The sequence below is a fragment of the Paenibacillus sp. 2TAB19 genome (assembly GCF_052115185.1).
Taxonomy (GTDB): Bacteria; Bacillota; Bacilli; order Paenibacillales; family Paenibacillaceae; genus Pristimantibacillus.
This window is the reverse complement of sequence record NZ_JBFRGE010000040.1, coordinates 1-54,705: the sequence shown is the minus strand read 5'-3', so window position 1 is coordinate 54,705 and position 54,705 is coordinate 1. Positions and strand designations below refer to the sequence as shown.

The 54,705-nt window shown below is 50.2% G+C and carries 50 protein-coding genes and 5 tRNA genes; 16 read left to right on the top strand and 39 right to left on the bottom strand.

Features of this window, described 5'->3' with window-relative positions; all coding sequences use genetic code 11:
• Positions 1 to 369 precede the first annotated feature (369 nt).
• From AB4Z33_RS18410 to AB4Z33_RS18385, 6 genes are all read right to left on the bottom strand, one after another.
• Positions 370 to 454, bottom strand: a tRNA-Leu gene (locus AB4Z33_RS18410).
• 62 nt (positions 455 to 516) lie between these two features.
• A tRNA-Lys gene (locus AB4Z33_RS18405) sits at positions 517 to 592 on the bottom strand.
• A gap of 53 nt (positions 593 to 645) precedes the next feature.
• Positions 646 to 720, bottom strand: a tRNA-Glu gene (locus AB4Z33_RS18400).
• 199 nt (positions 721 to 919) lie between these two features.
• Positions 920 to 1,010, bottom strand: a tRNA-Ser gene (locus AB4Z33_RS18395).
• A gap of 5 nt (positions 1,011 to 1,015) precedes the next feature.
• Positions 1,016 to 1,091: transfer RNA gene (locus AB4Z33_RS18390), tRNA-Asn, on the bottom strand.
• Positions 1,092 to 1,118: 27 nt separating this feature from the next.
• A complete protein-coding gene (locus AB4Z33_RS18385; RefSeq protein WP_442051304.1) occupies positions 1,119 to 1,598 on the bottom strand; it encodes a SprT family protein in 480 nt (159 codons plus the stop codon).
• Positions 1,599 to 1,691: 93 nt separating this feature from the next.
• Here AB4Z33_RS18385 and AB4Z33_RS18380 point away from each other — a divergent pair, with 93 nt between their 5' ends.
• Together AB4Z33_RS18380 and cmpA are read left to right on the top strand one after the other, a co-directional pair.
• Positions 1,692 to 2,054: a hydrolase/acyltransferase gene (locus AB4Z33_RS18380; RefSeq protein ID WP_442051303.1), complete on the top strand. Its 363-nt coding sequence runs from the start codon at positions 1,692 to 1,694 to the stop codon at positions 2,052 to 2,054.
• A 78-nt stretch (positions 2,055 to 2,132) separates the two neighbouring features.
• Positions 2,133 to 2,276: a cortex morphogenetic protein CmpA gene (gene cmpA, locus AB4Z33_RS18375; protein ID WP_442051302.1), complete on the top strand. Its 144-nt coding sequence runs from the start codon at positions 2,133 to 2,135 to the stop codon at positions 2,274 to 2,276.
• Between the two features lie 95 nt (positions 2,277 to 2,371).
• On the opposite strand, the gene AB4Z33_RS18370 is transcribed toward cmpA, so the two are convergent.
• The 6 genes from AB4Z33_RS18370 to AB4Z33_RS18345 all read right to left on the bottom strand — a co-directional run bounded on the left by AB4Z33_RS18370 (position 2,372) and on the right by AB4Z33_RS18345 (position 8,019).
• The gene (locus AB4Z33_RS18370) at positions 2,372 to 3,046 is read right to left on the bottom strand and encodes a nitroreductase family protein (RefSeq protein ID WP_442051301.1); all 675 of its coding nucleotides are present in this window, start codon (positions 3,044 to 3,046) and stop codon (positions 2,372 to 2,374) included.
• Positions 3,047 to 3,241: 195 nt separating this feature from the next.
• Positions 3,242 to 3,712, bottom strand: a complete 471-nt coding sequence (locus AB4Z33_RS18365) for an Rrf2 family transcriptional regulator (protein WP_442051300.1) — start codon at positions 3,710 to 3,712, stop codon at positions 3,242 to 3,244.
• Between the two features lie 94 nt (positions 3,713 to 3,806).
• The gene (locus AB4Z33_RS18360) at positions 3,807 to 6,062 is read right to left on the bottom strand and encodes a Tex family protein (protein ID WP_442051299.1); all 2,256 of its coding nucleotides are present in this window, start codon (positions 6,060 to 6,062) and stop codon (positions 3,807 to 3,809) included.
• 63 nt (positions 6,063 to 6,125) lie between these two features.
• The gene (locus AB4Z33_RS18355; protein WP_337098179.1) at positions 6,126 to 6,758 is read right to left on the bottom strand and encodes an MBL fold metallo-hydrolase; all 633 of its coding nucleotides are present in this window, start codon (positions 6,756 to 6,758) and stop codon (positions 6,126 to 6,128) included.
• Positions 6,759 to 6,782: 24 nt separating this feature from the next.
• The gene (locus AB4Z33_RS18350; protein WP_442051298.1) at positions 6,783 to 7,349 is read right to left on the bottom strand and encodes a thioredoxin family protein; all 567 of its coding nucleotides are present in this window, start codon (positions 7,347 to 7,349) and stop codon (positions 6,783 to 6,785) included.
• A 61-nt stretch (positions 7,350 to 7,410) separates the two neighbouring features.
• A complete protein-coding gene (locus AB4Z33_RS18345; protein ID WP_442051307.1) occupies positions 7,411 to 8,019 on the bottom strand; it encodes a DedA family protein in 609 nt (202 codons plus the stop codon).
• Between the two features lie 167 nt (positions 8,020 to 8,186).
• Here AB4Z33_RS18345 and AB4Z33_RS18340 point away from each other — a divergent pair, with 167 nt between their 5' ends.
• A complete protein-coding gene (locus AB4Z33_RS18340; protein WP_442051297.1) occupies positions 8,187 to 8,633 on the top strand; it encodes a cupredoxin domain-containing protein in 447 nt (148 codons plus the stop codon).
• Positions 8,634 to 8,707: 74 nt separating this feature from the next.
• The gene (locus tag AB4Z33_RS18335) at positions 8,708 to 9,019 is read left to right on the top strand and encodes a dehydrogenase (RefSeq protein ID WP_442051296.1); all 312 of its coding nucleotides are present in this window, start codon (positions 8,708 to 8,710) and stop codon (positions 9,017 to 9,019) included.
• Between the two features lie 99 nt (positions 9,020 to 9,118).
• On the opposite strand, the gene AB4Z33_RS18330 is transcribed toward AB4Z33_RS18335, so the two are convergent.
• The 3 genes from AB4Z33_RS18330 to cls form a co-directional block, all read right to left on the bottom strand.
• Positions 9,119 to 9,304: an H-type small acid-soluble spore protein gene (locus AB4Z33_RS18330; RefSeq protein WP_442051295.1), complete on the bottom strand. Its 186-nt coding sequence runs from the start codon at positions 9,302 to 9,304 to the stop codon at positions 9,119 to 9,121.
• A gap of 2 nt (positions 9,305 to 9,306) precedes the next feature.
• Positions 9,307 to 9,495 carry a hypothetical protein gene (locus AB4Z33_RS18325; protein WP_442051294.1) on the bottom strand — a complete coding sequence of 63 codons (189 nt, stop codon included), beginning with the start codon at positions 9,493 to 9,495 and terminating at the stop codon, positions 9,307 to 9,309.
• A 75-nt stretch (positions 9,496 to 9,570) separates the two neighbouring features.
• Positions 9,571 to 11,019 carry a cardiolipin synthase gene (gene cls, locus AB4Z33_RS18320; protein WP_442051293.1) on the bottom strand — a complete coding sequence of 483 codons (1,449 nt, stop codon included), beginning with the start codon at positions 11,017 to 11,019 and terminating at the stop codon, positions 9,571 to 9,573.
• Positions 11,020 to 11,447: 428 nt separating this feature from the next.
• Here cls and AB4Z33_RS18315 point away from each other — a divergent pair, with 428 nt between their 5' ends.
• A complete protein-coding gene (locus tag AB4Z33_RS18315; RefSeq protein WP_442051292.1) occupies positions 11,448 to 12,482 on the top strand; it encodes a peptidoglycan DD-metalloendopeptidase family protein in 1,035 nt (344 codons plus the stop codon).
• 5 nt (positions 12,483 to 12,487) lie between these two features.
• Complete coding sequence (locus AB4Z33_RS18310) at positions 12,488 to 12,937, top strand: bactofilin family protein (protein WP_442051291.1); 450 nt, start codon at positions 12,488 to 12,490, stop codon at positions 12,935 to 12,937.
• A 101-nt stretch (positions 12,938 to 13,038) separates the two neighbouring features.
• Here AB4Z33_RS18310 and AB4Z33_RS18305 read toward each other — a convergent pair whose 3' ends face one another.
• From AB4Z33_RS18305 to AB4Z33_RS18280, 6 genes are all read right to left on the bottom strand, one after another.
• Positions 13,039 to 13,839, bottom strand: coding sequence for an ABC transporter permease (locus AB4Z33_RS18305; RefSeq protein ID WP_442051290.1), 801 nt, complete (start codon positions 13,837 to 13,839; stop codon positions 13,039 to 13,041).
• Positions 13,832 to 14,752: an ABC transporter ATP-binding protein gene (locus AB4Z33_RS18300; RefSeq protein ID WP_442051289.1), complete on the bottom strand. Its 921-nt coding sequence runs from the start codon at positions 14,750 to 14,752 to the stop codon at positions 13,832 to 13,834. Before AB4Z33_RS18300 ends, AB4Z33_RS18305 begins: the two co-directional genes overlap by 8 nt.
• Before the next feature lie 144 nt (positions 14,753 to 14,896).
• Positions 14,897 to 15,142, bottom strand: a complete 246-nt coding sequence (locus tag AB4Z33_RS18295; RefSeq protein ID WP_337098211.1) for a hypothetical protein — start codon at positions 15,140 to 15,142, stop codon at positions 14,897 to 14,899.
• A gap of 91 nt (positions 15,143 to 15,233) precedes the next feature.
• A complete protein-coding gene (locus AB4Z33_RS18290) occupies positions 15,234 to 15,704 on the bottom strand; it encodes a hypothetical protein (protein ID WP_442051288.1) in 471 nt (156 codons plus the stop codon).
• 10 nt (positions 15,705 to 15,714) lie between these two features.
• Complete coding sequence (locus tag AB4Z33_RS18285) at positions 15,715 to 16,977, bottom strand: sugar phosphate nucleotidyltransferase (RefSeq protein ID WP_442051287.1); 1,263 nt, start codon at positions 16,975 to 16,977, stop codon at positions 15,715 to 15,717.
• A complete protein-coding gene (locus tag AB4Z33_RS18280; RefSeq protein ID WP_442051286.1) occupies positions 16,974 to 17,462 on the bottom strand; it encodes a PilZ domain-containing protein in 489 nt (162 codons plus the stop codon). The genes AB4Z33_RS18285 and AB4Z33_RS18280 overlap by 4 nt, the downstream gene beginning before the upstream one ends.
• Positions 17,463 to 17,594: 132 nt before the next feature.
• Between AB4Z33_RS18280 and AB4Z33_RS18275 the strand changes: the two genes are divergently transcribed.
• Positions 17,595 to 17,963, top strand: coding sequence for a helix-turn-helix domain-containing protein (locus AB4Z33_RS18275; protein WP_442051285.1), 369 nt, complete (start codon positions 17,595 to 17,597; stop codon positions 17,961 to 17,963).
• Here AB4Z33_RS18275 and AB4Z33_RS18270 read toward each other — a convergent pair.
• A complete protein-coding gene (locus AB4Z33_RS18270; RefSeq protein ID WP_442051284.1) occupies positions 17,952 to 18,074 on the bottom strand; it encodes a hypothetical protein in 123 nt (40 codons plus the stop codon). The two genes, AB4Z33_RS18275 and AB4Z33_RS18270, sit on opposite strands and share 12 nt — an antisense overlap.
• A 228-nt stretch (positions 18,075 to 18,302) precedes the next feature.
• Complete coding sequence (gltB, locus tag AB4Z33_RS18265; protein WP_442051283.1) at positions 18,303 to 22,913, bottom strand: glutamate synthase large subunit; 4,611 nt, start codon at positions 22,911 to 22,913, stop codon at positions 18,303 to 18,305.
• A 489-nt stretch (positions 22,914 to 23,402) separates the two neighbouring features.
• Between gltB and AB4Z33_RS18260 the strand changes: the two genes are divergently transcribed.
• A complete protein-coding gene (locus AB4Z33_RS18260; protein WP_442051282.1) occupies positions 23,403 to 24,719 on the top strand; it encodes a stalk domain-containing protein in 1,317 nt (438 codons plus the stop codon).
• 47 nt (positions 24,720 to 24,766) lie between these two features.
• Here AB4Z33_RS18260 and kapB read toward each other — a convergent pair whose 3' ends face one another.
• Positions 24,767 to 25,168: a sporulation phosphorelay system protein KapB gene (gene kapB, locus AB4Z33_RS18255; protein ID WP_442051281.1), complete on the bottom strand. Its 402-nt coding sequence runs from the start codon at positions 25,166 to 25,168 to the stop codon at positions 24,767 to 24,769.
• A gap of 198 nt (positions 25,169 to 25,366) precedes the next feature.
• Between kapB and AB4Z33_RS18250 the strand changes: the two genes are divergently transcribed.
• From AB4Z33_RS18250 to AB4Z33_RS18240, 3 genes are all read left to right on the top strand, one after another.
• Positions 25,367 to 26,482, top strand: coding sequence for an MGDG synthase family glycosyltransferase (locus AB4Z33_RS18250; protein WP_442051280.1), 1,116 nt, complete (start codon positions 25,367 to 25,369; stop codon positions 26,480 to 26,482).
• An 89-nt stretch (positions 26,483 to 26,571) separates the two neighbouring features.
• Entirely contained in the window at positions 26,572 to 27,987 is a 1,416-nt protein-coding gene (locus AB4Z33_RS18245; RefSeq protein ID WP_442051279.1) for an NAD-dependent malic enzyme, read from the top strand.
• A gap of 332 nt (positions 27,988 to 28,319) precedes the next feature.
• Complete coding sequence (locus tag AB4Z33_RS18240) at positions 28,320 to 28,934, top strand: YqaA family protein (protein ID WP_442051278.1); 615 nt, start codon at positions 28,320 to 28,322, stop codon at positions 28,932 to 28,934.
• A gap of 72 nt (positions 28,935 to 29,006) precedes the next feature.
• On the opposite strand, the gene AB4Z33_RS18235 is transcribed toward AB4Z33_RS18240, so the two are convergent.
• The 8 genes from AB4Z33_RS18235 to fabF all read right to left on the bottom strand — a co-directional run bounded on the left by AB4Z33_RS18235 (position 29,007) and on the right by fabF (position 40,117).
• Positions 29,007 to 29,897, bottom strand: a complete 891-nt coding sequence (locus AB4Z33_RS18235; protein WP_442051277.1) for a carbohydrate ABC transporter permease — start codon at positions 29,895 to 29,897, stop codon at positions 29,007 to 29,009.
• A gap of 84 nt (positions 29,898 to 29,981) precedes the next feature.
• A complete protein-coding gene (locus AB4Z33_RS18230; RefSeq protein ID WP_442051276.1) occupies positions 29,982 to 30,872 on the bottom strand; it encodes an ABC transporter permease in 891 nt (296 codons plus the stop codon).
• 76 nt (positions 30,873 to 30,948) lie between these two features.
• Complete coding sequence (locus AB4Z33_RS18225) at positions 30,949 to 32,598, bottom strand: extracellular solute-binding protein (RefSeq protein WP_442051275.1); 1,650 nt, start codon at positions 32,596 to 32,598, stop codon at positions 30,949 to 30,951.
• Positions 32,599 to 32,864: 266 nt separating this feature from the next.
• Complete coding sequence (locus AB4Z33_RS18220; protein ID WP_442051274.1) at positions 32,865 to 34,154, bottom strand: ABC transporter substrate-binding protein; 1,290 nt, start codon at positions 34,152 to 34,154, stop codon at positions 32,865 to 32,867.
• Positions 34,155 to 34,171: 17 nt separating this feature from the next.
• Complete coding sequence (locus AB4Z33_RS18215) at positions 34,172 to 35,941, bottom strand: cache domain-containing sensor histidine kinase (RefSeq protein WP_442051273.1); 1,770 nt, start codon at positions 35,939 to 35,941, stop codon at positions 34,172 to 34,174.
• A gap of 36 nt (positions 35,942 to 35,977) precedes the next feature.
• The gene (locus tag AB4Z33_RS18210) at positions 35,978 to 37,588 is read right to left on the bottom strand and encodes a response regulator (protein WP_442051272.1); all 1,611 of its coding nucleotides are present in this window, start codon (positions 37,586 to 37,588) and stop codon (positions 35,978 to 35,980) included.
• A gap of 196 nt (positions 37,589 to 37,784) precedes the next feature.
• Complete coding sequence (locus AB4Z33_RS18205) at positions 37,785 to 38,687, bottom strand: cation diffusion facilitator family transporter (RefSeq protein ID WP_442051306.1); 903 nt, start codon at positions 38,685 to 38,687, stop codon at positions 37,785 to 37,787.
• Positions 38,688 to 38,878: 191 nt separating this feature from the next.
• On the bottom strand, positions 38,879 to 40,117 hold the full coding sequence (gene fabF / locus AB4Z33_RS18200; protein WP_442051271.1) for a beta-ketoacyl-ACP synthase II: 1,239 nt from the start codon (positions 40,115 to 40,117) through the stop codon (positions 38,879 to 38,881).
• A gap of 124 nt (positions 40,118 to 40,241) precedes the next feature.
• Here fabF and AB4Z33_RS18195 point away from each other — a divergent pair, with 124 nt between their 5' ends.
• Positions 40,242 to 41,084 carry a helix-turn-helix transcriptional regulator gene (locus AB4Z33_RS18195; RefSeq protein WP_442051270.1) on the top strand — a complete coding sequence of 281 codons (843 nt, stop codon included), beginning with the start codon at positions 40,242 to 40,244 and terminating at the stop codon, positions 41,082 to 41,084.
• Between the two features lie 159 nt (positions 41,085 to 41,243).
• On the opposite strand, the gene AB4Z33_RS18190 is transcribed toward AB4Z33_RS18195, so the two are convergent.
• A complete protein-coding gene (locus tag AB4Z33_RS18190; RefSeq protein ID WP_442051269.1) occupies positions 41,244 to 42,242 on the bottom strand; it encodes an ABC transporter substrate-binding protein in 999 nt (332 codons plus the stop codon).
• 189 nt (positions 42,243 to 42,431) lie between these two features.
• Here AB4Z33_RS18190 and AB4Z33_RS18185 point away from each other — a divergent pair, with 189 nt between their 5' ends.
• Genes AB4Z33_RS18185 through AB4Z33_RS18175 form a run of 3 tightly spaced genes read left to right on the top strand, consistent with a single transcriptional unit; the run spans position 42,432 to position 45,325 of the window.
• A complete protein-coding gene (locus AB4Z33_RS18185) occupies positions 42,432 to 43,442 on the top strand; it encodes a FecCD family ABC transporter permease (protein WP_442051268.1) in 1,011 nt (336 codons plus the stop codon).
• A gap of 1 nt (position 43,443) precedes the next feature.
• A complete protein-coding gene (locus tag AB4Z33_RS18180) occupies positions 43,444 to 44,490 on the top strand; it encodes a FecCD family ABC transporter permease (RefSeq protein ID WP_442051267.1) in 1,047 nt (348 codons plus the stop codon).
• A gap of 34 nt (positions 44,491 to 44,524) precedes the next feature.
• Entirely contained in the window at positions 44,525 to 45,325 is an 801-nt protein-coding gene (locus tag AB4Z33_RS18175; protein WP_442051266.1) for an ABC transporter ATP-binding protein, read from the top strand.
• Positions 45,326 to 45,381: 56 nt separating this feature from the next.
• Here AB4Z33_RS18175 and AB4Z33_RS18170 read toward each other — a convergent pair whose 3' ends face one another.
• From AB4Z33_RS18170 to AB4Z33_RS18150, 5 genes are all read right to left on the bottom strand, one after another.
• Positions 45,382 to 47,004, bottom strand: coding sequence for an ABC-F family ATP-binding cassette domain-containing protein (locus AB4Z33_RS18170; RefSeq protein ID WP_442051265.1), 1,623 nt, complete (start codon positions 47,002 to 47,004; stop codon positions 45,382 to 45,384).
• A 124-nt stretch (positions 47,005 to 47,128) separates the two neighbouring features.
• Positions 47,129 to 47,722: an MFS transporter gene (locus tag AB4Z33_RS18165; protein WP_442051305.1), complete on the bottom strand. Its 594-nt coding sequence runs from the start codon at positions 47,720 to 47,722 to the stop codon at positions 47,129 to 47,131.
• Positions 47,723 to 47,724: 2 nt separating this feature from the next.
• Complete coding sequence (locus tag AB4Z33_RS18160) at positions 47,725 to 49,182, bottom strand: FAD-binding oxidoreductase (protein ID WP_442051264.1); 1,458 nt, start codon at positions 49,180 to 49,182, stop codon at positions 47,725 to 47,727.
• A gap of 124 nt (positions 49,183 to 49,306) precedes the next feature.
• A complete protein-coding gene (locus tag AB4Z33_RS18155) occupies positions 49,307 to 50,374 on the bottom strand; it encodes a Gfo/Idh/MocA family protein (protein WP_442051263.1) in 1,068 nt (355 codons plus the stop codon).
• 114 nt (positions 50,375 to 50,488) lie between these two features.
• Complete coding sequence (locus AB4Z33_RS18150) at positions 50,489 to 51,679, bottom strand: MBL fold metallo-hydrolase (RefSeq protein WP_442051262.1); 1,191 nt, start codon at positions 51,677 to 51,679, stop codon at positions 50,489 to 50,491.
• A gap of 160 nt (positions 51,680 to 51,839) precedes the next feature.
• Between AB4Z33_RS18150 and AB4Z33_RS18145 the strand changes: the two genes are divergently transcribed.
• Complete coding sequence (locus AB4Z33_RS18145; RefSeq protein ID WP_442051261.1) at positions 51,840 to 52,994, top strand: conserved virulence factor C family protein; 1,155 nt, start codon at positions 51,840 to 51,842, stop codon at positions 52,992 to 52,994.
• 87 nt (positions 52,995 to 53,081) lie between these two features.
• Here the strand turns inward: AB4Z33_RS18145 and AB4Z33_RS18140 are convergent, their stop codons facing one another.
• On the bottom strand, positions 53,082 to 54,245 hold the full coding sequence (locus tag AB4Z33_RS18140) for a transglutaminase domain-containing protein (protein WP_442051260.1): 1,164 nt from the start codon (positions 54,243 to 54,245) through the stop codon (positions 53,082 to 53,084).
• Between the last annotated feature and the right edge of the window lie 460 nt (positions 54,246 to 54,705).

The window sequence follows — 54,705 nt, the reverse complement described above, 5'->3', positions numbered from 1 at the left end:
CCCGTAGGGGATTCGAACCCCTGTTACCTCCGTGAAAGGGAGGTGTCTTAACCCCTTGACCAACGGGCCTTAAATTGCATTAGGAATTCACATTCCCTTGAGACAACAAAAATGATTATAGCAAACAAACTATCAACATACAAGCCTTTTTTTCAAAAAACTCTTCAGCTATATTCTTCCATCAACCCATTGCGGACTTTTTACAACGTCCTTGCGGTTTTCCCTTCATGGGCTTGCGCGTTTGCGGTCTAAGTCTTGTAGATTTGCGGTCTTAAAACAACTTAAATATTGCGTGGACAATCATGCGAGTTCATCAATTGGAATTAAAAAATCCTTGCTGCTTGAGCAAGGATCGGATTGGATAAGTTATGGTGCGGTAGACAGGATTTGAACCTGCACGTCCATGGGACACTACCCCCTCAAGATAGCGTGTCTGCCGTTCCACCACTACCGCACATATGAAATTGTTGCTTCTTCGCTTCCTTCATTTCCATTCACTTCGAGGGTTGAAGCAAATGGTGAGCCATGAAGGACTCGAACCTTCGACACYCTGATTAAAAGTCAGGTGCTCTACCAACTGAGCTAATGGCTCTCATGAATGTTGATCAACTCTAGAGAGCTGCTTCATAAGCGATAAATCTGAAGTGGTGACCCGTAGGGGATTCGAACCCCTGTTACCTCCGTGAAAGGGAGGTGTCTTAACCCCTTGACCAACGGGCCTTGTTAAGCATGAATGTGGCAAATGAGAAAAACTTCTATCGAAGTAACTCATAGATGAGCGACCGCGTCTAAGCGGAAGTTTTTATCGCCAATCTGAATGATTTACTTTACGCTTTATCGCTGTAAAGTACTTAAACATTCTGACGTGGTAAAAAAGACCGGCTGAACGGTCTTCCCGTTGCATCACTTGAAAAAATCGTGGCGGAGAGAGAGGGATTCGAACCCTCGCACCACTTACGCAGTCTAACCCCTTAGCAGAGGGTCCCCTTGAGCCACTTGGGTATCTCTCCAAATCTGGCTCCCCGAACAGGACTCGAACCTGTGACAACTCGATTAACAGTCGAGTGCTCTACCAACTGAGCTATCAGGGAAAAGTAAAAGTGACAAGTAATAATTTATCACGGTTCAATTTTATTGTCAAGCGTTATCAAGATTAATTTTCCACGGCATTTGCCGCATGCGTATTTGGCCGGATCAAGCTTCTTCTTGCGCATATATTCAAACCCGCATTTGGAGCAAACAAGCTTATAGCGATACGGCCTAACTTGACGTTCGGAGCGCTCCGGCAGCGACTGACAATAACGTGACCCTCCCACATGGGCAAGCAATTGCTTAAAGTCTGCATCCCGATGCTTATAGCCGCGCCTCAGAATATGCAAATGATAATGGCATAGCTCATGCTTAATGATCTTCTCTGTTTCTTCTCGTCCGTAAGCAGACAATTGATGCGGGCTTATCTCAATGTTATGCGTACGCGTAAAGTAACGACCGCCCGTCGCCTTTAATCGGCTGTTGAACGTCGCGCGATGTGTAAAGGCTCGTCCAAAGGATGCCATCGATATTTGCTCGACCCATTGCTGCAGCGTCTCATCATTCATCGTTATTCTCCCCCTACTACTTGAATTTTAAAGGTACGATACGCTACACTGTCAAGTAGGAATGTTATAATCGAGGGGAGTCCAGAACATTTTATGGCAACAATGCGTTACGTCCTTATGAAGCAAAATGAAACAATACTCTTCGTTGAAATGCCCGAATCCCATGCTTATCAGCTCAGCGCGCTTAACCTGCGCCTTCATAAAGAAATCGACAAGCTAACGGCTGATCGCGTACCTAGTCTGCCTTACGCAGTCGCGGAATGCGACGCGGTTGAGCTCCATGACAACTCAATCTCGATCGTAAGCGGACTAGCCTACATTAACGAGCTTGAGGCTGATTTCTCTGAAGTGCAAGAAAAGTCGTACCCGCTTATTTCGCTATTAACCGAGATTCGCGCGCTTCAAGCTCAGCTTGAGCAATGGTATGAGGAGTATGAGGAAGAGCAAGGCAATTAGTGTGGACCTGCACGGACGTCCGCCCTGCCCCATATTGTAGTATTACAACATGTTGGGCTCGGGAGGGGACGAACGCATATGCCTCAATGGCTTTGCAATCAATTAATGCGCGCATTTCAGAAGAAGGATCGCAGGCAGATCAAGCTGCTTAACGACTGCTGGTACTTCTATCGCAGCAAACAAAGTCCGAAGGAACAAGAAGACAGCAGCACAAGCATATAGACTTGGGCTTCCAGCTTGTTCGGACATAAAAACCGGCTTTCTCTACGATAAGAGAAAGCCGGTTTGTTTGTATGGGGATAATGCAATGAGTCGAATTACATTTTGTTGAAGAAAGTAATTTCGTCAATAGGAAGACGAGTAGAAGGATGGCCTTCAGCCGATGCTTTGCCAATTGGAAGCATCAAAGTAGGAATATAACGTTCAGAGATGCCGAAAAATTCTTTTAGTTGATCGCGGTTGAAGCCGCCCATTGGTACGGTATCTAGACCTTTCGCGCGAGCTGCGAGCATAAGCTGCATCGATACAAGTCCCGTATCGAATGCAACGAGCGATTGCAAACGGTCAGCAGGCAATGAAGGGTACATTTTGGTCGAGTTGGAAACGAAATTGTCAGCTACTTCCTTAGTCATATAGCCTGCCTCAACTGCAGCTCCGTAAATTTGTTCAGAAAGCTTATACATCTCCAAATCGCCGAGCACAATAACGATAGCTGATGCTTCAGCAACCTGTTGTTGATTGAAGGCAATCGGCACTAGCTTTTGCTTCAATTCCGGGTCTGTAACGACTAAGAATCGCCAAGGCTGCATGTTGGATGAAGATGGTGCTTTCGTTGCCGTTTCCAGCAGTTCGCGAATTTCTTGCTCGGAAACAACGTGGCTGCTGTCATATTTGCGTACGGAACGGCGGCTGTGCAAAACGTTAGCGAAGGATGGCTCTGTTGCATCTTTCGTTGATACTTGAACTTGGGAATCAATTTGTGTTGTTGTCATAATGGTCTCCTCCATTTTGTATCTGTGTTTTAGGATGCACAGTTATCAGCAGCATTAACTGCGCAGAATTGCGCATAGTCAGTATCAGCAATAACTGTGCTGTACTTCGCATAGTTAAATGCACATGAACTGTAACTTTTATAAGAACAGTATATGCTGGCCGAATTTATTTGTCAATTAACTTACTTTAGGAAATCAGCTTGCATTAGTTGGAAGTGTAAAAGCACGTAGGGCTAAATCCGCAATCGTATAGGGCTGAAGCGCCTCGAGAGTTTTTCGTTCTACTTCGCTTGCAATTTCAGTGAAGGCTGCCTTCATCTCCAATCCGAATTCTTGCGAGCTTGCCGTATCCAGCATATTGCTGCATAGCGGCTCTCCCACCTTAAGCGCCGTATATACGTCGGCAAGCGTAATCGATTCARGCGATCGCTTGAGACGATAACCGCCGTCACGTCCTTCTCTTGTCTCGATAAGGTTCTCTCGCGCCAGCTTAACAAGCACACGGCGCAGCAGTGTTGCATCTGCATCTAGACGGCTTGCAATCTCTGCACTTGGACAAATATTCGGCTTCTGAGCCAAAATGACGAGCGCCTGCAAAGATAAGCCGAACCATCTATGAGGTGCTACGTTCGCACACCGTTCTTTATCCATGTTGCTCTCCTTCATTTTCTCGTCCCCCTGCTTATTCGCTATATATAAATTATAGTGGGCTTGCCGATGAACAGGCAAGCCCACTTTATGGCTGAATTCGATTATCGTCTTATGGCTTGCGCATCGTTAAGCTGACACGGCCCTTCTTAATGTCGACRCCCAGCACCCACACCGTCACATTATCGCCAACCGATACGACATCCATCGGATGCTTCACAAACTTATCGCTCATTTGGGAAATGTGGACAAGACCGTCGTTTTTAATGCCAATATCGATAAAAGCGCCGAAGTCGATCACATTGCGCACAGTACCTTGAAGCTCCATGCCGGCAGTAAGATCCTCCAGATTAAGCACATCGGTATGGAAGATCGGAGGCGGCAGCTCCTCGCGCGGATCGCGACCAGGACGAAGCAGGCTGTCCACGATGTCTCTGAGCGTCGGGACGCCCACGTCTAACGTGATCGCTAAGCTTGGCAGGTCGATGGCTTCCAGCTTCGATTGAAGCGCTTCAGTGCCAATCTGTTTCAGTTCCAGCCCTATTGCCCGGAATAGCTTGTCCACGACATCATACGATTCAGGATGAATCGCCGTCCGGTCAAGCGGATTGCCCGCTTCCGGAATACGGAGGAAGCCGATACATTGCTCGTATGACTTCGCGCCAAGCCTAGGCACCTTCTGGAGCTGCGTACGTTTGGCGAATCGGCCATTGTCTTCGCGGTATTTGACTATATTGCGGGCAATCGTTGCGTTAATTCCGGCTACATAAGACAGTAATGACGCAGAAGCGGTGTTAACGTCGACACCGACATGGTTAACGGCCGATTCCACGACGCCGCCCAAGCTCTCATCGAGCCGCTTCTGGCTTACATCATGCTGGTACTGGCCAACACCGATCGCTTTGGGCTCAATCTTTACAAGCTCGGCTAACGGGTCCTGCAGCCGTCTCGCGATCGATACGGCGCTGCGCTCCGCTACGTCTAGCTTCGGAAACTCTTCGGCTGCAAGCTTCGATGCGGAATATACGCTTGCGCCAGCTTCATTAACGATAATATATTTCAGCTCAGCGCCGGCAGAACCTGTTGCTTTACGCTTGCTAATGAGATTGGCAATGAACTGCTCTGTCTCCCGAGAAGCCGTGCCATTGCCGATAACGATCAGCTCGACTTTGTATTGGTCGATCAGACCGTTTATTAATCGCTCAGCTTCGGCAACCTTGTTGTTCGGAGGCGTCGGATAAGAAACCGCCACTTCTAGCAGCTTGCCCGTATCGTCGATAACTGCAAGCTTACAGCCTGTGCGGAAGGCAGGATCGACGCCTAATACGACGTTGCCGCGAACGGGAGGCTGCAGCAGCAGGTTGCGGAGATTTTCGCTGAAGATGGATATCGCATGCTCTTCCGCCTTCTCTGTCAGCTCGCCGCGCACCTCGCGTTCAATGGATGGCGCAAGCAGCCGTTTGTACGTATCCTCTATAATGGAAATAAATACGTCCCGTACAGCTGCCGCCGTTCCGCCCCGAAGCAGCCTGCGCTGAATATAATCGTGAATGCGGTCAGCGGCAAGATCGAAGTTGACACGAAGCACCTCTTCGCGTTCGCCCCGGTTGATAGCTAACACGCGATGAGGCGGCAGCTTGCGAATCGGCTCTTGGTAGCTGTAATACATCTCGTAAACGGTTTCGGCGGACGCATCCTTCGCTTCCGTCCGGATAATTGCCTGATCGAAGGTGTATTTGCGGACCCAGGCACGTACTGCAGCGTCATCAGCGATATTTTCGGCTAATATGTCCATTGCGCCTTGCAACGCGTCCTGTGCGGTCGCTACGCCTTTATCTACGTTAATGTACTTAACTGCTTCAGCCGCCGGATCGCCTTGACGAGGCTGCGACCATATCCACAAGGCAAGAGGTTCAAGCCCCCGTTCCTTCGCCACGCTCGCGCGCGTCTTGCGCTTCTGCCGATAAGGCCGGTACAGATCCTCTACTTCCTGCAGCTTGACCGATTTCTCGATGTCCGCACGGAGCACATCCGTCAGCTTACCTTGTTCATCAATTAAACGGATGACTTCACGCTTGCGCTCTTCAAGATTACGCATATATTGCAGCTTCTCTTCAATAGCACGCAAATCGTTTTCGTCAAGCTCGCCGGTCATTTCCTTCCGATACCTGGAAATGAACGGAATCGTATTGCCTTCATCAAGCAGGCTGACAGCCGACTTTACCTTCGATAAAGGTATCGTAAGCTGGGCAGCAATGCCTTTGATAATGCGATCGCTCTCAGCCGCCTTCTGCTCTGCTGTTAATTTAGACTTTCCAGTTGTTTCTTCCGAGCTATCCTCTATACTACGTACACTTGTATCCGCCAATCCTCTACACCATCCTCTGCAAGCTTAAAATGCTGCGCCGTCCGTGGACTGCGCAGCTGAAATTTAACTCGTATGCGGGTTGTTTGCCATTTCGAAGCCGATTTTCGTACGACCGCCATGCCCCGGATAAACTATAGTATCCGAGCTTAGCTTATACAACTTGTTCTTAATGGTGTCGTACAAATCCCGTTCACGGCCTCCTGGGAGATCCGTACGACCGACACTCAACTTGAACAGCACATCGCCGGAGAATAAGTGCTCACCGTTCAGGAAGCTAACGCTGCCCGGCGAATGTCCCGGCGTATGCATAACCTTGAATGTCTGTCCGATCAGATTCAGCGTCTGCCCTTCGGCCAGCGCGTATTCGGCGGGATCGGTCGACAACGGCGGCGTAACATCCTGCCAGCGCATCGAACCGTTCTTGCGCGGATCGGTCAGCCAGTCCGCTTCTAGATCATGAATATAGACGGGACAATTCGCCGCTTTCCGAACTTCATCTACCCCGCCCATATGGTCGAAATGGGCATGTGTCAGTAGAATTGCTTCAATATGTACACCTTGAATCCGATCCAGCAGCTTCTTCGGATTCATTCCAGGGTCAATAATGATGCCGCGTTCGCCCGTCTCTTGCTCCTCAGTCGTGAGCAAATAACAGTTCGTCTGCAATGGTCCTAACGTAAACATCTCAATCTTCATAATTGCTCCCCTAACTCTTAAGCCTTAGAACGATTCCAGCAACGCGCGTAGCTCTTTAATAATAAGGGACTGATATTCCGTACCTTCTCCGTAGCGACGTCCGATTTCTTGTCTTGTTGCCGCCAGCTTCTCTTGATAATCCGCTGCCTCGCGGTCAGAATTCTCTTGCTTGAACGCAACCATCGGTTCTTGAATATATTTTGGCCTTGGCCCCCATGTGCCAAGCACCGCTCCACCTGTATCAGCGATAATAACGACCGGTACGGAGCGTCCGCCCATCGTCATGAACTGATCCATCGTGTCTAAATGTTCTTCCATAATAAGAACTTCTGTTGGAATACCGCTAATCGACAACGCCTGGAACACAACCGGAATGTTGCGCACAACGTCGCCGCACCAATCTGCCATCAAGATAAGCACTCGCAGATCGTCACGATTGTTCATCGACTCGAACAATTCCCGATCCGATTCGTCCGTCCACTCAAACTTGTCATACCAACCGATGAACGCTTCTTTATTTTTGGTCATGCCATCAATAAATTGCTGTGGAGTAATACCTTTACCCAGCTTGTCTGCTACGCTTTTGCTCATCTGAATCCCTCTTTCGTTGTCATTATTGAATGACTTCCGTCTAAAGTGTTATACGTATCTATTATACCGATTTGCCACGGGAACGTACAAACTTAATAAGCACATAAACGATCAGCAACGCGAGGGCGATCAGGATCGCTGGCTGTACATAAGGAGCTGCCTCTTCACCGACATTTTCCCATTGGTCGCCGAGCGTTTTGCCCAGATATACGAAAAGAATCGACCATGGCAGCGAAGCGAGCGCCGTAAGCAACGTAAACAGCCAAAAATTCATTCTTGCCATGCCCGCCGGGATCGAGATCACTTGACGCATAACAGGCACGAAACGAGCGGTGAACACGATGCCCGCTCCGTATTTTTTGAACCAGCTTTCCGCTGTATCGACATGCTTGGGCTTGATCTTAATGTACTTGCCGTATTTCTCGACGATAGGGCGACCGCCGTACCTACCGATTGCGTACAAAATCCAGTTCTGACCGACAGCACCTATCGTTCCGAAAATAACGGCACCCCAGAAAGAGATATCGCCCTTCCATACTAAGTAACCTCCGAAGCCTAGAACAATTTCGCTTGGAATAACTTCAATTAGCAGTCCGATTAAAATACCGAAATACCCTAAGCTTTCAACCCACAACAGCACCTCATGCAAAATATCCTTAATCCATTCCATTCCTGTTCTCAATCCGCCTTCCATCTTAATAATCTACCTTTGTCCGCTTTCACTAGCACTGAGGTTATTCTAACACAAGGCAATGGCAGCATCCACTTTTGTCATGGTCTGACAAGCCTTCGCATAGACTAGCCTATAATGATACGAATAGATGAGGTGATCGTTTCATGTCCAAAGTTTTTATCGTACGGAAAAAGCAGATTCAACTGTTAATCGCTTTTACAGCTCTCGTTGTCGTAGTCGCCGTTTTCTTGAACTGGAATGGGTCCCGTACCGTTAGCGGGCAGCCTACGCAAGCAAGAGTATTCCAGCTCGTAACGACCGAGATTAAGTCGACAACGCAAGACGGTCAAGAAATTGAAGTGTACCGTTGGGATCCCGGGTCCATTATCGTAAATAAAGGCGAGCCCATTGAACTGCATATTACCGGCGTCAGCGGCAAAAGCCATCCCTTCGTAATAGAAGGTCTGGGAGTCCGAGGGACCGTAACACAAGGCAAAACGACGGTCGTATCGTTCACGGCCGACAAACCTGGGACATACCCTATTGTATGCTTGACCCATAGTGACATGCGTCATGACGGGCCTATGGTAGGCTACATAACAGTGCAATAGGTACTCTATAGGCAGTGACCTTCTCTTCTTCGTCCGCATATGTATGGGATATAGAGAGGAGTCGGTTCTTTTATATGAAGCCTAACGCCCAGAAGCATACAAACGGCTTGCCGACAGCACGAAAAATCCGCAGAGCCTGCAGCAACGAGCTCTACCGCACCGTGAAACGAATGAAGCTGTGGGTCTCCAAGGAAAAGATGGAGGAAGCCGAACGTCTTTATACCAAAAAAGTGTTGCTGAATCTGATCTGGATTGTCGAGCATCAGAGCAATCGCAAGCTTCAGTCCGATTGGTGGGACGAGAACGTGAGCGCGGACATTGCCGCCCTATGGGAAGTAGATCGCGACGTACTGTGTGCAGCTTTTCGGGAGTCATATGGGGGCTGAGGCAGTGTTCTATTATGCAAAACAAAATAGCCGAACCAAGCATGCACGGCGCATGACTGGTTCGGCTTTTTAATAATATGCCACACTTCTCGTTTCGTCTTAGTGTTGCTGTTCCTCTAGACGGTCACAAGACACCGTCTTTGTATTGACAGGGTTTCCGCCAACCTGAACGGTAGCCATACCGTTAGCCTCGTCGACATTCTCAATCCAGACGGAATCGCCGTCCAGCATGACGGAGAAAGTCTGATCGGAATCATAAATTTGCTTCGCGCGTGTCGTATCCAAGCTTAATCCCCTCTCTGCTCCGGTTCCATCGTATCAATTGTCGTCTCATCGATAAGACCGCCTTGAATCGTTACGTTGCCGCCGCCCAGGCCCTCATTTACCATACGGTCAATGTCCATAAAATAATCGTCCCTGCCCTCGTTTTGCGGCTCGGCTGCCGCTTGCTGCGCCTCATTGTTCGTATCGCCCATTCGGCTCGCCTCCTAAGAAGGTTATAAAGTGTTACTCGCAAAATATGCCCGTTTAGTCCGCATTCCATTCATCTGTTACAGGAGCGGCGACAGCATATGGAGAAGCGATTCAGCCGCCTTTTGCTTCCAAGGTCTTTTAGTGAATTGCTGGGCAAGCACCTGACGGCTCTGCTTTAGATCCTCGTTGAAATCGATTGATAACCTTTCTATCGCATCCGGATCGAACAGCAGTGCATTAAGCTCGAAGTTACTGTAAAAACTTCGCATATCCATATTCGCCGTACCTACTGAAGCGAGCATTTGATCGATGATMATCACCTTGGCATGAATGAAGCCTTTCTGATACCGATAAACCTTCACGCCTGCGTCCAGCATATCTTGGACATACGATAACGTCGTCAACAGCACAATCTTCGTATCGGCGATTCCCGGAATGATGAGTGAGACATTTACTCCGCTTTGCGCTGCTGTTCGTAATGCCATCACAAGACTTGGATCGGGGATGAAATAGGGTGTAGATATGCAAATACGCGACCTCGCCGCATTAATGGCCGCAAAGGTTACGTCTAATATTTTCTGATCGTTGCGGCCCGGCTCGCTTGGAACGATAAGCACATTCTCCTTGCCCGAGTACGAATCCACTGGCATATAGCGCTGCACGTCCAGCTGCTCCTTGGAGGCAAAGGCCCAATCATTAAGAAACAACTGCTGCAAATCATGTACGACGTTGCCCTGCAGCTTAATATGCGTATCGCGCCAAAAGCCAAGACGCTTATCTTTGCCTAAGTACTCATCACCGATATTAATACCGCCCAGGAAACCAACAAGACCGTCTACGACTACGATTTTGCGATGATTCCGATAATTAAGACGACGTTCATAGAATGCAAACCGCGGCGGCAAAAAACAGCTCGTCTGAACGCCCGCATTGTGCAGGTCTTTCAAAAAATTCTCGCTTATATGCAGACTCCCGATCCCGTCATACACGATTCTTACCTCTACACCTTCCCGTGCTTTGCGAATGAGCATGTTAAGAAATCGCCTTCCAATGCCGTCATCGCGGATCGTATAATAATCCATATGAATATGATGCCTAGCCTCGCTCAATGCCTTCAATATTGCTTCAAACGTTGCTTCCCCATTCGTTAATATTTCCGAGTGATTACCTRCTTTTATTGCAAAAGGTGTCATCGTCGACAATAATTCGAACAGGTTCCTTTGGTTGACCAGTTCTGCGTTGTCCACTTCCTCGATGCGATGCACTTGATTATGCGATGAGGATTGCGGCTCAGGTATAGGTGAAGGATAACTGTGATAACTCTTGAATTTCCTCCCCATCTTACGATTTCTAAAGTCACGACCAACCATAATGTAAGCTAGAAAACCAACATAAGGGAATACTAAAGCAATAAGCAGCCAAGCCGTCATCTGCGCGGGCCTCCTATGCTCCATTAGCATAATTACGGCCAAAAACAAAATATACAGCAACAGTGCCGCAACTAGCCAACCGAGCCAAGCGGCCATCTTAACCCTCCATTAACATATTATTTCTGTATATGTAGTTTGGACGTGAGCTATTGGCAGTATACGACTTGTTCGAAAAAAAAGAGCTTTGCGATTCAAAAATTCTTAAATGCATGCTTTGCTTTCTTCACATGATGGACAGCAACGCCGATGATGCAATGCTAGTGCTCTCAACTTTGACATGAGTTTGATATTTATTAGCAGTATTGTCTTCCTACTTTAGGCCGTATGGTGCCGGTTGCCAGCAATCTTTCCATTACCCAATTACAAAAGACAAAGGAGCAAGGATGCTCCTTCAGCTTGTCTGAGATACGTCTCTCCGGTCTTTCTTTCTCCTATGTTTATAATTTTAATGGTATGTTTTGAGGCTTCCAAGAATAAATAGCAATAGTACGCCCAAATCTATTCTGGCAGGAAGGAGAAGCCAATTGAAACGAGCGCGGAATCCCAAATGGTCTTTTGTGGTGATGCGCGGCGCTGACAAAACCGTTAAACAGTTTCACGTATCGAAGCGGTCGGTCGTCGTTATACCGACTGTCGCCGTACTCGCGGTTTCAGGCTGGATTGCAAGTCTCCAGATGCAAGCGACCGATGAAATTGACGGTCTGGAGGAGCAATTGTCTAATCAGACTGCACAGTTCACACAAACCGTCTCCGGAAAGGACGAGGCGATCGTCTCATTGCAGCAGGAATTGCTCCAACTGTCGCGCCAAGCGCAAGAAATAAAACAAAAGCTGATTGAGCTTCAAGAGCTGGAAAATAAGCTTAAGCAGTTCATCGAGAAATACGGCAGCGGAATCGCTCCATCGAGCGGCGAGGTAAATGGAGTTGAGAAGGAAGTAAGCACGCTGTCCGGAACAACTAGCAGCCCAAGCTCAACGAATCTTTCCCGGACCTCTTATTCTTCCGCTCTCATGGGAGGCAATGCCCGGCAGCTTGCTTCGCTTGCTCAGTATACAGGCCTTGATCTTCAGGCGCTTAGCGGTATGGTCGATGCCATGGAAATATCGATGGAGCAGACGCTGCGGCATGCGCAAGCGAGAAGAGAGACGGTCGACGGCTATCCCTCCGGCTGGCCGACGCGTTCCCGGCAATTAACATCAGGCTTTGGCTATCGCAAAGACCCTTTCAGCGGAAAGACCGCCTTCCATGCCGGCATCGATATAACAGGGAAACTCGGAGACCCTGTGTTCAGCGCGGCCGAAGGGACCGTGACGGAGACGGGCATCGACGGCGTATTTGGCAAATATATTGTCATCGAGCATTTGGGCGGCTTAAAAACTACTTATATGCACTTGAAACAGATTGAAGCAAAGGAAGGCGATCTCGTCGTACGCGGCGAGAAAATCGGCCTGCTCGGCTCCAGCGGCAGAAGCACGGGCCCGCATTTGCATTTTCAAATCTTACAGCAGAGCGAACCGGTGAACCCACTGAAATATCTCGCTCTCGTAAAGGAGAATTGAAGCTTATGTTCAAGGAGAACAAACGGGTCATCGCAACCGACACGCTAATCGGTCAGGGCACCCTGACCGAAGGTAAAATGGTATGCGAGGCAAGCCTCCGCATCGAAGGGGAATATCGTGGCGACATTGAATGCAAAGGCAATGTCATCATTGGCGAATGCGGCGTAGCGCGTTCGAACATCATAGCTCAGGACGTGACTGTTGCCGGGAAAGTCATTGGCGATATTACGACGAAAGGTCGGCTTATTATTACGGCATCCGGCCAAGTGAACGGCAATCTGTACGCGAACATACTCATTGTCCAAGACGGCGGCATCATTAACGGCAGCTGCCAGATGGAAGTGCCTAAAGAGGCTAAGGGCAAAGGCGCTTCCGACTCAGACAGCCATCATGCCGCTAATAGCAAGGAACAAGGCGGCAGAGAAGGCAAGGAGAAATCGAGGCAAGCCGGTTAATAGGGCGAAGTCTTATACTTACTTTTTCCAAAAATAAAAACAAGCCGTTTCCGCACACTCTCCTCTCCGAAGAGACTGAGTTGTTGAAACGGCTTGTTGAATTAACCGGCTACATCCCGCTTGTTGAATATGTACCAGGTGAGTGCGATAAACAGCGCGTAATAGATACCGAGTATTCCCAGCGAGAATCCAAGTGTCATGTCGCCATCCGTCGTGTGCCCGATGTATCTCGTAAGATCCAGATGAGTAAACAGCAAATAGTCGATCCATGTGTAATTCAGCAGGGAGAACAGGGAATTAATGATATCCATGGCCAGCAATAGGAACAGGGCAAGACCAATGGCGAGCGCGCTGCTGCGGAATATCGTTGACAGCATGAATGCCAGTGTAATCATAACGACCAGCGCGATAAATTTCATCACATAGAACTGGAACAGGAACTGCAATGATGACATATCATTTTGTCCCGGCAATTGCTCCTGTATCGCGTTAGCGGTATCCGATGGGAATAAGCCGAAGCATAACCAGTTCACAAGCCAAACGCTGCCGAACAGCACTACGGTCAACAGAGCAGCAAACAATACAACTGAAATATATTTGGACAGCAATATTTTTGATCTCGACCAAGGTCGAATGAGGAGCAGCTTAATCGTTCCTGAAGTAAACTCCTCCGCTACGCTTACTGCCGCAATTACCACAGAAAAAATAGTCACTAGCAGAAATAAAATAAATGACTCCCAGTAAGCAACCGTCCACATCGTAGTTTCCCGACCATCTAGAATGAGCCACATGACCGAGATCAGTATAACTGCGCCAATCAGTAAGCCCGCCATGATATAGGTCCGCGGTCGGAAATAGATTTTAATATTTTCGTTTCGTACAAGCTGCATAAAATCACCCAATTCGCTCGCCTCCTGTCACTTCCAAGAACTGATCTTCCAGCGATTTGATCTGTGTGCGGATACCGAATACTTTAATGCCTGCCGAGACTAATAGCGCATTAATAGCAGCCGTCTGCTCGCGATCAACTTCTACTGCGATCGCACCGATGCCCTCAGCTTGAGCAACGAACTCAGCAGCCGCAAGGGCTTCAATCGCCGCGTCTACTTGATCCACCTCAATAAGCGTACGCACGCTCTCTGATGACGGCTTGCTGCCCTGCAGCACTCGGACGTCGATTAACTTACCGTTCTGGATAATAGCTACACGGTCGCACATCAACTCCATCTCTGCAAGCAAGTGGCTCGATACGAACACCGCAATTCCTTCCACCTTGGACAGCTCGCGCAAATAATCGCGCAGCTCTCGGATACCGGCCGGATCAAGACCGTTCGTAGGCTCATCGAGAATTAGCAGCCTCGGTTTATGTAGAATGGCCTGCGCGACGCCAAGTCGTTGCCTCATGCCAAGCGAGTACGTCTTCACCTTATCATGAATCCGCCCCTCCAGCCCGACGAGCCGAACGACTTCCTTCACTCTTGCTTCCGTGACCCCAGGGAACATACGAGCAAAGTGCATCAGATTCTGATAACCGGACAAATATTTGTACATTTCCGGGTTTTCTACGATTGCGCCTACATGCTTAATCGCTTTCTCGTATTCCTTCGTGATGCTATGGCCTTCAATCCATATCTCACCTTCGGTTATGGAAATCAATCCAACCATCATACGGATGGTTGTCGTCTTGCCCGCGCCGTTAGGACCGAGAAAACCAAATACTTCTCCAAGCGGCAATTCCAAGGTTAAGCGGTCGATGATCGTACGGCCGCCAATTCGTTTCGTTACATTTTGCAATCGGACTACTGGCTGCTCCACTCTATTACACTCCTTTGTACTGCAATTAATCAATTTTACCATTATAAATGATATAGGAAACAAATGGAAGTTAATGATTGGTACAATGAAAAAAGCCTTCATCTACAACTTTCCGTAGAATGAAGGCCTTCAATGTCGTCCGCCTTAGTAGATATGCTCGGAATGCTCGGCAACCTTGGCATCTGCTCGAAGGAACACTTTGTAGTCATAATGATCGAATTTCGCGTTTATCGTATTGGCCGTCTTCTCTTCTTTCAGACTGCATGCTGTGCAGAAGCACATCGGATGCACGACTCTGTAAAACCCTGTTCGGAATTGTACATTAGTCTTCGGACTTGGGACCAGTTCTCCGCATGTTACGCAATAATAACGCTGATCAATTCGGTTCATTGGCTAGATCGCTCCCTCTCGTCTATATGTATAATGGGTCAATCCTCCACCTCATGCTACAATATGTATCTTTTTAGCGTAAAATTTACGATCAGATTACCTCTCTTCTTCGATATCGTCTTTTTGCAGCAAATCTCGCCAGATTCGGCCATAAGGGCAGCTGCAGTGCCGCCGCTTCCAGCAATCTCGCTTGCCATCCATAAACGTAGACTATTCTGCCATCACGATGTATAGCTTTTAACCGGCCAATAATACTCGTAAAGTCGATCGGAGCTCTCCTCAGCTTGCTGGCATCACCTCGAAAAGTATACCGTGTTGCATTCACCGCTTTCTCCACATTAACGATTCGTTCGATGAGAAGCTCCCCATCCACGCTTGCGTATAAGCATACATCGCCAGGTCGAAGCTCTTTCTCATTTACTCTTGAGAACGTTGATATATTGCCCTCGCGCAGCAGTGGAAACATGGCATCCCCATAACAAGTAACATCGATCTCACCTTGACGTTCAACGATAGCCGCTATTATTGCAGGCAGCCCCATACGCTTCTCTACAGCTTTCATAAATCTGCTCCTACACCAAGTTCGATTGACTTATGATCTCATCCCATTTGATGCCTAAGTTAATGACATCATCTTCGGCCAGTTCAGCTCCGCTCTGCACCTCAAGCAGTTCCAGGTCGGTAATAGCTCGCAGGCTATGACGGGTACGTCCGGGTATCGTTACGGCGTTGCCCGCTGAGACCGGTCTCAGCTCCTCATCAATGATAGCTACTCCTTCGCCTGACAAAATCGTCCACGTTTCGCTTCTATTAAAATGAAGATGATAGCTCATATTCTCTCCTGCCGCGATGAAAACTCGCTTGGAGACGACCTGCCCTCCTGACGCTAGACGCGCCTTATCGACAATGATCGTATGCCCCCAATGCTTTTCCTCATAGTTGGGTTTTGCATTCATCGCCTGCAGCATCTCACTGATCTGATTGCTATGCAATCGATCGGCAATTAAAATGCCATCGGGACTCGCCGCTACGAGCAGGTTGCTGAGACCGATAATTTGAATGGGTATATCGAGATGATTAATAAGCTGTGACTGGTCATGAGAACGCTCGATCTTCTCCTGCTCCTTCAGAGGAAACGCGATTTCCTCCGATATCGTCCGCCATGAGCGAAGATTTTTCCATACGCCGTTGTAGTAGACGACCGAACGGGATGTCTCGCATTCCAATAACGCTGACTCGATGCTAGATTTAGGCAGCTTCGAATATTGCTTATACAGCTCGTCGTAGTGAATAGGAAGACTCAGCGCGATTAGCTTCGAGATCATATAATCGAGAGAGAAAGCGTATATTCCGCTGCCAAGTGGCGGCTGTTGCTCATCTCCAGACTTCGGCGCCATCCCTATCAACAGTAGCTGCGAGCCGCTTTCGCGAAGCCGATCCGGWAGCTCCTGGACCCATTCGAAAAAATCACTTTCAACATATGCATCAACCGGCATAATTATGACGGTCTCGGCGAGCGAGACACCTGCGATTGAGTAAAGATACGAAGCAGCCAGCGCAATGGCGGGAAAAGTCCCGCGTTGCTCCGGCTCTATAATAAGCGGCGTCCTCTCGCCTGTCTGCCGCTTCAGAAGTTCCATCTGCTCTATGCTTGTTGCAAATCTCGTATGCTCCTGAAGTCCGGCGTCGCCAAGCTGACGCCATAACCGTTGCACCATAGACTCGAGTTCGCCATTAGGCGCCTCCAATACGGATAAATATTGCTTCGCCCTCGTGTTGCTGGACAAGGGCCACAGACGCTTGCCCGAGCCTCCTGACAACAATATAATTTTCAATAGCCTCGTCCCCCTGCCTGCGCAGGTTGTCCAAGTATGGGTTGACCGAGAACCCGTCTCCAATGATTCTGATGAACGAGCCGTTGATAGGATTGATGAATCTTGAACTGCTGCGGCTGCTGGGCAAGCAGCTCTTGATTCATGACTCTGACAAGCAGAGAGCGCAACAGACCAGAAGACTGGAAGGACATGCCGTGAAGATATGTATCCAAGACCTTCTTGTTCCACTGAATCGTCCCTCGTAGCACAATCGGAATTTGATTAATCGTCATGCGGATATCAACCATGTAATTCTTTTGAACCGGAAGCTGAACCTTGCTTGAGAAACACAATCCTTCATGACTTAAGTTCATTAGAACAACCGTGCTTACTCCGCGCGACAGCAACTGTCCGCGCTTGTCCATCAGACGAAGCTCCGCTTCTACACCTTCTTGAAAACGCAAACGGATATGTGCCCTGGAATTGTCTTTGTCATGCAGCGACATAAAGCATTCCTCCTATTCTATGAAATGTTTTTTTCGTCATTTTCAATAGAAAAGCATRCAAATCGTGCGATTACGTATTAGTATTATAAGTAGCAGACAGCGGATCATTCAGAGATTTCGGGGGGAAGAGAAATGAATATCGGCGACCGAATAGCTCAATTGAGAATTGTACGGGACTGGACACAGGAATTGACCGCAGCTAAGCTCGGTATCTCTCGCGCCTCATTATCACATTATGAGAAAAATCGGAGGGAAGTCAGCAACGAATTGTTGGCCAAATTCGCGGACTTATATGAGGTCACAATCGATTATCTGGTTGGGCGGACGTTAATTCCTAAGCAAGTTCTAACAGAAGAGATTCGCAGCTTTGTCGATCGACTTGAACTGACGGACGAGCAGTTGTTAAGCAAGTACAGTCTCACTTTAGATGGCAGAATGCTTACGCTAGATGAGACGAAACATTTCATTGCCTACCTCAGAGAGAGACGTTCAGCCTTCTAGATGCTTCTCAGCCCAGATCTCGTCTTGAATGCCCATTTCCGCTAGTATCACTGAAACCTCTAGCAGCACTTTAGTAGATGCTGCGTTCATTTCTTCATCGGATTGATTCATTAGGTCACTCACTGCCACAATCGTCTCCCACATCTATTAATAGACCTTTAATGCTGCAATATATCCATTATAAACCAGTCCATAAATGGAGACTGTCGGATAATGGTTGCGGCTTTTTTCTATTTTGGGGGCATTTTGTCGAAAAATAAAAGGATAAACATTAAAAAAGGGACTGCCTCCAAAAAAGCTTCATCAGCTTCTTTGGCGCAGTCCCTTTGTCTATGCGATTTATTTGCCGCCTGAACGAGCGAGCTCTTTCTTATTCGCTTCGAATGCAGCAAGCAATGCCGCTTCACCCTGCAAGCCCGTATCTTCGGCTTTGCGGATCTGTTCGAGCATACGTTTGTAGTCCTTCGGAATGACCTTCACGAACTTAGCAAGCGATCCGTCCCAGTCGCCTAGAACGCGTGCACCGATAGCACTATCCGTATACTGGACATGCTTCTCGATCATGCCGCGAAGCTCAGCAATGTCAGCTTCCTCTTCTACGCGCTCGAGCAGCACCATCTCGATGTTGCAGTGCTTGTAGAAGTCGCCGGTTGCATCATATACATAAGCGACGCCTCCCGACATGCCTGCCGCGAAGTTACGGCCCGTTGCGCCTAGAATGACAACACGTCCGCCTGTCATATACTCACAGCCGTGGTCTCCAACGCCTTCAACGACGACGCTGACACCGGAGTTACGAACCGCGAAGCGTTCGCCCGCGATACCGCGGATATACGCCTGACCGTCCGTACCGCCGTACAATGCCGTGTTGCCGATAATAACGTTCTCTTCGGCAACGAAGGACGCCTTCGGCGATGGAGCGACGATGACCTTACCGCCGGAAAGACCTTTGCCGACGTAGTCATTGGAGTCGCCTTCGATCGAGAGCGTAATGCCCTTCGGCAAGAATGCGCCGAAGCTTTGGCCGGCTGTTCCTACGAAGTGATACGAGATCGTATCCTCAGGCAAGCCTTTCGCGCCGTAGCGGCGAGTAACCTCGCTGCCCAGAATCGTTCCGACTACGCGATTCGTGTTCAGAATCGGGAACGTTCCGCTTACGCGCTCGCCGCTCTCCAGAGCCGCTTGTGCGCCAGGCACCAGCTTCTGCATATCAAGCGACAGCTCAAGGCCATGGTTCTGCTCTTGTACACAGTGGCGAGCAGCATCTTTCGAAACTTCGGACTGATACAACAAGCCGGAGAGATCGATGCCTTTCGCTTTGTAGTGCTCAAGCAATTGTTTGGTTTCCAATATCTCAACGCGTCCAACCATCTCTTGGATGGTGCGGAAGCCAAGCTCAGCCATAATCTCGCGAAGCTCTTCCGCGATGAAGCGCAAGTAGTTAACCACATGGCTAGGATCGCCCATGAACTTCTTGCGAAGCTCAGGATTTTGCGTCGCTACGCCGACTGGGCAAGTATCAAGCTGACATACGCGCATCATGACGCATCCGAGAACGATAAGCGGAGCCGTCGAGAAGCCGTACTCTTCAGCGCCGAGCAATACGGCGATTGCTACGTCGCGGCCCGTCATCATTTTGCCGTCTGTCTCAACGGTTACGCGGTCGCGCAAGTTGTTGAGCATGAGCGTCTGATGCGTCTCCGCAAGACCAAGCTCCCAAGGCAGACCCGCGTGGCGGATCGAACCCATTGGCGATGCGCCTGTACCGCCGTCATAGCCGCTGACCATAATTACGTCTGCGCGGCCTTTGGCAACGCCTGCTGCGATTGTGCCTACGCCAACCTCGGATACGAGCTTCACGTTAATGCGAGCGCGCGGGTTAGCGTTCTTCAGATCGTGGATCAGCTCAGCCAAATCCTCGATCGAATAAATATCGTGATGCGGAGGAGGCGAGATTAGACCTACGCCCGGCGTAGAGCCGCGAACCTCGGCAACCCATGGATATACTTTAAGGCCTGGCAATTGTCCGCCTTCACCCGGCTTAGCGCCTTGGGCCATCTTGATTTGAATCTCATCGGCATTGACCAAGTAGTTGCTCGTTACGCCGAAACGTCCCGATGCGACTTGCTTGATCGCGCTGCGGCGGGAATCGCCGTTCGCGTCCGGAATGAAGCGCGCCGGATCTTCGCCGCCCTCGCCCGTATTCGACTTGCCGCCGAGACGGTTCATCGCGATTGCGAGGCTTTCATGCGCTTCCTTGCTGATCGAGCCGAACGACATCGCGCCCGTCTTGAAACGTTTCACGATCGATTCAACCGATTCAACCTCATCCAGCGCAACCGCTTGGCGGCCGCCCTTGAATTGAAGCAGCGAACGAAGCGTCAGATGTTTCTTGTCTTCGCCTTGAATAAGCGCGGAGAACTTCTTGTACAGCTTGTAGTCGTTCGCACGCGATGCCATCTGCAGCGTGTGGATCGTCTGCGGGCTGAACAAGTGGTCTTCTCCATCCTTGCGCCATTGATAGTCGCCGCCGGAATCTAGCTCTCTCTCAGCGCCTTCTTGTTCGGCGTAAGCACGGTTGTGATGCTTCAGCGTCTCTTCGGCAATGACATCGAGACCGATGCCGCCGATACGGGACGGAGTCGTCGTGAAGTATTCGTTGATGACTTCTTCCTTCAAGCCGAGCGCTTCGAAGATTTGAGCGCCGCGGTACGATTGAATCGTCGAAATACCCATTTTGGACAATATTTTTACAACGCCCTTAGTCGCTGCTTTAATGAAGTTCTTAACGGCTTTCTCATGCGATACGCCGCGCAGCATGCCTTGGCGGATCATATCGTCAAGCGTTTCGAATGCCAGGTACGGGTTAACTGCGCTTACGCCGTAGCCAAGCAGCAAGGCGAAGTGATGAACTTCACGCGGCTCGCCGGATTCAAGCAATAGAGCAACCTTCGTACGTGTGCCTTGGCGGATCAAGTGGTGATGCAGCGCCGATACGGCAAGCAATGCCGGAATAGCTGCATTTTCTTTATCTACGCCGCGGTCGGATAGAATAAGCATATTATGACCTTTGTCGATAACGCGGTCAGCCGCTTCGCACATTTGTTTGAGCGCTGCGCGCAGACCAGCTTCGCCTTCGCTTGCAGGGAAGAAGATCGGAAGCGTGATCGACTTGAAGCCAGGACGGCGCACATGGCGGAGCTTCGCGAACTGTTCATTGGACAGAATCGGCGTATCCAGCTTAATGTGACGGCAGCTCTCAGGCTCTGGGTTAAGCAAGTTGCGCTCAGGTCCGATTGTCGTACCTGTTGCCGTAATGATCTCCTCGCGAATCGCGTCGATCGGCGGGTTCGTTACTTGCGCGAACAATTGCTTGAAGTAGTTGTACAGACGCTGCGGACGTTCCGACAACACCGCTAGCGGAGCGTCGTAGCCCATCGAGGCGATTGGCTCCATGCCGCTTCCAGCCATCGGCTCAAGCACTTTGCGCACGTCCTCGAATGTGTAACCGAACGCTTGCTGGCGCGTTTGCACCGTTGCGTGATCCGGCTCCGGCAATTCCGGCGCCTCTGGCAGATCTTCCAAATCAACGAGATGCTCGTCGAGCCAGTCGCGGTACGGATGCTCGGCAGCGATCTGAGCCTTCACTTCCTCGTCGGAAATGATGCGGCCTTCCTTCGTGTCGACAAGCAGCATGCGTCCTGGACGCAGACGGTCTTTGTATAAAATATCCTCAGCCGGAATTTCAACCGTTCCCGCCTCGGAACCTAGAATAATATGATCATCTTTCGTTACATAGTAACGAGCTGGACGAAGACCGTTACGGTCTAGCACAGCGCCGATTTGGACGCCGTCCGTGAAGCCCATAGCTGCTGGTCCGTCCCACGGCTCCATAAGGGTGCTGTGGTATTCGTAGAACGCTTTGCGATCATCGCTCATGCCTTCATGGTTGGACCAAGGTTCTGGTACCATCATCATCGCAACGTGCGGAAGCGAGCGGCCCGACAGATGCAGGAATTCAAGCGTGTTATCGAACATCGCCGTATCGGAGCCGTCCGGGTTAATGATCGGTTTGATCTTCTCGAGATCGTCGCCGAACAATTCGGTAGCGAACAGCGTCTGACGCGCATGCATCCAGTTGACGTTGCCGCGCAGCGTATTGATCTCGCCGTTATGAATTAAATAATGGAATGGATGCGCGCGCTCCCAGCTTGGGAACGTGTTCGTGCTGAAACGGGAGTGAACAAGCGCCATTGCCGTAACAACCGACTCATCGCCCAGCTCCGTATAGAACGAACGAACCTGCTCCGTCGTAAGCATTCCTTTGTAGACGATTTTTCTGGAGGAAAGGCTGGAGAAGTAGAACATATTCCCGCCTTCTTTGCCGGCAAAACGAATAGCAAGCTCCGCGCGTTTGCGGATTACATACAGCTTGCGTTCGAATGCAAGAACTTCCTTACCTTGAAGCTCCTCGCTCTTGCCGATGAAGATTTGGCGAACGTAAGGCTTAACAGCCAGCGCCGATACGCCAAGCTTCGAGTCGTTCGTAGGAACGGTACGCCATCCGATAAGCGGTTGGCCTTCCTCCGCTACGATCGATTCCAGCTCGCGCTCAATCGCATTGCGCGCAGCCTCGTTCTGAGGCATGAAGATCATGCCTACCGCGTATTGTCCCTCTTCAGGCAGTTCAATCTCTTGCTTCTTCATCTCGTTCGAGAAGAAAGCATGCGGGATTTGAAGCAGAATACCTGCTCCGTCACCTGTGTTAGGCTCGCTGCCTTGTCCGCCGCGATGCTCCATGTTCTCGAGCAGCGTCAGCGCCTGGCGAATGATTTTATGCGATTTTTTCCCCTTGATGTTGGCCACAAAGCCCATGCCGCAGGCGTCTTTCTCAAATTGCGGATCATAAAGACCCTGCTTAGGCGGCAATCCCAAAATACGTTCTTTCATTGTGCGCAACCTCTCTATCAGAAGATTTTTGGGTAAGCATGTTCGTTTTTCACTTAGGAAGACAAGCGTAAACGGCTTCACTGTCCTTTGGCGGCGCAAGCAAACGTTTCGCGGATGAAATATAAGCAAAGTATAAAATCATTTATACTTTCTTATATTTTGAAAAAAAAGCTCGAATGAAGACGCGGTTGGCTTCATTTTTGGCTTGTTTTATCATAGAATGGTAGTCAGCGAAGCGCATCGGCTTGCTCCTTGCCATCCTTGTTAAACGGCTTTGCGACTCTTATCCTGGCGCCTCCGTTTAATGTTGACCATATCCCGGGCCGTATACCGCCATTACGCGATTATTATATTATTTTAACATCAGGCCAAAACGGAATCAATTTAATATTTTTATGATTGTGATAAGAGTTGTTTACCACCAGGGGGAGTTGCCTGCTTTCGCGGACAAGCTTCTCCATATCATATTAGCAAAAGGACGTGGATTTTTTGTATAGCAAATTAAGGAATCATTCGCGCAAAATGAAGCTGGCGCTGCTCTCAGCGGTGATGTTGGCCGTCATTATTGCTGCCACTTTACCGGGAACGGCAGTACCCGCACAAGCGGCGGAAGGCAGCTCGTCCTCCTCGGTTGACGATTATAAAATCGTGGCGATAGGCGACTCATTAACGGCGGGATATGAGCTCGGATTCACAGAAAAGTCAGTCCCATACGGTTTTGTCGAGCACGTATACGAGCAAGCATTATTTCATGGCTTACGCAGTGAGGTCGCCAATTACGGCGTCATCGGACTCAAAACCAATGGACTCAAGAAATGGCTTGAAGCTGCTGCCGGCGGAGCAGACAGCGTCATGGCAAGCAACATGCAAGAGGGCTTGCCCGATCCAAGGGTCGACCAGCTCTTCGCAGGAACGAAACAGCTCCGCGAATCGCTGACGCAGGCCGACCTTGTCATTATGACGATCGGCGGCAACGACTTCTTGACCGTCGTTCGAAAAGAAGGGAAAGACGCGGTATCTGCCGAGCTGAAGATCGTACTGGACAACTATAAAGCCGATCTGCTTGCAACGCTCCGTCTCGTCCACAAGCTAAATCCGAATGCGCAAATCGTAATAGCCGATCAATATTTGCCTGTACCGACACCGTACAAGATCGGCAATACAACAATCTATTCATTCGATGAAGATATACGTCAGGTTCTTCTAGAAGGCGTTAAGCAAATTAAGGAGATATTGGCCGGCACGGCCGAGCTTCTAGCCAAGGAAGGCATGCAAATCAAGATTGCAGGCGTAGCGGACGGCTTTGCAGGCAATGAGCTCGGACTTACCGCTATTGGCAAAGGCGACATTCACCCGAACCGTCTTGGCTACTCCGTTATCGGCAAAGCATTCACCAGCACGATCTGGGGCGATTATCGAACAGTGAAGCCTAGAGCAGCCGGTGTACCGCTATCGATCATTGTCAAAGGTACGGAGCTCTCGACATCGAATCCGCCTCTGCTTATTAAAGGACGCACCTACGTTGCCCTGCGAGATATTATCGACGGCTTCGGCGCTAAGCTCGACTGGAACGCCAAGGGGCAGATCGCGACGATCAAGCTTGCGGATCGAACGGTCGACATTCAGATCGGCGCAACGTCGATCAAGGTGAACGGCAAGTCGATTAAGCTTAACGCGGATCCCGCATTTATCTACAAGAATAACGGCACTGGCAAGACTTATGTACCGCTAGCCGCATTGACTGAAGGACTTGGCTTCCAAGTTGTCTATCGCGATTTACTTAAAACAATCTTTATAAATATGTAACTGATTTTTACGATATAATGTAGAACGACGTAACGTTGCTATCATTCTTACTTATCATAATCCTGCTTCAATTGAATCAATTGCTCCAAGCCTTTGGCGGCCCAGCGCTGCAAACGGTCAAGACCCGCGATCTCGGCTTCAGCCGCAGCAAGCAATGTTTGCTTGTAATCGGGGACTTGGCCGTTATATTTATTCAGGTCTCGAAGCAATACATTTGTTTTCTCTGTATAACTAAGCGCGCGGCGCTCGTGAAACATCGGCACGTCGGGATTGTACGGGTTATGCAGATCTCCCTGCTCCGGATGCTTCAATACCGCCAGCACCTTCACAAGCGCACGCGGACCGTTCAGCTCCATCAGCTCGCAGGCATATTGACCGGTTCGCACTTCTGCGCGTACAACATCTCCAATCTTGAAGCCTGGCTCATTGCGATTTATCGTTTCCATCATTACACTCCTCCTTAAGTGTTTGCGGAGCAAACACACTTCGTAAGCATTTGCCTATTAGGCCGCTTAGTCAGCTTAACCTTGCTTGCGTATGCCATTAAGGATAGTTTATTGTCCATAATATTAGCAAGCCTGACCGGATAAAACTTGTGTTAACAGCGCTTGCATCGTAATATGGAAATAGAAAAGAAGGTGACATGTATGCGTAAGAAAAGAGTGCTGCTGCTCTCAGAAGGCTTCGGCTCCGGCCATACGCAAGCAGCATACGCGCTTGCAACCGGGTTAAAGCAGCTCAGCCCGGATGTTCAGACACGCGTCATTGAGCTTGGCAAATTTTTGAATCCAGTGATTGGCCCTTTGATTGTCTCCGCCTATCGGAAAACCGTCAGCAAGCAGCCTAAGATGGTCGGCCTTATGTATCGCAGCGGTTATAAGAAGTCACTGAATCGATTAACGCAGCTCGCTCTCCATCGTGTGTTTTATACCCAGACTTCCCAAGTCATATCGCAGCTTAAGCCAGACGTTATCGTATGTACCCATCCCGTTCCCAACTCGGTAGTCGCTCGCCTCAAGCGGCTCGGACTCGACATAAAGCTGCTTACGGTCATTACCGATTACGACGCGCACGGCTCTTGGGTTAATCAGGAAGTAAACAAATACCTTGTATCTACACAGCAAGTAAAGCAGCTGCTGGTTGATAAAGGCATATCCATAGACCAAGTAGAAGTTACGGGCATTCCCGTTCACCCTAACTTTTGGCATACATATGAGAAGGCTGAAGTTCGAAAGCAATTCGACTTGAAGGCGATGCCTACCGTGCTCATTATGGGCGGCGGCTGGGGCATTATGTACGAGGATAACGCGCTTGAATATATGACCAAATGGCGTGAAACGACCCAACTTATTTTTTGCGTCGGATCTAATGAGAAGATGAAGGAAAAAATGCAGGCGGACCCGCTGTTCCAGCATCCGAACGTCCGCATCATGGGATTCACCCGCGAGGTTAACAAGCTTATGGACGCCTCCGATCTGCTCGTGACGAAGCCGGGCGGGATGACCTGTACGGAAGGCATGAGCAAAGGCATTCCGATGCTGTTCTACGAACCGATTCCAGGCCAGGAAGAAGAGAATTGCGAATACTTTATAAGCAATGGCTTCGGCGAAATGCTTGATTCGAACGATACGGTAGACCGTTGGTTTAAACTAATCCATGAGCCATACGCGTCAGGACAATTCCGTGACAGCCTGCTAACGAAGCGCAATCAACAATACGATCCGAAGAGCTGTCCGAGAGCCGTACTGCAATTAATGCAGTAACGGCTTTTTTTTATTTCGGCGCGACTTGGTTAGCATAAATACTATTTGGTTAATTGCATAGTATAAATGAAGAAGGGAGCTGTTGCAGGATGAAGTCACAGATGGCAGACGGCAAGACGATTATATTAAGACTCGAGATTGATACCAATGCGGCTCAATTCGGTCGTGCGGCTACAGCCATAGAACAAGCGAGAGGCGATATTATCGCCATTGACGTCATACATACAGACAAAAATAAGAGCATTCGCGATCTTACGGTGAAGATTGCCGAGCACGGCGCAGCCGAGCGCCTAACTGAAGCTCTGGGGTCACTTCCCGGTATAAAGCTTGTTCATATTTCCGACCGGACATTTCTGCTTCATCTAGGCGGCAAAATAGCTATTCAACCGAAAACCCCCATTCAGAATCGAGACGACTTGTCGCGCGTCTATACTCCGGAGGTAGCCAGAGTATGCCAAGCGATTTATGAAGAACCTTCAAAAGCTTATACGCTGACCATTAAACGTAACACCGTAGCAGTCGTCTCCGACGGCAGTGCCGTTCTTGGCCTCGGGAATATCGGACCCTATGCGGCAATGCCGGTCATGGAAGGCAAGGCGATGCTGTTCAAGCAATTCGCGGATGTTGACGCCTTTCCGATCTGCTTGGACACGCAGGATACGGAGCAGATTATTGCGGCGGTCAAGCATCTCGCGCCGGGATTTGGCGGCATTAACCTCGAGGACATATCCGCTCCGCGCTGCTTCGAGATTGAGCGGCGTCTGCGGGAGGAGCTCGACATTCCGGTATTTCATGACGATCAGCATGGCACGGCCGTCGTGCTCTATGCCGGCCTGCTGAACGCTCTTAAGCTGACGGAGCGAACCCTAGGCGAAGCACGGATCGTCGTCTGCGGCATCGGCGCTGCGGGCACAGCCTGCACGAAGATGCTGCTTGCCGGCGGGGCGAACCATATCGTAGGCGTAGACCGAGAAGGCATACTGACGGCCGATCGCAGTTACGACAATCCGATGTGGCAATGGTATGCGGACAACACGAATCAAGAGCGACGCAGCGGCGGATTGGCGGAGGCGCTCGCAGGCGCTGACGTATTCATTGGCGTATCGGCGGGCGGCATTCTTACGCGAGAGCATATCGAGACGATGGCGCCGCAGCCGATCGTATTCGCCATGGCTAACCCGGAGCCCGAGATTCGTCCTGAGCTTGCGGAAGATATCGTGGCTGTATTCGCTACGGGCCGCTCGGATTATCCGAACCAGATCAACAACGTATTGTGCTTCCCCGGCATCTTCCGCGGCGCGCTTGACAGCCGCGCTACCGTCATTAATGAGGCGATGAAAGTTGCGGCGGCGGAAGCGATTGCTTCTGTCATAAGCGACGATGAGCTTAATAAAATGTACATCGTGCCAAGCGTATTCAACGGCCGTGTCGTCGAGGAGGTTCGCCGCCGCGTCATCCAAGCGGCGCAGCAGAGCGGCGTATCACGCAGGCAGACGAGAGAATAGCGGTAGATGGCGAATATAACTTTAGGAGCTGAGACCACATGGTCCGGCTCCTATTTTTATGAAACCTGAAGAGCTCTAAACCGTATTGCTATGACCACCGCCTCGAATGGCGCGTATTGAACAGGTGTTTACTTTATACCTAGGTTTGTGTGCTATAATGAAACTATATGCATGACTTATGACTTATGCCGTGTAAAATTCTTATCAATAAATGGCATATTCAAGCCAACTCATTCAATGATTAAGCATATAAAGTCCTTATTTCAGTCTTAGCCATTTCATTGTTAAGCTAGCTTTATGTGCAGGTCCGCTAACGGTAAAGGAGCCTGTTAATGTTTCAGAACATTGTCGATTTTTTGGCCGACTTCGGTCCTTGGGGATTAGCCGTTCATGCTTTCCTCGATGCAGTCATCTTTCCGATACCCGCATTTTTCTTGCAAGTAACACTCAGTCTTATGAATCCCGCTACCGCGCTTTGGCTTGCCACGGTCGGTTATATCGCCTGCCTCATCGGTACGCCTGTCGGATATTATCTGGGCAAAGTAATGGGTAAATCCGTCCTCTACAAATTTCTCAAAAAAGAATGGATCGACGCGGCAACCGACCGGTTTCAAAAAAACGGCGAGGCTGCTATTCTGATCGGCTCTTTCACGCCAATTCCTTTCAAAGTGTTTACCATCCTATCCGGATGCTTGAACTTCCCGTTATGGAGGCTGATCGGCTATGCTGCAATTGGCCGCGGTCTTAAGTTTTATATTGTCGGCTGTTTGTTCTATTTCTACGGCCGTGCCGCGGAGCATATGGTCAAGGACGTCTCGCTTTATATTTTCCTCGTCGGCGTTCCGCTTATCGTTATCTTCCTGCTTATTCGCAGACATCGCAGCAAGAAGCGCGCAGCGACAATCAGGAGTCAATCAGCAGCGGCAGCTAATAATGAGAACATATGACAAAATAGAAACGGGAAGGCCAGATGTTATATCTGCTCCATCCCGTTTCTATTTTGTTCGACTTTGTCATGCTCAACCCTTTACGCTGCCGAGAACGAGGCCGGTCGTAAAATACTTTTGCAGAAAAGGATAAATCGCCAATATCGGCAGTGCCCCCAGAAACATTTGAGCAGCGCGACCGGTGCGCACGTTCATCATCGCAAGCAGTTGGGTATAGTCGGTACTGGCTCTCAGCATAATTTGCTCAAAGCTGAGCAGCAGCGTCTGCAAATAGCTTTGCAGCGGATAGTTGGCCGTATCGTTCATATATATAATGCCGTCAAACCACGAATTCCAATGGCCGACGATGCTGAATAGTCCGACTGTGGCCAGCGCAGGCTTCAAAAGCGGCAACAGGATCAACACCAAAATTTGAACGGGCCCTGCCCCGTCAATCGTTGCGGATTCCTCAATTTCTTCCGGCAGCCCTCTGAGGAAGTTCATTAAAATAATCATGCTGAATACGGGGATCGCTCCCGGTAAAATCAGAGACCAGATAGAGTCGATCAACCCGGTTTTAACGACGATCAAATAGGTTGGAATCAGTCCCCCGTTGAAAAGCATCGTGAAGACGAAAAAGCCCATATAATAGCCGCGTCCCATCACTTTCTCCTTCGTCTTCGAAAGAGGATATGCCGCGAGCACCATCAATATAAGGTTAACCAGCGTTCCTAATACGACGCGTTGAACCGAAATTCCCATAGACCGAAAAAATTCATCGCCAGTTAGCGCAAACTCATAGGCTTTTGTATTGAATCCGTTAGGCCAAAATACGACATCGCCTGCAGATACCGCGGCGCTGCTGCTGAAAGAGACGGCCAGCAGGTTAACGAATGGCAGCACGCAGATCAGCGAAACCAAAATCAAAATCATGTAGTTGACGACATGGAACAGCTTTCGCCCCAGACTTTTATCTTGAACCACGATCATCCCTCCTCAAATGTTTGCGTAAGCAAACATACTTCGTAAGCATAGGCTTAATGTTTGCGTAAGCAAAACATCATTTCTCTAGAAGATGCGGTATCCTGCGACGCGATAAGCAAGAATGTAGGATAAGATTACTAAAATACAGGAAACGATCGACTTGAAAAACCCGACTGCGGCGGCTACCGAATATTGCGCCTGTTGAATGCCAAGCCGGTACACATAGGTATCGATAATATCGCCTGTCTCATAAACAACGGGTGAATAAAGATTAAATATTTGGTCAAAGCCCGCATTCAAAATATTGCCGAGCGACAGAACGGTCATCAATATGATCGTCGGCATGAGCAGCGGCAGCGTAATGTAAATCGTCTGCTTCCAACGTTTGGCGCCGTCGATCAATGCCGCCTCGTAGAGCCCAGGGTCAATACTGGTCAACGCAGCCAAATAGACGACCGTACCGAAGCCAAAGCCTTTCCAGACATCGGTTACAATCATCGTCCAAGGAAAGATCGATGGGCTGCCGAGAAAGGAAATAGGCTCCGCTCCCAATAGCTTAATGAACGAATTGACGATGCCGTCCGAGCCCAAAATATCGATCATAATGCCCGCCATAATGACCCACGACAGGAAATTCGGAATATAGACGAGCGTCTGGAACGACCTTTTCATCGCCGAGCGCGCTACCTCGTTCAGCAATAAAGCGAACACAACCGGCACCACAATGCCTCCGATCAACTTGAAGAACGACATATACAACGTGTTCCAGATCGTCCGCACAAAATTCGGCTGTCTGAACACATGCTCGAAGTTATCCATCCCGACCCAAGGCGAGCCAAAGCCTAGACCCGGATTATAGTCCTGAAACGCAATAATCATTCCATAAAGCGGAAGGTAGCTAAATATAATAACGAGAATAACGCTCGGAATGAGCATAAGGTGGAATGCCCGTTGCTGCTTTAGCTTAGTTAACATGATCTGCTCCTCCGTTCTCAGGTATAGCGTGAATAGAAAGGAGGCGAGCGTATCTTCGCCTCCCCTTTTTTTTTGCTTACTGCTGTCCGGCGTACATTGAATTTACGGCTGTGGTCGCTTCCTCTCCGCCGGCAGCATGCCAATTTTTGACGAGCGTATCAAAATAATCGATGCTTTCCGAGCCCATAATGATCTTCGTGAAGCCTTCCGTCAAAATGTCATCGAGCGTTGAGCCGTATTTGGCAAGCTCTTTCGGCGGCGCTCCCCACATTGCGGTCTTGATATATTGATTGTTGTCGAGAATGGATTTGGCAAGACCGTAAGCAGGCTTCGGCGAGCCTTGCTGCAAATAGTCGCCCGTTGCCGCCGGAGTGCCGTTCGTCAGAAATTCAACGCTGTTATTGTATTTTTGCCACATGCCGCTTGTCGTGAATTTGCTCGTATCCTTCGATTTCAGCGCTTCGCTCACTTGCGAGAACTGTTCATAATCGGTCATCGGGTTAATGATCTTGAAGGCGCCCGTAACGTGAGCGATGTCTTTGTCCAGCATGGCRGACAGCGTCTCTGGCGTTTCATTGCCTGTGCCTTCGTCGAGAATATAGGCATAGAAGTTAAGAAGCTTAATGGCCGCTTCCGGATGCTTCGACTTCTTGTTCACGACCGTATAAGCGCCGTTCGCGAAAAATACGGATTGCGTCGCCACTTGACCGTCGACGGTTGGAATCAGATACGGATAGAACACCGCGTCTTTGCCCTGATTCGTTACCGTATCGACGCCAGGGTTATAGCCCCACCATTGGTAGTACGGCTGCATCCCGGACTTGCCGGATACTACGCCGGAGTTCATCGCGCTGAAATCTTTGATCGGGAATTCCGGATCGATAATGCCCAGCTTGAACCACTCGGCCCATGCCGCGAGAGCATCCTTCATTTCCGGCTGCACCGAGCCGTACACCAGCTTCCCGTCGGCGCCCGGAATCCACATGTCCGGATGCGCTCCCCAACCGATTGCGAGCAGATTCAAGTAATCCAACGTCTGGTCGACCGCAATGCCGTATCCGCCCTTCGCTTCCTTGAATTTGAGGGCAATGTTCTTTATGTCGTCCATCGTTTTCGGATCCGGAAGGCCTAGCTCTTCTTTCCAGTCGTTGCGAATCCAAATGTAATCGGGCTGGTCGATGAACCCCCAGTGCATTTGCGGAATGCCGTAAAACTTGCCGTCCTTCTTGCCCGATTCGTAGCTGGCGCTGTCGGCCTCCATATAGCTCTTCAAGCGGTCGGACGCGTACTTGTCGAACACTTCCGTCAAATCCAAGATCATATCCGCTTCGATCAGCTGCTGCAGCTGCGTAGCGTTGACGTGGAACACGTCGGGCAATTGATTGGACGAAATGGCAAGATTAAGCTTCGTATCGTATTCGTCGGTTACCCAATCCGTCACGACGTCGATATTGAACCGTTCCTTGTAGGCGCGAGTCCAAATATTGCTGGCCATATTGTCGCCTTCCGGGAATTGCGCCGAAGAATATTCAGCCCTTACGGTATGAATTGTAACCGGCTCCGCATAAGCTCCAAAAGCGTAATCGACTTCGCCTGCTTCGTTCACCGACTGCTCGGGCGCTGGCGAATCCTTCGAGTCATTTTCCTTATTCGCGGAATTTCCGCTGCATGCCGCCAGAAAGACGAGCGTCAGCACCGTTACGATAGACAATAGCTTTTTACTCATGTTAGCCCCCCATTTGTCATTTGTAGGATACGAGTTAATTGTAAAAAAAACGGACAATCGGATAAAGCAACGCAAATGACAAGTTGCTGTTCTTTTCTTTACTCGTTGGAACGAGGGCTCCGCATTCATGGCCCAAAAGTAAAAATAATGGATGTGCATCTAAAAAAAGTGCAAGACGCGGTAAAGTGAACATCCTTCAATCGAAGTACGACAAAACAAATAATCCTTCTCTAGCGAGAAGGATTGAGGTCAATTGCAAATGCCGATTAAGTTGTCGGTTTCGTTACGCGATCGCCAGCCCGGTCGATTGCAAGCTGAATTTTCGCCAATTCGCCTTCCAGATCGGCCCCTCTCAGATACTCATTCAAACTGTCGATCACCGACACCTGCAGCGACTCCGTCGAAACCGTGTGTGGCCAATAAATCAACGCTTCTCTGCCTGTCATTAGATCGGATATGCGTCTTACAACGGGGTCATGGAGCGAAACGCCGCTGACGGAAGGAACGGCCATCACTTTATTCGCCAGCTTTTCTTGAATTTCTATTCCGTTCATATAGGCCAGAAATCGCTTGGCTTCTTCCGGATGCTCGCTGCTCGCGCTAACGACTTTATAGGATCCGATATTCAGGTTCGGTACGGTGCGATCTCCTCCGGGCACCATCATAAAGTCAATTTCCTGTCCGTTTCCGCTCGCATTCAGCTCCGAAAGATCCCATGTGCCGGTAATGATCATGGCAGCCTTGCCGCTTGTAATCATGTCTCTTGACTGTTCATACTTGAGCTGTTCCCAGTCCTTCGGCACAAAGCCGCGATCGATGATTGCCTTTGTCATCTTCATGGCGTTAACGAGTATCGGATTGTCCGCTTTTACGAGGCCCTGTTCCAGCTCAGCGGTCCAGGTCTCGTCCGCGCCCGCATTGGACATAAGCGAACCGAAAAAAAATTGCGGAACCCACCATTCGGAATTAAGCGCGATCGGAACGATTCCTTGAGCCTTCAGCTTCTCGCACAGCCGAATAAACTCATCCCACGTTTCAGGAACGGAAAGCCCAAGCTTTTGAAACATCGTCTTGTTATAGAGCAGTCCGTCCGTATGCATCATTCCGGGAACGCCGTACACGCGGCCGTCTAAGGTGACCGGCTTCAAAGTCGCAGGCAGAAAATCGTTCAAAAAATCCTCATCGCTCAAATCCAAATAGACGTTGTCATCCAGCCGCCTGAGTTCCTCGAACAGACTGGGCGACCACACGTCGAACACGTCCATTTGCTCGCCCCCAAGCAATCTTGTCTTTAAGCCGGCCATATAATTAATGTTCTGAATATGGTCAACCTCAATGCGTATACTCGGATTCAAAACTTCAAATTCGGCAATCGCGTCAAAATAATAGCTTGCCGTCTGCGACGAATCCAGCATGAAGCTTGTATATCTAAGCACGACAGGTTTAGGCGGCGTTTCCGTATCGGAGCGTGATGCCGAATCGTTCGCCGAACAGCCTGCCAACAGAACGGCAGCCGCTGCGCCTATCCACAACAAATGCCTAACACCTCTTGCCACCGAACCGTCCCCCTCGTTTATGCGCCGCGATGCTCCTTTTCGAGCGAGTACTCTTCCACAGGCAAACAAATGCGGAACGTCGTGCCGGCTCTCTGAGCGCTGTCGCACTCGATTCCGTATCTATTCCCGTAATGAAGCTGTATCCGGCGCTGCACGTTATGCAAGCCGATACTCTCCCCATTGTCGGCCTCTCCTGCAAGGGAAGCTTTGATGAGCCGAAACGTTTCCTCGTCCATCCCTTCGCCGTTATCGTGAACGTCGATCGCAAAACAATTGTCACCGCGCGCAATGCGGATTGTTACGACGCCATCCTCTTCCTTTTCCGCAAGTCCATGAAAAATCGCGTTTTCGACAATCGGCTGAAGAATCAGCTTCGGCATTCGCTGCTCGAGCAGCGTATCGTCCGCAAACACATCCATGCGAATCCGGTTATAATATCGAACCTGCTGGATGGTCATATAGTTCCGCAAATTATCGAGCTCTTCGCGTACGGACACCATCGCTCCCTCGGCGCGGGCGGCATACCGCAGCATGGCAATTAACGCTTCGGTCATGACCACAATGGTGTCGGCCTGCTGCATAGAGGCGATCCACTTCACCGAACCGAGCGTATTGTACAAGAAATGCGGGTTGATCTGGGATTGCAGCGCGCGAATTTCGGCGGCGGCCTTCTTCATTTCTTCCTGCTGAATTTGAGAGACAAGCCCTTTCAGCTCGCGGGACATCCGGTTGAACCTTGTCGCCAACAATCCGATTTCGTCGCGTGAATGTATGTCTTCGACATGCTCGAACTGCCCTTTTTCCACTAACAAAATGTTGCTCATCAGCTTCTTGATCGGCCTCGTAATGACGCTTGACAAGTAGATTGAAATAATCGCGAGAAATAGGAGCATCAGAACCGCCAGAAGATAAATGTTTTGCCGCAAAAGATCGCCTTCCGCCGTCAACTCGCTCTTCGGCATATAGAGATAGGTCGTCCATCGCTGCCGATCGAACGGGCTGGCCACGATAATATGGTCGCGCTTATCCGGCTGAATCGTTTCCGTAAACTTTTGTCCGATAAGACCGGTATTGGCATTGAATATAATGTTATCCGCCTCGTCCACGATCGTGAACCGCGAACGCAGCGCCTGCTGCAGCCTGCTGTTCACGACCTCGATGACGCTCAGATCGATTCGCACAACCATGATGCCAAGCAATGTGCCGCTGTCCATATCCAATATTTTTCTGGCATGGGAGATGGCGAGCTTCTTGCTTTTTGTCTGGTGGTCCACATGCGTATCCAGCGTCATCATCTTGCTGTTCGACACCTGAAAAAACTTGAACCATTCTTCTTCCTTCGCATTATAGCTGTAATCGTAGGGGAGATCGGTGCCGACGAACAAGTCTTGTCCCCCATTCAAGTTATAAATGTAAAAAGAAATTTCCCGATCCTTCATCATAATGTAGTTCATCAGCATGCCGTAAGCCGTGTTCTCGTTTTCCTCGTTGTCGTCGCGCAAATATTCCTGTAGCGGATAATTGTCTTCGGCTGCCGCCTTTACGCTGCTGTTCATGCCGAAACTGGCGACCAGAGATATTTTTTCCACTTCCTTTAGATAATCGTCGATGCTGACGTTCGTCTGATTGGCAATATCCATCAGCAGCTCCGTATACTTTTGCTCAAGCAGACGCTGGGATGAAGCGTAAGAAATAACCGTCATGACGAAAATCGGCACGATAATGACAGTCAAGCATATAATCAGCATTTTCGATTTGATGCTAATGAATGGAAATCGTTTTCGCATACATCGTCTCGCATTCCAAGGCCGGGACGGACCGGATTATCCGCGATAATCTTCCGGATTGACTCCGACGACCTTCTTGAATATTTTGCTAAAGTACGTGTAATTATGATAGCCGACTTTGTCAGCCACTTCGTACACTTTAAATTTACGGCTTTCCAGAAACGACTTTGCCCGGTCAATACGGATGCGAGTCAAGCAAGAAATGAAGTTTTCCCCCTTCTCTTGCTTGAAGATTCGGCTTAAGTATGAGGGATTAACGTTAATTTGACCGGCAACGCTCTGAAGAGAGATATCCTCGGCATAATAACGGTGCATCATCTCGACCGCCATATCCGCATAGCTTCTTTGCTCTGTCGAGCTGTTGTCCACAGCCAAGCAAAGTGTTGCATAATCAAGCACGATGCGGTGAACGTCATCCCAGGTCTCTGCGGAAAGGACCGCTTCATAAGGAAGTTTGTCCGCAATTTGAAGTCGGGGCCTCGCCAAATAGCTCATATGCGCTCCGACCATTTCGGCCAGTCCCACGTACGCCTCTCGGATCATGCGCTCATTCGCCCGTTTGGCCGCTAATTCGCCTCGAAAAACGACCAGAAACTCTGACAGCTTTGCCTCATTATTGCTATCGAGAACGCGGCGCAACGCAAGATCTTTGGACTCGTTCGCTTCGCTTGGCGCAAGCGCTGTAATCTCCTCGTTCGGACAATCCACCTTGTCTTCGAAGAACAAAATATGTCCGTACCCCGCAAAAAAACTGCGCAGGAGCGCGTAATCAGCTTCCCGATATGCTGCTTTCATATACCGAAATCCCGGAACGACGGAGCTTACGCCTATTGTGATAGACATATTCATAAAATCCTTCATCGTACGCTGAATGGCTCCGCAAAGCTTGGCGATGTCCGAGCGCGCGTTCGTTATTCCGTCCCCCGGTGTATTGGCAATCAGCAAATATTCAGAGGAGCTTTCGACGACCAGCTCCTTCCGCCATTTGCCCGGAATAATCTCCTCCAATATATTGAGAATGGAGAATCTTAACAGCTTCTCATCCTTCTCCACGTACTTTTGACGTATACTCGCGAATCTATCAATGCGAAGCTTGATGACCGTCAATTCCTCCGATTGCAAGCGCGACTGCAATTGCTCTGCCTTCGCAGCCGCTTCACTCTCGTCAAGCAAGCCGCTGATCAGGTCTTTATACAAGCTTTCCTTCAGATGGGATAAGCTTTGCGAAATGTGTGAAGTCAGCAGCATATTCGGTTTCGTGCTTCCTCCGAGCTCCCACTTCCGCCTRATACCGGCAAGCAATTCGGCCAGAGCCTCCGCTGTTATCTCGCTTTTGATCAAGTAATCGATTGCGCCAAGCTGCAACGCTTCCTTCACATACCGGAATTCGTCAAAGTTGCTCAATATTACGTATTTGCAATCGGCGACCGTTTTTGATGTTTCCCGGATCAGCTGCAAGCCGTCCATGACTGGCATTTTGATATCCGTAATGATCAGATCAGGTCTCACCGTGTGGGCTAATTCGAGYGCTTCCTTGCCGTTCTCTGCCTCGGCGGCGATTCGGAATCCTTGCGCTTCCCAATCGATCATAGAACGGATGCCGATACGCATTAACAATTCATCATCCACTATCATTAGCTTTAACATTGGGATCCCTCGTTATGATATTATAATTTACGCGGATTTCGAAACCGCAGAAACCGCTTACATAAATAAATTTAAGCATCGATTAATGGTAACTTCACTATACACTCTGTTACTCATTCCGTAAATTACGATGCTGMAATTTGCAGCATCGCCCCATAACAAAAAGGATGKAACAGATATAGCATCTGAACCATCCCTATTCTCTTCTATTGCTRCCCGAGCGACCCACCGTATCCTCGAACGGCTCAACATGGACATGAACGCTCATAATATTGTGCTTCTTGCCCATTCTCTTCTCGATCTCGTCGCTAATGCGATGGCTCTCAATCAATGATAATCCGGGATCAACCTGTACGATCACATCAATCAGCACATTGCTTCCGTGCACCCGGGCTTTTATATCTTTGATCGACTTGACCCCTTTCGTCCCGGCAATCATCGAACGAAGCGTAATCAGCTCCTTCGCATCGAAGCCGTCAGTAAGCGCATGCGTCGAGCTGTAGAAAATTTCCCAAGCCGTCTTGCAGATGATGATGCCTACCGCGATTGCCGCTACAGTATCAAGCCATGGCAGACCGAACTGTGCGCCAATAATGCCTATCGCAGCGCCGATACTGACAAGCGCGTCGGATAAATTATCTTTAGCTGCTGCTAGCAACGCCTGATTGTTGATACGCAGCGCGAGCTTGCGATTGTACATGTACACACCGCCCATGCAGGCTGCCGCGAATAACGCCACCCATGCTGTGATCAAGTTCGGTATATGCTTCTCCGCTCCAAACAATGATTTCACCGCATCGATCAGCACCTGTAAGCCTACGGTAGCCATAATGAAGGAAGCGATCAGCGCTGCAATCGTCTCCGCCCGAAAGTGGCCGTACGGATGATCCTTGTCCGGCGGCTTCTGCGAAATCCGAAGTCCGATCAACACCGCAGCCGACGCTACGATGTCGGTTAAGTTGTTGTAACCGTCCGCAACGAGAGCGCCCGATGCGAACCAATACCCCGCTCCGAGCTTAAGCGCAGACAACGCTAGATAAGCGCCGATGCTGACCCAGGCTCCCTTCTCGCCTTGCTTGATATCCTCATACCCCGTCAAAGCATGCCCTCCCACTGTTTCATCAGCCGTTACCGCCGCCACCAGATCGCACCCTATATTAACATACTGGTATCATACCCGAGCAATTCGATTTGGGTCTAGAGAAACAGTGTTTACCAGGTGCATACATTTATGCATGCCGCCAAGTTTTTTGACCTTATCCAAGCGTATATGTCATCTAACCATAACGATTAATCTCTATATTTCTTCAGCAAAATAACTGCGTTGTGTCCGCCGAAGCCGAATGAGTTGGACATCCCGATGTGTAAATTGGCATGACGTGCAACGTTCGGCACGAAATCCAAGTCGCATTCCGGATCGGGCTGCTCCTGATTAATCGTCGGCGGAATAATGCCGGTTCGAAGGCTCATCGCCAAGGAGATCGCTTCCGCACCGCCCGCGGCACCCAGCATATGACCGGTCATCGATTTGCCTGCCGTTATCGGCACTTGATTGGCGTATTCTCCGAACAGCCTCTTAATCGCAACCGTTTCCGACTTATCGCCAATCTCGGTGCTTGTTGCATGGGCGTTGATAACATCTACTTCCTCCGGTTTAATACCTGCATCCTGAAGCGCCGCTTTCATGGCAAGATAAGCGCCTCTGCCTTCAGGATGAGTCGCGACCATATGATAAGCGTCGGAGCTTGCGCCATAACCAATGACTTCCGCTACAATAGGTGCATTTCTCCTTAGAGCATGCGAGAGAGACTCAAGTACAAGGATGCCTGCACCCTCTGCCATGACAAAGCCGTCTCTGCCGGCATCGAAAGGTCGGCTTGCTCGTTGCGGCTCCTCGTTCCTCGTCGATAGCGAAGTGGCATTGCCGAAGCTCGCTAGCGATATTTCCGATATAGCCGCCTCTGCGCCTCCAGCGAACATCACGTCTGCATATCCTCCCTTGATGAGCCGAAACGCTTCGCCGATGGCCGTATTGCCTATCGAGCATGCCGTTACCGGTGACATCGTCGGGCCGAGCGCGCCATACTTAATACTGATCATTGCGGCAGCCATATTCGAAATCATCATTGGCACAAGCGTCGGACTTACCCGCTCCGGCCCGCGTTCGCGAAGTACGCCGTCCTGCTCAATCAGCGTCTGGATTCCGCCAATACCTGATCCGACATAGACGCCCATTCGTTCGAGATCAATCCCTTCCAGCTGAATTCCGGCGTTATGAAGCGCTTGATCTGCCGCAGCAAGGGCATATTGCGTAAACCGGTCCATGCGGCGCGCTTCCTTGCGCCCGAATAGGCTATCCGGATCGAAGTCTCTCACTACTCCTGCTATTTTGGACTTAAACCTTGCCGTATCGAATTGATCGATATGCGTAATACCGGAAGCGCCTTTGATCAATTTGCTCCAGTAGCTGTCAACGTCATTGCCAAGCGGCGATACGATACCCATCCCCGTCACTACAACTCTCTCCATCCTATTTCCTCCTCGAATAACGATTATGGAGGTTATCATGTCATAGAAGTTATCCTATTACAAGTTGTCATTTATTATAGTATAATCAGTACCACGATAACGATAATGAAGGATGACGCCAGCCGTGAATCATTCCACAAGACTGCAAGTACTGTCCCAATTTCTCAAAACACAGCGGGCTAAGCTGCAGCCCGAAGCTGTTGGCCTGCCCGCCGGTACTCGACGCAGGACGCCTGGTCTTCGCAGGGAAGAGGTCGCTCAACTGGCAGGCGTCAGCTCTACCTGGTATACATGGCTGGAGCAAGGGCGTGATATCAAAGTATCAAGCTCGGTCTTAGACGCCATTGCGGCTGCTCTGCAGCTAACGGTCGATGAGCGCAAATATTTGTACGCGCTGGCGCTTGATGCTGGACCAGGCACGACCTCTTTCAAGCAGGACGAGCTGCCTCAGCCGGAGCTTAGTGCTCCCTTACAATACATGCTGCGTGAGCTTCGTTATTGTCCTACGATTATATCGGACAGACATTGCCAGATCGTCGGCTGGAACGAAGCGGCCTCCCATGTCTTCTTGGACTTCGATCAGATCCCGCCCGATCAACGCAATATGATCAGACTATTGTTCACCCGCAAGGAGTTTCAGCGGCTGGCGGTCAATTGGGAACAATTCGTTAGCGGCTACCTCGCTATCTTCCGTGCGTACTACGGGCAATATTTTGAGGATGAGTGGTATGAGCAATTCCTTGAAGAGATGAGTGCGATTCATCCGAATTTCAATGCGCTATGGGAGCAAAGCCGAGTTAGCTCCGCACCGGAAGTGCTTCTTCAATTTCGCCATGCCAAAGCCGGCAAGATGCTGTTCCATCTCACCTCGCTCCAAGTGCACGGCAGCGCCGACCTGCGCTGCAGCGTCTACACCCCCGCTCCCGAATCCACGACGGAGAGCAAGCTGAAGCAGCTTATGGACTAAACAATCAAGCGTAACCGGCTATCGCCGTCCTCCGGCGGCGTAAGCAATCGTTTCGTCGAAACGTATAGAGAAAGTATGAGCAAAATCATATACTTTCCTATACGTCAAAAAAACAGCCGAAGCTTTGATAGCCCGGCTGTTTCTACGTACTTATGCAATTTATTTCGCGATTTCGTAAATATCGTATAGCTCATCCAGCATCAGGTTAGCTGCAATTACGCCGCCAGCCGTATTCCAGATCGCATCGTTCACTTGCATCGCTTTATTGTTTTTCACAACGTTAAGGCTCTGCCAGAGCGGATCCTTCAGCATCTCTTCTTCCATTTGCGTTCCTTTGCCGTCGCCCGTCTCATACGTGAAGTAGAATAGCATATCCGCATCTACTTCCGGAATGCGTTCCTTCGTAATTTCCTCTACGAACGTATCTTTATAGCCCATTTGGCTGTCGGGACGGTTTATGCCGAGCTTGCTGAACGCAAGTCCTGTAAACGTATCTCCCAAATAAATACGGGTTTTACCTGCCATGAATCGAACAACGGATACTTTTTGATTGAGCTTGTCGCCGGCTTTTCCTTTGAAATCCGCCGTACGAGCGTCGTATTCAGCGATAATTTTGTTGCCTTCCTCCGCCTTGCCAACCGCCTCTGCATAAAGCTTGAAGTTCTCCTGCCAAGCGCCGCGAAGCGTCTCGGAAAATACGGTCGGTGCAATTGCCTTCAGTTGGTCATATACTTCCTCTTGACGCAATTTGTTGCCGATAATAAGATCCGGCTTCAGACCTGCAATCAATTCCAGGTTAGGCTGGCTCTCTTCGCCGACAACCGTTACGCCTTCCATATCCGCTTTGATATGATCATACCACGGCTCGCCCGTCCATGATTTTACTGCCCCAACCGGCTTAATGCCAAGCGAAAGAAGAGCTTCCGTACCCTCATTCGTAAGCACGACTATACGAACTGGATTTCCTTTGATTTCCGTTTCGCCCATTGCGTGAGTAACTTTCCGTACATCAGTCGACTGGCTCTCACCGGATTGCTCCGAACCTGCTCCGTTTGCATTATTGTTAGCGGACTGACCGCAGCCTGATACGATAACTGCCAATGCTAGCAATGCCGTAACGGCAGTCCATGTAAATTTTCCCTTCAATAACCGTAACATAAAATTCCAACTCCCTTTCGTTTTTGAAAATCATTCTCAAGTTGCACTTCACGAACTATACCAAGGGCGTCCAAAGATGTCAACAATTAATTGATAATGATTTTCAGATTCATTGACAGAGCTATACCGATCCCCTAAAATGACCTAGTATCCTAATTCGCATTGTAAACATCAAGGAAAGAGGAAATTATGGACACGCTATTAACAACACGAACAGGCAAGTTTGCCGGCCTACTGTTGGGCCTTCTCATCTTCGCGGCTTGCTTCATCTGCAGTATCGCTTTCGGAGTGGTCAATATTAAACCGCAAACGATTATTGATTCGTACATATCGTATGATGCAGCGTCACAACAGCATCTCATCATTCAGACGGCTAGAATGCCGAGAGCGCTAATCGCAGCGACGGTCGGCGCAAGCTTAGCCGTAGCCGGCGCTTTAATGCAAGGCATTACGCGCAACCCGCTTGCTTCGCCGAGCATCTTCGGCATTAATGCCGGAGCAGCCTTCTTCATCGTAACCGGCTCCGCTTTCTTTGGCGTAAGCGGCTTCTCAACATTTGCTTCGCTTGCGTTCATCGGTGCAGCGGTTACTGCCGCCCTCGTATACATTCTAGGCTCGATCGGCAACGACGGACTGACTCCGCTTAAGATTACGCTCGCGGGCTCGGCTATCACCGCTTTCTTCTCTTCTTTGTCCATGGGCGTACTGCTTACCGGCGGTCAAACGTTCGATCAAGTGCTTTATTGGTTCGTCGGCTCGATTGCGGACCGAAGCATCTCTATCTATCAAGCAGCAGCGCCATTCATGGTGCTTGCGTTAATCGGTGCTTTTATTTTAGCCAGACATATGAATGTGCTCGCGCTTGGCGACGATGTGGCCGTAGGACTTGGTCAGAAAACCATTTACATCAAATTGATTGCGGGCATTCTTGTCGTGTTGCTGGCAGGCGGTTCCGTCTCAATGGCTGGACCGATTGCCTTTATCGGAATTATCATCCCGCATTTGGTTCGTTACATGGTCGGCATCGACTATAAATGGATGATCCCATATAGCGCGGTTTATGTCGGCATTCTGCTGCTGGCAGCAGACATCGGCTCTCGTTATATCGCTTTTCCGAAGGAAGTTCCCGTCGGCGTTATGACCGCCATACTCGGTATCCCTTTCTTTGTGTACATCGCTAGAAGAGGGGGGCGCTCTTAATATGAACCCGTGGTTAACGATACGCAACCGTGTCATGTCTTACCAAATCAATCGCCGAACGGCCTTCGTCATCGGCATGCTCATCATCGCCAATCTAGCGGCTATCGTCATCTGTACCGGGCTTGGAAGCCTCTTTATCAGTCCGCTGGAAGTCGTTCGGACGATACTTGGAATCGGCGATGATCCGAATTCAATGATCATTTTAACGCTGCGATTGCCGCGGGTTATTATAGCCGTATTTGTCGGATCTGCGCTTGCGGTAGCCGGAGCTCTGCTTCAGGGCATTGTGCGCAATCCGCTAACCTCGCCGGATGTTATCGGTATTTCCGGAGGCGCATCGTTAGGCACTGTCGTCTTTATCTTATACTTCTCCCATGTGAGCATTCGGTTTATGCCGCTAAGCGCGATGGCAGGCGCGTTCGCGACCGCTTTTCTCATTTATCTATTTGCCTATCGCAAAGGCATTACGCCTATGAGGCTCGTTCTGATCGGCATCGGTATGGCTACCGCGCTTTCGGCGCTTACGTACATGCTTATCCTAACCGCATCATTCACGCCGACCGCAGTTGCCGTTAAGGCGTTCACTTTCATGACTGGCAGCATATACGGTGCATCTTGGGAGAGAGATGTCATGACTCTTCTTCCGTGGCTCGTCGTTCTGCTCCCTATAGCACTGCTGTACGCAAGGCATCTCAACGTGCAGGAGCTTGGCGATGAAGTCGCAACAAGCGTTGGCAGCCGGGTTAATGCCAAACGGACTATATTGTTAATTATTAGTGTTGCGCTAGCCGCAGCTGCAGTAGCTATCGGGGGCGCTATTAACTTCATCGGACTTATGGCGCCCCATATTGCACGCAAACTCGTAGGTCCTGCGTATGGCGGAGTCATTCCTGTCTCTGGTCTCATCGGCTCGCTTGTCTTGTTGCTATCGGACCTTGTCGCGCGAACGGCCTTCATTCCGCTCGATATTCCGGCTGGCGTATTTACGGCTGCCGTGGGCGCACCGTTCTTCATTTACTTATTGTACCGACATCGCAACAGAGCTTAATCGACGTTCATATCAAGAAAGGGAAGTGAGTCTCATGACCGCCATACAAGCCAAAAACCTAACGTTAGCTTACGGTCAAAAACCAATATTCAGTGAGCTCGATCTTGTTATTCCTAAAGGCAAAATCACGGTATTCATCGGCAGCAATGGCTGCGGCAAATCAACGCTCCTCCGCTCGCTCGCAAGGCTGCTCAAACCGCAAGGAGGTGCTATATTGCTTGACGGCAGCGAAATCGCCAAGCTACCCGGCAAGGAGGTTGCAAGGCGCCTAGCCATCCTGCCTCAAGGACCGATTGCCCCTGAGGGGCTTACGGTCCATCAGCTTGTGAAGCAAGGCCGTTATCCTTATCAGAGCTGGCTGCAGCAATGGTCCCACGAGGATGAGAAGCTAGTCAAGCGAGCGCTTGCCGAGACGCATATGGAAGAGTTCTCATCACGCTCCGTCGACTCGCTCTCTGGCGGCCAGCGGCAGCGAGCATGGATTGCGATGACACTCGCGCAGAACACGCAAACGATATTGCTGGACGAGCCGACGACTTACCTCGACATGACGCATCAAATCGAAATATTGGATCTATTGTTTGACCTAAATGAACGGGAACAACGGACGATCGTCATGGTGCTGCACGACATTAATCTCGCCTGTCGCTACGCGCATCATATCGTTGCTGTCAAAGACGGCGGCATCCATGCACAAGGAGAGCCAGAGGCGATTATGAACGAGCAGCTTATTCAAGACGTCTTCGAGCTGAAATGCCAGGTAGCTGCCGATCCGATATTCGGCACGCCGATGTGTATCCCATATGGCAAAGGACGTCAGCTTGCGTTGAAATAGCAAAAAAATAGCGCCGCTCGAAGAGGTGAACCTCTCTGAGCGGCGCTTCTTGTTATTTATTGTACCGCGTACATGCGCTCGCGGATCGCTTTGATCTCTGGATTCTCAAGGTATTCGTCGTAAGTCGTCATACGATCGATCACGCCATTAGGCGTAAACTCGATAATACGGTTCGCAATCGTCTGTACGAACTGATGGTCATGCGAGGTAAACAGAACCGTGCAATCCGTGTCTGTTAGACCGTTGTTCAGCGCTGTAATGGACTCCAGGTCCAAGTGGTTCGTCGGCTCATCCATGATGAACACGTTCGCGCCTTCCAGCATCATCTTCGACAGCATGCAGCGCACTTTCTCGCCGCCGGACAATACGCTTGCTTTCTTCATCGCGTCATCGCCGGAGAAGAGCATACGGCCAAGGAAGCCGCGGAGGAACGTCTCATCCGGATCCTTGGAATATTGGCGAAGCCATTCCACAAGGTTCATGTCTACGCCGTCGAAGTAAGCCGAGTTGTCCTTAGGGAAGTAAGCGCGAGTCGTCGTAACGCCCCACGAGTAGCTGCCCGCATCGGGCTCAAGCTCGCCAGTTAGCAATTGGAAGAAGACCGTCTTCGGCAAGCCGTTCGGACCGACGAAAGCGACCTTGTCGCCTTTGTTGATCGCAATCGTCAGATTGTCGATCAGCTTCTCGCCGTCAATCGTCTTCGTCAAGCCGTCAACGAGCAATAGTTGCTTGCCCGCTTCACGTTCGCCTTTGAACAAAATGAACGGATATTTACGGTTCGATGGACGAATGTCGTCGAGCGTAATTTTCTCAAGCAGCTTCTGACGCGACGTCGCTTGCTTYGCCTTCGACTTGTTCGCGCTGAAACGTTGAATGAACGCTTGCAGCTCCTTGATCTTGTCTTCCTTCTTCTTGTTCTCGCCGCGCATCAATTGAAGCGCCAATTGGCTGGACTCATACCAGAAGTCGTAGTTGCCCACGTACATCTGGATCTTGCCAAAGTCGATGTCCGCGATATGCGTACATACCGTATTCAGGAAATGCCTGTCATGGCTGACTACGATAACTGTACCTTTGTAGTCGCCCAAAAAGTCCTCAAGCCAACGAATCGATTCGATGTCCAAATGGTTGGTAGGCTCATCGAGGAGCAGGATGTTCGGCGCGCCGAACAATGCTTGCGCCAGCAATACGCGGACCTTCTCGTTACCGTCAAGCTCGCTCATCATCTTGCTGTGCATATCCGGCGTAATGCCAAGGCCGTTCAGCATCTCTGCCGCTTCGGATTCCGCTTCCCAGCCATTCATGTCGGCGAATTCGGCTTCCAGCTCGCCTGCACGCATGCCGTCTTCATCCGTAAAGTCGGCTTTCGCATACAGCGTATCCTTCTCTTTCATAACCTCATACAGCTTTTTGTAACCCATAATAACGGTCTCAAGCACAGCGAATCCATCGTATTCGTAATGGTTCTGCTTCAATACGGCGAGTCTCTCGCCTGGTGTTATATGAACTTCTCCGCTTGACTGCTCAACTTCGCCGGACAATATTTTGAGAAACGTCGATTTACCTGCGCCGTTAGCGCCGATCAAGCCGTAACAGTTGCCTGGCGTGAATTTGATGCTTACATCTTCAAAAAGCGGACGCTTCCCGTAACGAAGCGTAATGCCACTTGTGCTAATCATTTCTTTAATCCCGTCCTTCACTACATGATCACTTTATCTCGAACTATTATAGCACAGTATGGCGCGAAACGAACGCCCAATTGGGCATTGGTGCAAAAAGTCGGTCAAAGCGGCTGCCTTTTGCCTACTCCGGCATGGACAGCCCGCTCTCGCTCCTCTTTGGCTTCGCCGACTTGCGATTGCGGCTCGTACCGCTTGCCCGCCATACGACCCAAGCGCTGACCCCATACAGCAGCGCGCTCATATAGAACAAAGCGTTGATTGTCAGCCAATCGATTAGCAGGCCACCTAGAATTACGGCAAAGCCGGAGGCAACCGACGTCCAGAAGTGATAAGAGCCAATCGTAATTCCTCTTGAACCGGATTCTGTGCCCTCGGCGAGCAACAGCCGCTCGCTCATCCGCTGCATTGCATTGCAGGTGCCCATAATAAGCTGCAGCAGCAGTACGATCACATAAGAGCTTGTCCATGGGAATGCCAGCATGGAAACCATCATACCAAGCGAACTGGCAACAAGAATGCGTGTGCCATGCTTGTCTAGCCTCGGCCCCAGCCAAGTAGATACGGCAGCCGAGCTGATCGTGAATACGGCGAACGCTAAGCCATATTTCGAATAGCTGTTGCCTAAGTTTTTGAGAAACAACAAATAATAAGGATAGATCATGCCCGCCGCTAACGTAACGACGCTTTGCGACCTAATGAGCCATTTGACGTTCATGTTCAAGTTGCGGCCTCCTCTCTCAACGGTTCAGACCCATAATTCTCATAAAAATAGTTCATAAACAGCCCGTCCTCGTCATACTTCCGTTTCTGCTCGAAAAAGGTTTTGTAGTTCGGATAGACGCTATGGAACTGCTCGACCGTCGGGTAAGCTATATAAGGCAAATAATAAGACCCATCATGCGCAATCACTTCATCGATAATCCGCTGAACGCTCTCTTTCATCTTCAGCTGCCCCTTCTCCGATAACGGAGCGTTGAATAGGCAGACAAGAGCGAGCATGTCGTCCTTCGCATAGGAGAGAGAGGCTTCCTCATCCTTGCTAACGTATCGAATCGTTACATTGAGCAAGTTCAGCTTGTCTTCCTTCACAATCTCGCTTAGCCGCTGGGCGAAGCTATCGAATTGATCGAGCGGAACAAAATATTCCTGCAGCTGATCGTTAGCACCAGGTTGACTGTAGTCCATGAATTCGTAAGCGGCGCGCATGGCGTTATTGCGGCTCATGATTTTATCCGACTGCTCTACGAAGAAGTACGTTTGCAAGTTCCATTGCAGCTTCTTGCCCCATTCGGTCGATCGGTTCAAGTTAAACAGCAGCTTGCCTGGAGCGACCCACTTCTCATTGCTTTCCAGCTTGTTATATTTGCTAAGCGATAGTGATCGTTCGACTGTATAGTTCTTGGCTAGCGCCTCGGTAAAGTAGCTATCCTTCGCAACTGATATGCGCCCAATATGCAGCTTAATATCCGGATTCGCAAGCACCTCGTCACGGAAATAGCCGACGTATTCGCTTAAGTCCATCAGCACGGTTGACTCGCGGTACACCTCGTCCTCCGTCAGATTAAGCGTTACGTCCAGTATGATGCCGAACAGGCCGTAGCCACCAAGCGCTAACGGGAACAGCTCTGCATTTTCCGTACGGCTCACATTCTTAATTACAGCGTCGGCGGTCAGGAGTCGGAAGGAATCAACGCTGCTTATAAGCGAGCCGTTACGGATGTCTCTGCCGTGCGCGTTAATGCTGATCGAGCCGCCAATCGTGAACGGATTGAGCGACTGCATCGTTCGAACGGATAAACCGTATCGATTGATCGCCTTCTGCACGTCCTCCCACGTCGCACCGGCTTGCACGGTGATCTGCTTGGCAGCTTGATCCACCGTAATAATCTTGTTATAGCTCGTCATATCGACGACAATGCCATCCTTGTAATAGGTATGGCCCCCTTGGCTGTGGCGCTGGCCGGCAATGGACAGGGTCAGACCTTTGCCCTTCGCGTCCTTAACAAGCGAGATAAGCTGTTCCTCTTCCTTGCCCTCCACTACTCGCTCTACCTTAACGGGATGCAATCTGCTGTAATCGGTCATTGTATAGGGGTCTTGATCAGGGATGCTTGTTCTTATGTATTGGAATACGCACAATCCAACGAGCAATAGAAGTACGATTGTTTTCTTCATATACGCTCCTATGCAACAAAGAAAGCCGCCTCAAAATAATAAYGGAGGTCATTACCTAGAGGCGGCTTCGTGCTATTGATATGCGGTTAGCTGATTACGGCTGCAACAATGGCACTGACGGGTGTTAATCCCAGTTCAGCTTCACTTCATTGCCCGTACGCGATGATTCATAGATGGCGTCAAGAATGCGGTTAGTCGTGTAGCCGGACAAGCCGGATGTAATCGGCTGCTTGCCTTCGCGAATACATGAAACGAAGTGGCCGCCCATAAGGATGCGGTCTTCTTCACCTTCAAGAGGGGCAATGTCGCTAAGCACAACTTCGCCTTCCTTGTGGGTCACGTAAGTGCCGCTATTGCCGACAACCGACACGCCGCCTTCCGTACCCATGAGGTGAATGAACGGATCCTCGGACAAGCCGGCTGCATGAGCCGCCCAGCTCACATCAAGCGACAGCGTCGCTCCGTTGTCGAGCTTAATGAGCGCGGATGCCAGATCCTCGACATCATAGTAGCCTTCCCAATTCGGAGTGCCCCAGTTGCCGATGCCTTCGCGCTTCGGACCGAACTCCGAATAAGTCGTCCCGAATACGGATACCGGCTTCGGATTGCCCATCAAATACAGCGACAGGTCGATCATATGAACGCCGATATCGATCAGCGGTCCGCCGCCGGATTGATCCTTGCGCGTGAACCAGGAACCCCAGCCTGGAATGCCCTTCTTGCGAAGCCAACCTGTCTTCGCGTTATAGATGCGGCCTACATCGCCGCTGTCGATGCGCGCTTTTACTGCACGGCTAAGGCCTGTCCAGCGCATTTGGTGCGACATCATCAGCACCTTGCCGGATTGCTCGGCAGCTTCTACGATCGTGCGCGCGATCTCGGAATTGATCGCCATCGGCTTCTCAAGCAGCACATGCTTGCCTTGCTTGAATGCTTCGATCGCCAAGTCAGCGTGGAACTTGTTCGGCACGCCGATAATGACGGCGTCGATCGAGCTGTCTTCCAGCAGGCTTTGCGGCGATTCATGCACGGTCGTTATATTATGCTCCTGAGCGCGCTGCTCGGCGAGCGGCAAATAAACGTCGGTAATAGCCGCTACTTCGGCCCCCTCGACCTTGGCGAATGTTTGCGCATGAACAGCGCCGATTGCTCCTGCGCCAATAATGCCAATACGAATAACAGACTGACTCATTAGTTGCTAATCTCCTTCAGTATCGTTTTGTTACCTTCAAGTATATACGTTGCAGCTTATATCGTCACTGCTCGTATTTGGCGCTATATTATTCTCGTTTGTTATGGATGTTATTTACTTGCCGGCCAGTCGCCATGATTCGCCATGCGGAAGTACGACCAGGCGCGACGAGTCGATGCCTTTCGATTGACGAGCCGACTCTAGGCGGCATAACGCCTCGCTCGGCGTATCGTCAGCAAGCTTGAATGCGCCGTAATGCATCGGAACGAACCACTTCGCTCCTGTATCCTCGAACGCCTGCAGCGCCTGCTCCGGCGTCACATGCTGCGGGCCCATGAACCATTCCGGCTCATATGCCCCTATCGGCATTAAGGCGACATCAATCGGGAAACGACTGCCGATTTCCTTGAAGCCTTGAAAGTAGCCGCTGTCGCCGGCGAAATAAATCGTCGGTGAGTCCGAGACGACAGGACGATCCGAAACATCCGATGCGAACGCGTCCTCTGCCCGGAAGCCTGATTGCCGGCTATGATCATGAACAGCAGCAGCTTTGGATATATGAGCTTTCGCTTCATTTCTTCTCGATGCAGGGACATCACCGCTTCTAGAGCCCTCTGAAGCTGCCGCCCCCTCATCAGCTGCCCTTCCGTGCGAAGGCTGTAACAGCTGCCTCGTCTTGCCGCCGTCATAACCGACAAACCGACCGCTTCGCGAGCCAACCGGCTCGATGACCCAGCCTCCCCAATGCGAGCTGTTCGTGTCCCACGGATTGCGGCGCGTCCAATGCTGCGACGGCACGAACGTGAATTTGATGCCATGAATATGGAGCGACTCCCACCAGTGCAGCTCTGTGACGCGCATGAAGCCCTTAAGCTTCAGCTTCTGGCTAAGGCCGGCAGGCACGATAAGCTGCTTCGGTCCGCCTAACCTGCGTAACGAATTAATGTTCAAGTGGTCGTAATGGGAATGCGAGATGAGAACGATGTCGATAGGCGGCACGTCCTCAATTTGAATGCCGGGTGCCGTCAATCTTTTTTGAAAAGCCATCTGCCCAGCCCAGACCGGGTCCGTAATAATATTGAGCCCTCCGATTTGAATCAGGAAGGTCGAATGTCCAATCCATGTAATAGTAGGTTGCTTTCTATTCGCCTGAAGGAAAGCGATGTCAGGCTGGGCGTTCGGAACGGCAAACGAATAATCTTTCATTTTCAGCTTGCGAATGCGCTCTTGCCGCCACCTCTTGAACTGCTTCAATGAATTATGCTGCTCTACATGATCTAAGTTGGCAAATCGTTTTAACCGCAACCGCTCATCCCTCCTCGCTGTGTATTCGTCTCCTTAAAGATACCAAGCCCGCAACATGAAATGCAAATGGCATTCTCGCATCCGCGTTCGAAATCAGGTACACTTAAAAATACGATAAAGAGCTCCAATGGGTGAATATTTTTTTCGAGGAGGCTAATGAATGAAACTCATTTCTATAGAACCAACGCCAAGTCCCAATTCCATGAAGCTGAACGTGGACGAGTCGCTACCGCGCGGTCAGCGGTTGACCTATAAGTCGAAGGAAGCCGAAGACGCACCAGAGCAGCTCCGGCAATTGCTCCGCATCGAGGGCGTCAAAAGCGTGTTCCGCACGGCCGACTTCATTGCGCTGGATCGTCTGCCAGGCGCAGATTGGGCGCGTATTCTAGCCGAAGCCGGCCAGCTGCTGCAAGCCGAGGACGGCGACAACCGTGCAGGCGGCGGACCTGAGTCCTCCGCCAGCTTCGGCGAAGCGCAGGTGTTCGTTCAAATGTACCGCGGCATTCCGATGCAAGTGCGCGTTCGAATGGCTGGCGGAGAGGTGCGCTCGGCGCTCCCGCCCGCATTCGGCGAAGCCGTTCAGCAAGCGGCTGGCTCGGCAATGATCCGCGAGCGCAAGCTGGAGGAGTTCGGCGTGCGTTATGGCGAACCCGAAGAGATTGCCGCCGAGATCGTCCGCGAGCTTGAGGCGTCTTATACGCAGGAGAGACTAGATACGCTCATCGCCCACGCGAAGGAGCAGGGTAACGACGCTGCGGCAGGCGATGCCGCGGCAGCGCCGGTCAGACCCGCTCCGTTAACAGCGGAACAGGTGCTGACGCAATTCAAGGAAAGCGACTGGAAGCTGCGTTATGCCGCTTTCGAGCGGTTCACCGCTTCGGTCGAGACGATCGAAGTGCTGTCGGCGGCGCTTCAAGACGACAATGCATCGATCCGTCGCCTAGCCGTCGTATACTTAGGCGATCTGCGCTCGCCAGAAGCGATGCCGCTGCTGTTCGCCGCCTTGCGGGATGCTTCTTCGTCCGTCCGTAGAACGGCCGGCGACACCTTATCCGATCTCGGCGATCCGGCCGCTATCGCTCCAATGATCGAAGCGCTGCGCGACAAGAACAAGCTTGTTCGCTGGCGCGCGGCGCGCTACCTGTACGAGCTCGGAGACGAGACGGCAATCGAAGCTTTGCGCGAAGCGGCTAACGATGCCGAGTTCGAGATCAAGCTGCAAGCGCAGATGGCGCTTGAGCGCATCGAGCGCGGCGAAGAAGCTGCCGGCTCTGTCTGGCAGCAGATGACCGCAGCCCGAAATCGCGAGCAATAAGCATCCATCCGCTAACGACGAAGAAGGCTGTCCCTCCGAAGCGAGCATTTATAGCTCGTCGCTTCGGCCGGACAGCCTTCTTTTCGTTTATTCATACTCCAGCTTTAAGCGAACGAGCTTCGAGCCGTCATTTCGATACGATTCATAGCTGGCCTTATAGCCAACCGCTGTATTCAAGCCTTCGAACGCTGCCTTCAGCGCTTCTGGAAACGTCTCTCCTTCTACATACCTGAACTCCAAGCTTCCGCTGCGCGAGCTGACAGCCGAATGAATGACGGTGCGCAGCTGATCTGCGCTTGACACTGTATTTTCCGCGTCGAGCCAATGCAATCCAAGCTCAATCTTCAGCTTGTTCGCTTTGGCCGCTTCGGACTGGCTGCCGGATTGTTCAGCTAGCTGCAGGGCGCCCAGGTAGCTGCTGCTTGCAGCGGGGTACGACTTCGTCCAACGATGATCCTCTCGAAGCTCCTCATCGGTCTTCAAGTAATAGTTATATCGGATTACGTTGTCTGAAGTAGAATCATTGCCTGCATCTCCGCTCATAACAGGGTCATCCCATGTCAGATCCAGATGATACCAAATACCGTCAAGCTGAACCATATTCCAAGCATGTTCGCCCGTATCGACCGAGCCGTCGGCAATAAGCACCGGGATTCCCGCTTGCTTCAGCATTTTGTAGCCGAGCAGCGAATAGCCCTGACAGACAGCATTGCCGAGTGCAATTGCGTTATAGGCTGTATAGTGTTTCAGCGACTGGTCGTATTCTACATGCGTGACGATCCAGTCGTGTATCGCCTTCGTCTTCTCGTGATCATTCATATCAGGCGCTATAATATCGTGGAGCGCTCTTGTCACCGCCGCATCCACTATCGCCGTCTCTTCCACCGACTCCCGATACCTTGCTTCCATCGAGATCGTAGAACGCCCGCCCCAGCTTCGAATCGTGTACACGTAGGAATCAAGTATATAGGCGATATAATCGTCCTGCTTAAGCGCCTCGCGAATCAGATCAGGCAAGCGATCGGACATCTCCTGCTTGTCACCTTCGAACGTAACAGTGAAGTGCTCGGCACGGCTTTGGAATCGTTCAGCAAGCTGAGCACGAAGCTCGCCCAGCGCATCCCTCTCTGCCGCCGCTGCAGGCTCGCTAGATCCCGAGGAAGGCGGAAATAAATCAAGCTTCAATTCAAGACTGTATGCAGCTGCTATAATTACGACGAGCATCAATAGTTTGCTAGTTGCTTTGCGCATGCATACCTCCCCTGTTTACTCGTTTTATATAATGTCTCAAGATTATCCCATTATATTATAAAGGATACACCACTATAACTGATTCCTAAACATATTGTGCGCAATATATGTAAAGAAGCAGCCGAGAACAAGACATATGAGGATCGATCAGCCGGAAAAAAAGAACCTGAAATCACAAAGTGATTTCAAGCTCTTGGCACCTATATAAGTTAAACAAATGATTTTCCCAGCAAAGACTGCTCAGAAAGGAACTCCTGTTAAGATGTTGTAGACAGAATAGAGCTAGAAATTAGCTCTATTCCACATACTTATGTGTGTTTTGGCGAAATAGAGCTAGAAACTAGCTCTATACGCCGCTAACTTTGCTCTAACGCCTATTTTCTTACCCTTAGAATGAATTTCATTATTTCAACTTATATAGTCAGTTGAAATAATGAAATTCATTCTAAGGGTAAGTAAG

Bases quoted from the DNA above. Each gene is read 5' to 3' on its own strand.
- AB4Z33_RS18165 (WP_442051305.1), bottom strand. From the start codon at position 47,722: ATGAACGTCAAATGGCTCATTAGGTCGCAAAGCGTCGTTACGTTAGCG.
- AB4Z33_RS18380 (WP_442051303.1), top strand. From the start codon at position 1,692: ATGGCAACAATGCGTTACGTCCTTATGAAGCAAAATGAAACAATACTC.
- AB4Z33_RS18230 (WP_442051276.1), bottom strand. From the start codon at position 30,872: ATGTTAACTAAGCTAAAGCAGCAACGGGCATTCCACCTTATGCTCATT.
- AB4Z33_RS18350 (WP_442051298.1), bottom strand. From the start codon at position 7,349: ATGAGCAAAAGCGTAGCAGACAAGCTGGGTAAAGGTATTACTCCACAG.
- AB4Z33_RS18140 (WP_442051260.1), bottom strand. From the start codon at position 54,245: ATGCGCAAAGCAACTAGCAAACTATTGATGCTCGTCGTAATTATAGCA.
- AB4Z33_RS18290 (WP_442051288.1), bottom strand. From the start codon at position 15,704: ATGAAAGCTGTAGAGAAGCGTATGGGGCTGCCTGCAATAATAGCGGCT.
- AB4Z33_RS18335 (WP_442051296.1), top strand. From the start codon at position 8,708: ATGAAGCCTAACGCCCAGAAGCATACAAACGGCTTGCCGACAGCACGA.
- gltB (WP_442051283.1), bottom strand. From the start codon at position 22,913: ATGAAAGAACGTATTTTGGGATTGCCGCCTAAGCAGGGTCTTTATGAT.
- AB4Z33_RS18185 (WP_442051268.1), top strand. From the start codon at position 42,432: ATGGACACGCTATTAACAACACGAACAGGCAAGTTTGCCGGCCTACTG.
- AB4Z33_RS18250 (WP_442051280.1), top strand. From the start codon at position 25,367: ATGCGTAAGAAAAGAGTGCTGCTGCTCTCAGAAGGCTTCGGCTCCGGC.
- AB4Z33_RS18180 (WP_442051267.1), top strand. From the start codon at position 43,444: ATGAACCCGTGGTTAACGATACGCAACCGTGTCATGTCTTACCAAATC.
- AB4Z33_RS18240 (WP_442051278.1), top strand. From the start codon at position 28,320: ATGTTTCAGAACATTGTCGATTTTTTGGCCGACTTCGGTCCTTGGGGA.
- cmpA (WP_442051302.1), top strand. From the start codon at position 2,133: ATGCCTCAATGGCTTTGCAATCAATTAATGCGCGCATTTCAGAAGAAG.
- AB4Z33_RS18275 (WP_442051285.1), top strand. From the start codon at position 17,595: ATGAATATCGGCGACCGAATAGCTCAATTGAGAATTGTACGGGACTGG.
- AB4Z33_RS18215 (WP_442051273.1), bottom strand. From the start codon at position 35,941: ATGCGAAAACGATTTCCATTCATTAGCATCAAATCGAAAATGCTGATT.
- AB4Z33_RS18175 (WP_442051266.1), top strand. From the start codon at position 44,525: ATGACCGCCATACAAGCCAAAAACCTAACGTTAGCTTACGGTCAAAAA.
- AB4Z33_RS18340 (WP_442051297.1), top strand. From the start codon at position 8,187: ATGTCCAAAGTTTTTATCGTACGGAAAAAGCAGATTCAACTGTTAATC.
- AB4Z33_RS18345 (WP_442051307.1), bottom strand. From the start codon at position 8,019: ATGGAATGGATTAAGGATATTTTGCATGAGGTGCTGTTGTGGGTTGAA.
- AB4Z33_RS18155 (WP_442051263.1), bottom strand. From the start codon at position 50,374: ATGAGTCAGTCTGTTATTCGTATTGGCATTATTGGCGCAGGAGCAATC.
- kapB (WP_442051281.1), bottom strand. From the start codon at position 25,168: ATGATGGAAACGATAAATCGCAATGAGCCAGGCTTCAAGATTGGAGAT.
- AB4Z33_RS18310 (WP_442051291.1), top strand. From the start codon at position 12,488: ATGTTCAAGGAGAACAAACGGGTCATCGCAACCGACACGCTAATCGGT.
- AB4Z33_RS18160 (WP_442051264.1), bottom strand. From the start codon at position 49,182: ATGAAGAAAACAATCGTACTTCTATTGCTCGTTGGATTGTGCGTATTC.
- fabF (WP_442051271.1), bottom strand. From the start codon at position 40,117: ATGGAGAGAGTTGTAGTGACGGGGATGGGTATCGTATCGCCGCTTGGC.
- AB4Z33_RS18370 (WP_442051301.1), bottom strand. From the start codon at position 3,046: ATGACAACAACACAAATTGATTCCCAAGTTCAAGTATCAACGAAAGAT.
- AB4Z33_RS18245 (WP_442051279.1), top strand. From the start codon at position 26,572: ATGAAGTCACAGATGGCAGACGGCAAGACGATTATATTAAGACTCGAG.
- AB4Z33_RS18270 (WP_442051284.1), bottom strand. From the start codon at position 18,074: ATGAATCAATCCGATGAAGAAATGAACGCAGCATCTACTAAAGTGCTG.
- AB4Z33_RS18280 (WP_442051286.1), bottom strand. From the start codon at position 17,462: ATGTCGCTGCATGACAAAGACAATTCCAGGGCACATATCCGTTTGCGT.
- AB4Z33_RS18295 (WP_337098211.1), bottom strand. From the start codon at position 15,142: ATGAACCGAATTGATCAGCGTTATTATTGCGTAACATGCGGAGAACTG.
- AB4Z33_RS18385 (WP_442051304.1), bottom strand. From the start codon at position 1,598: ATGAATGATGAGACGCTGCAGCAATGGGTCGAGCAAATATCGATGGCA.
- AB4Z33_RS18325 (WP_442051294.1), bottom strand. From the start codon at position 9,495: ATGGGCGATACGAACAATGAGGCGCAGCAAGCGGCAGCCGAGCCGCAA.
- AB4Z33_RS18145 (WP_442051261.1), top strand. From the start codon at position 51,840: ATGAAACTCATTTCTATAGAACCAACGCCAAGTCCCAATTCCATGAAG.
- AB4Z33_RS18190 (WP_442051269.1), bottom strand. From the start codon at position 42,242: ATGTTACGGTTATTGAAGGGAAAATTTACATGGACTGCCGTTACGGCA.
- AB4Z33_RS18355 (WP_337098179.1), bottom strand. From the start codon at position 6,758: ATGAAGATTGAGATGTTTACGTTAGGACCATTGCAGACGAACTGTTAT.